General features: G+C 60.3%; 54 protein-coding genes and 1 tRNA gene (1 of these 55 cut by a window edge). 34 read left to right on the top strand and 21 right to left on the bottom strand.

Annotated features, from left to right (window positions below; all coding sequences use genetic code 11):
* Both WNY80_RS21105 and WNY80_RS21100 read left to right on the top strand, forming a co-directional pair.
* On the top strand, nucleotides 1–309 hold a 309-nt coding region (locus WNY80_RS21105), incomplete at its 5' end, for a hypothetical protein (RefSeq protein ID WP_342889383.1).
* A 367-nt stretch (nucleotides 310–676) separates the two neighbouring features.
* On the top strand, nucleotides 677–979 hold the full coding sequence (locus WNY80_RS21100; protein WP_342889387.1) for a hypothetical protein: 303 nt from the start codon (nucleotides 677–679) through the stop codon (nucleotides 977–979).
* Between the two features lie 81 nt (nucleotides 980–1060).
* Here WNY80_RS21100 and WNY80_RS21095 read toward each other — a convergent pair whose 3' ends face one another.
* From WNY80_RS21095 to WNY80_RS21065, 7 genes are read right to left on the bottom strand one after another with little or no spacing between them, the layout of a single operon-like run.
* The gene (locus tag WNY80_RS21095; protein WP_342889382.1) at nucleotides 1061–2758 is read right to left on the bottom strand and encodes an FAD-dependent oxidoreductase; all 1698 of its coding nucleotides are present in this window, start codon (nucleotides 2756–2758) and stop codon (nucleotides 1061–1063) included.
* Nucleotides 2755–3513: an SDR family oxidoreductase gene (locus tag WNY80_RS21090; RefSeq protein WP_342889381.1), complete on the bottom strand. Its 759-nt coding sequence runs from the start codon at nucleotides 3511–3513 to the stop codon at nucleotides 2755–2757. Before WNY80_RS21090 ends, WNY80_RS21095 begins: the two co-directional genes overlap by 4 nt.
* A gap of 11 nt (nucleotides 3514–3524) precedes the next feature.
* Entirely contained in the window at nucleotides 3525–4259 is a 735-nt protein-coding gene (locus WNY80_RS21085) for an SDR family NAD(P)-dependent oxidoreductase (protein WP_342889380.1), read from the bottom strand.
* A gap of 56 nt (nucleotides 4260–4315) precedes the next feature.
* A complete protein-coding gene (locus WNY80_RS21080; protein WP_342889379.1) occupies nucleotides 4316–5434 on the bottom strand; it encodes a C4-dicarboxylate TRAP transporter substrate-binding protein in 1119 nt (372 codons plus the stop codon).
* A gap of 57 nt (nucleotides 5435–5491) precedes the next feature.
* The gene (locus tag WNY80_RS21075; protein ID WP_342889378.1) at nucleotides 5492–6793 is read right to left on the bottom strand and encodes a TRAP transporter large permease; all 1302 of its coding nucleotides are present in this window, start codon (nucleotides 6791–6793) and stop codon (nucleotides 5492–5494) included.
* 12 nt (nucleotides 6794–6805) lie between these two features.
* Nucleotides 6806–7318 (bottom strand): TRAP transporter small permease, encoded by a 513-nt coding sequence (locus tag WNY80_RS21070; protein WP_342889377.1) that lies wholly within the window; start codon nucleotides 7316–7318, stop codon nucleotides 6806–6808.
* Nucleotides 7315–8073: an SDR family oxidoreductase gene (locus WNY80_RS21065; protein ID WP_342889376.1), complete on the bottom strand. Its 759-nt coding sequence runs from the start codon at nucleotides 8071–8073 to the stop codon at nucleotides 7315–7317. Before WNY80_RS21065 ends, WNY80_RS21070 begins: the two co-directional genes overlap by 4 nt.
* A gap of 166 nt (nucleotides 8074–8239) precedes the next feature.
* Here WNY80_RS21065 and WNY80_RS21060 point away from each other — a divergent pair, with 166 nt between their 5' ends.
* From WNY80_RS21060 to WNY80_RS21050, 3 genes are all read left to right on the top strand, one after another.
* Nucleotides 8240–8983, top strand: coding sequence for a GntR family transcriptional regulator (locus WNY80_RS21060; protein ID WP_342889375.1), 744 nt, complete (start codon nucleotides 8240–8242; stop codon nucleotides 8981–8983).
* Nucleotides 8980–9597 carry a glutathione S-transferase family protein gene (locus WNY80_RS21055; RefSeq protein ID WP_342889374.1) on the top strand — a complete coding sequence of 206 codons (618 nt, stop codon included), beginning with the start codon at nucleotides 8980–8982 and terminating at the stop codon, nucleotides 9595–9597. Before WNY80_RS21060 ends, WNY80_RS21055 begins: the two co-directional genes overlap by 4 nt.
* Before the next feature lie 404 nt (nucleotides 9598–10001).
* Nucleotides 10002–10274, top strand: coding sequence for a hypothetical protein (locus WNY80_RS21050; RefSeq protein ID WP_342889373.1), 273 nt, complete (start codon nucleotides 10002–10004; stop codon nucleotides 10272–10274).
* A 5-nt stretch (nucleotides 10275–10279) separates the two neighbouring features.
* Here the strand turns inward: WNY80_RS21050 and WNY80_RS21045 are convergent.
* Nucleotides 10280–10356 (bottom strand) — tRNA-Arg (locus tag WNY80_RS21045).
* 576 nt (nucleotides 10357–10932) lie between these two features.
* Here WNY80_RS21045 and WNY80_RS21040 point away from each other — a divergent pair.
* Together WNY80_RS21040 and WNY80_RS21035 are read left to right on the top strand one after the other, a co-directional pair.
* A complete protein-coding gene (locus WNY80_RS21040; RefSeq protein WP_342889372.1) occupies nucleotides 10933–11361 on the top strand; it encodes a D-Ala-D-Ala carboxypeptidase family metallohydrolase in 429 nt (142 codons plus the stop codon).
* A gap of 379 nt (nucleotides 11362–11740) precedes the next feature.
* Nucleotides 11741–12487, top strand: coding sequence for an NYN domain-containing protein (locus WNY80_RS21035; protein WP_342889371.1), 747 nt, complete (start codon nucleotides 11741–11743; stop codon nucleotides 12485–12487).
* Nucleotides 12488–12676: 189 nt separating this feature from the next.
* On the opposite strand, the gene WNY80_RS21030 is transcribed toward WNY80_RS21035, so the two are convergent.
* Nucleotides 12677–15343, bottom strand: coding sequence for an EAL domain-containing protein (locus WNY80_RS21030; RefSeq protein WP_342889370.1), 2667 nt, complete (start codon nucleotides 15341–15343; stop codon nucleotides 12677–12679).
* 507 nt (nucleotides 15344–15850) lie between these two features.
* Between WNY80_RS21030 and WNY80_RS21025 the strand changes: the two genes are divergently transcribed.
* The 3 genes from WNY80_RS21025 to WNY80_RS21015 all read left to right on the top strand — a co-directional run bounded on the left by WNY80_RS21025 (nucleotide 15851) and on the right by WNY80_RS21015 (nucleotide 18907).
* The gene (locus WNY80_RS21025; RefSeq protein ID WP_342889369.1) at nucleotides 15851–16807 is read left to right on the top strand and encodes a tripartite tricarboxylate transporter substrate binding protein; all 957 of its coding nucleotides are present in this window, start codon (nucleotides 15851–15853) and stop codon (nucleotides 16805–16807) included.
* Nucleotides 16808–16941: 134 nt separating this feature from the next.
* The gene (locus tag WNY80_RS21020) at nucleotides 16942–18456 is read left to right on the top strand and encodes a tripartite tricarboxylate transporter permease (RefSeq protein WP_342889368.1); all 1515 of its coding nucleotides are present in this window, start codon (nucleotides 16942–16944) and stop codon (nucleotides 18454–18456) included.
* Nucleotides 18449–18907, top strand: a complete 459-nt coding sequence (locus WNY80_RS21015) for a tripartite tricarboxylate transporter TctB family protein (RefSeq protein WP_342889367.1) — start codon at nucleotides 18449–18451, stop codon at nucleotides 18905–18907. Before WNY80_RS21020 ends, WNY80_RS21015 begins: the two co-directional genes overlap by 8 nt.
* A gap of 25 nt (nucleotides 18908–18932) precedes the next feature.
* On the opposite strand, the gene WNY80_RS21010 is transcribed toward WNY80_RS21015, so the two are convergent.
* Together WNY80_RS21010 and WNY80_RS21005 are read right to left on the bottom strand one after the other, a co-directional pair.
* Nucleotides 18933–19817: an NAD(P)-dependent oxidoreductase gene (locus WNY80_RS21010; RefSeq protein ID WP_342889366.1), complete on the bottom strand. Its 885-nt coding sequence runs from the start codon at nucleotides 19815–19817 to the stop codon at nucleotides 18933–18935.
* Between the two features lie 39 nt (nucleotides 19818–19856).
* Nucleotides 19857–21047, bottom strand: coding sequence for an NAD(P)/FAD-dependent oxidoreductase (locus WNY80_RS21005; protein ID WP_342889365.1), 1191 nt, complete (start codon nucleotides 21045–21047; stop codon nucleotides 19857–19859).
* 178 nt (nucleotides 21048–21225) lie between these two features.
* On the opposite strand from WNY80_RS21005, the gene WNY80_RS21000 reads away from it, so the two are divergent.
* Nucleotides 21226–22356, top strand: coding sequence for a hypothetical protein (locus tag WNY80_RS21000; protein WP_342889364.1), 1131 nt, complete (start codon nucleotides 21226–21228; stop codon nucleotides 22354–22356).
* A 62-nt stretch (nucleotides 22357–22418) separates the two neighbouring features.
* On the opposite strand, the gene WNY80_RS20995 is transcribed toward WNY80_RS21000, so the two are convergent.
* The gene (locus WNY80_RS20995) at nucleotides 22419–22688 is read right to left on the bottom strand and encodes a hypothetical protein (RefSeq protein ID WP_342889363.1); all 270 of its coding nucleotides are present in this window, start codon (nucleotides 22686–22688) and stop codon (nucleotides 22419–22421) included.
* 535 nt (nucleotides 22689–23223) lie between these two features.
* Between WNY80_RS20995 and WNY80_RS20990 the strand changes: the two genes are divergently transcribed.
* The 12 genes from WNY80_RS20990 (at nucleotide 23224) to ureG (ending at nucleotide 30720) form a co-directional block, all read left to right on the top strand.
* Nucleotides 23224–24054 carry an urease accessory protein UreD gene (locus tag WNY80_RS20990; protein ID WP_342889362.1) on the top strand — a complete coding sequence of 277 codons (831 nt, stop codon included), beginning with the start codon at nucleotides 23224–23226 and terminating at the stop codon, nucleotides 24052–24054.
* A 10-nt stretch (nucleotides 24055–24064) separates the two neighbouring features.
* The gene (locus WNY80_RS20985; protein ID WP_342889361.1) at nucleotides 24065–24367 is read left to right on the top strand and encodes an urease subunit gamma; all 303 of its coding nucleotides are present in this window, start codon (nucleotides 24065–24067) and stop codon (nucleotides 24365–24367) included.
* A 9-nt stretch (nucleotides 24368–24376) separates the two neighbouring features.
* Complete coding sequence (locus WNY80_RS20980) at nucleotides 24377–24682, top strand: urease subunit beta (protein WP_342889360.1); 306 nt, start codon at nucleotides 24377–24379, stop codon at nucleotides 24680–24682.
* On the top strand, nucleotides 24682–25008 hold the full coding sequence (locus tag WNY80_RS20975; RefSeq protein WP_342889359.1) for a hypothetical protein: 327 nt from the start codon (nucleotides 24682–24684) through the stop codon (nucleotides 25006–25008). The genes WNY80_RS20980 and WNY80_RS20975 overlap by 1 nt, the downstream gene beginning before the upstream one ends.
* Before the next feature lie 173 nt (nucleotides 25009–25181).
* Nucleotides 25182–25607 (top strand): lysozyme inhibitor LprI family protein, encoded by a 426-nt coding sequence (locus tag WNY80_RS20970; protein WP_342889358.1) that lies wholly within the window; start codon nucleotides 25182–25184, stop codon nucleotides 25605–25607.
* Nucleotides 25608–25663: 56 nt separating this feature from the next.
* The gene (gene ureC, locus WNY80_RS20965; protein WP_342889357.1) at nucleotides 25664–27376 is read left to right on the top strand and encodes an urease subunit alpha; all 1713 of its coding nucleotides are present in this window, start codon (nucleotides 25664–25666) and stop codon (nucleotides 27374–27376) included.
* Between the two features lie 221 nt (nucleotides 27377–27597).
* A complete protein-coding gene (locus WNY80_RS20960; protein WP_342889356.1) occupies nucleotides 27598–27765 on the top strand; it encodes a hypothetical protein in 168 nt (55 codons plus the stop codon).
* 263 nt (nucleotides 27766–28028) lie between these two features.
* Complete coding sequence (locus tag WNY80_RS20955) at nucleotides 28029–28478, top strand: host attachment family protein (protein WP_342889355.1); 450 nt, start codon at nucleotides 28029–28031, stop codon at nucleotides 28476–28478.
* Nucleotides 28479–28486: 8 nt separating this feature from the next.
* Nucleotides 28487–28993, top strand: coding sequence for an urease accessory protein UreE (locus WNY80_RS20950; RefSeq protein WP_342889354.1), 507 nt, complete (start codon nucleotides 28487–28489; stop codon nucleotides 28991–28993).
* The gene (locus WNY80_RS20945) at nucleotides 28932–29645 is read left to right on the top strand and encodes an urease accessory UreF family protein (protein ID WP_342889353.1); all 714 of its coding nucleotides are present in this window, start codon (nucleotides 28932–28934) and stop codon (nucleotides 29643–29645) included. The genes WNY80_RS20950 and WNY80_RS20945 overlap by 62 nt, the downstream gene beginning before the upstream one ends.
* Before the next feature lie 8 nt (nucleotides 29646–29653).
* Nucleotides 29654–30091 carry a DUF3995 domain-containing protein gene (locus WNY80_RS20940; protein WP_342889352.1) on the top strand — a complete coding sequence of 146 codons (438 nt, stop codon included), beginning with the start codon at nucleotides 29654–29656 and terminating at the stop codon, nucleotides 30089–30091.
* Complete coding sequence (gene ureG, locus WNY80_RS20935; protein ID WP_342889351.1) at nucleotides 30088–30720, top strand: urease accessory protein UreG; 633 nt, start codon at nucleotides 30088–30090, stop codon at nucleotides 30718–30720. The genes WNY80_RS20940 and ureG overlap by 4 nt, the downstream gene beginning before the upstream one ends.
* Before the next feature lie 16 nt (nucleotides 30721–30736).
* Here ureG and WNY80_RS20930 read toward each other — a convergent pair whose 3' ends face one another.
* The 4 genes from WNY80_RS20930 to WNY80_RS20915 are packed head-to-tail and all read right to left on the bottom strand — an operon-like array spanning nucleotide 30737 to nucleotide 34649.
* Complete coding sequence (locus WNY80_RS20930) at nucleotides 30737–31471, bottom strand: proteasome-type protease (RefSeq protein WP_342889350.1); 735 nt, start codon at nucleotides 31469–31471, stop codon at nucleotides 30737–30739.
* A gap of 37 nt (nucleotides 31472–31508) precedes the next feature.
* Nucleotides 31509–32303, bottom strand: coding sequence for a transglutaminase family protein (locus tag WNY80_RS20925; protein WP_342889349.1), 795 nt, complete (start codon nucleotides 32301–32303; stop codon nucleotides 31509–31511).
* A 4-nt stretch (nucleotides 32304–32307) separates the two neighbouring features.
* The gene (locus tag WNY80_RS20920; RefSeq protein WP_342889348.1) at nucleotides 32308–33252 is read right to left on the bottom strand and encodes an alpha-E domain-containing protein; all 945 of its coding nucleotides are present in this window, start codon (nucleotides 33250–33252) and stop codon (nucleotides 32308–32310) included.
* 2 nt (nucleotides 33253–33254) lie between these two features.
* Nucleotides 33255–34649, bottom strand: a complete 1395-nt coding sequence (locus WNY80_RS20915) for a circularly permuted type 2 ATP-grasp protein (protein WP_342889386.1) — start codon at nucleotides 34647–34649, stop codon at nucleotides 33255–33257.
* 280 nt (nucleotides 34650–34929) lie between these two features.
* On the opposite strand from WNY80_RS20915, the gene WNY80_RS20910 reads away from it, so the two are divergent.
* Nucleotides 34930–35817, top strand: coding sequence for a DMT family transporter (locus WNY80_RS20910; RefSeq protein WP_342889347.1), 888 nt, complete (start codon nucleotides 34930–34932; stop codon nucleotides 35815–35817).
* Here the strand turns inward: WNY80_RS20910 and WNY80_RS20905 are convergent, their stop codons facing one another.
* Nucleotides 35818–37416, bottom strand: coding sequence for a trimethylamine methyltransferase family protein (locus WNY80_RS20905; protein ID WP_342889346.1), 1599 nt, complete (start codon nucleotides 37414–37416; stop codon nucleotides 35818–35820). It abuts the gene before it with no gap.
* A gap of 279 nt (nucleotides 37417–37695) precedes the next feature.
* Here WNY80_RS20905 and WNY80_RS20900 point away from each other — a divergent pair, with 279 nt between their 5' ends.
* Nucleotides 37696–41517 (top strand): PAS-domain containing protein, encoded by a 3822-nt coding sequence (locus WNY80_RS20900; RefSeq protein WP_342889345.1) that lies wholly within the window; start codon nucleotides 37696–37698, stop codon nucleotides 41515–41517.
* A 59-nt stretch (nucleotides 41518–41576) separates the two neighbouring features.
* Here the strand turns inward: WNY80_RS20900 and mnmD are convergent, their stop codons facing one another.
* Entirely contained in the window at nucleotides 41577–42347 is a 771-nt protein-coding gene (gene mnmD / locus WNY80_RS20895) for a tRNA (5-methylaminomethyl-2-thiouridine)(34)-methyltransferase MnmD (RefSeq protein WP_342889344.1), read from the bottom strand.
* On the opposite strand from mnmD, the gene WNY80_RS20890 reads away from it, so the two are divergent.
* The 5 genes from WNY80_RS20890 to uraH all read left to right on the top strand — a co-directional run bounded on the left by WNY80_RS20890 (nucleotide 42346) and on the right by uraH (nucleotide 45984).
* Nucleotides 42346–43530, top strand: coding sequence for an FAD-dependent oxidoreductase (locus WNY80_RS20890; protein ID WP_342889343.1), 1185 nt, complete (start codon nucleotides 42346–42348; stop codon nucleotides 43528–43530). The two genes, mnmD and WNY80_RS20890, sit on opposite strands and share 2 nt — an antisense overlap.
* A 136-nt stretch (nucleotides 43531–43666) precedes the next feature.
* On the top strand, nucleotides 43667–44590 hold the full coding sequence (gene puuE / locus WNY80_RS20885; protein WP_342889342.1) for an allantoinase PuuE: 924 nt from the start codon (nucleotides 43667–43669) through the stop codon (nucleotides 44588–44590).
* Nucleotides 44587–45084, top strand: a complete 498-nt coding sequence (gene uraD / locus WNY80_RS20880; protein ID WP_342889341.1) for a 2-oxo-4-hydroxy-4-carboxy-5-ureidoimidazoline decarboxylase — start codon at nucleotides 44587–44589, stop codon at nucleotides 45082–45084. Before puuE ends, uraD begins: the two co-directional genes overlap by 4 nt.
* A 7-nt stretch (nucleotides 45085–45091) precedes the next feature.
* On the top strand, nucleotides 45092–45589 hold the full coding sequence (locus WNY80_RS20875) for an ureidoglycolate lyase (RefSeq protein ID WP_342889340.1): 498 nt from the start codon (nucleotides 45092–45094) through the stop codon (nucleotides 45587–45589).
* A gap of 14 nt (nucleotides 45590–45603) precedes the next feature.
* A complete protein-coding gene (gene uraH, locus WNY80_RS20870; RefSeq protein WP_342889339.1) occupies nucleotides 45604–45984 on the top strand; it encodes a hydroxyisourate hydrolase in 381 nt (126 codons plus the stop codon).
* 268 nt (nucleotides 45985–46252) lie between these two features.
* On the opposite strand, the gene guaD is transcribed toward uraH, so the two are convergent.
* Both guaD and WNY80_RS20860 read right to left on the bottom strand, forming a co-directional pair.
* Nucleotides 46253–47548: a guanine deaminase gene (guaD, locus tag WNY80_RS20865; RefSeq protein ID WP_342889338.1), complete on the bottom strand. Its 1296-nt coding sequence runs from the start codon at nucleotides 47546–47548 to the stop codon at nucleotides 46253–46255.
* Nucleotides 47545–48783 (bottom strand): urate hydroxylase PuuD, encoded by a 1239-nt coding sequence (locus tag WNY80_RS20860; RefSeq protein WP_342889337.1) that lies wholly within the window; start codon nucleotides 48781–48783, stop codon nucleotides 47545–47547. Before WNY80_RS20860 ends, guaD begins: the two co-directional genes overlap by 4 nt.
* 280 nt (nucleotides 48784–49063) lie before the next feature.
* On the opposite strand from WNY80_RS20860, the gene ugpB reads away from it, so the two are divergent.
* From ugpB to ugpC, 4 genes are all read left to right on the top strand, one after another.
* Nucleotides 49064–50374 carry a sn-glycerol-3-phosphate ABC transporter substrate-binding protein UgpB gene (gene ugpB / locus WNY80_RS20855; RefSeq protein ID WP_342889336.1) on the top strand — a complete coding sequence of 437 codons (1311 nt, stop codon included), beginning with the start codon at nucleotides 49064–49066 and terminating at the stop codon, nucleotides 50372–50374.
* A gap of 61 nt (nucleotides 50375–50435) precedes the next feature.
* Nucleotides 50436–51317, top strand: coding sequence for a sn-glycerol-3-phosphate ABC transporter permease UgpA (ugpA, locus tag WNY80_RS20850; protein ID WP_342889335.1), 882 nt, complete (start codon nucleotides 50436–50438; stop codon nucleotides 51315–51317).
* 8 nt (nucleotides 51318–51325) lie between these two features.
* Nucleotides 51326–52162 carry a sn-glycerol-3-phosphate ABC transporter permease UgpE gene (gene ugpE, locus WNY80_RS20845; protein ID WP_342889385.1) on the top strand — a complete coding sequence of 279 codons (837 nt, stop codon included), beginning with the start codon at nucleotides 51326–51328 and terminating at the stop codon, nucleotides 52160–52162.
* Between the two features lie 6 nt (nucleotides 52163–52168).
* Nucleotides 52169–53191 (top strand): sn-glycerol-3-phosphate ABC transporter ATP-binding protein UgpC, encoded by a 1023-nt coding sequence (gene ugpC, locus WNY80_RS20840; RefSeq protein ID WP_342889334.1) that lies wholly within the window; start codon nucleotides 52169–52171, stop codon nucleotides 53189–53191.
* A 53-nt stretch (nucleotides 53192–53244) separates the two neighbouring features.
* Here the strand turns inward: ugpC and WNY80_RS20835 are convergent, their stop codons facing one another.
* On the bottom strand, nucleotides 53245–54489 hold the 3' portion of the coding sequence (locus tag WNY80_RS20835; protein ID WP_342889333.1) for a DHA2 family efflux MFS transporter permease subunit. 288 nt of this gene lie beyond the right edge of the window; the window shows 1245 of its 1533 coding nt (coding positions 289–1533); its start codon lies off the right edge, out of view — the gene reads right to left on this strand; the stop codon is at nucleotides 53245–53247.

Below are 54489 nucleotides of genomic sequence, written 5' to 3'. Positions count from 1 at the left end.
CCTGGCGGCAGCATAATCAGGGCGGAAATCCACTTAAGCAGACGCCCGAAACTGTTCAGACAATCCGAACCACCTCTCGGGGATTTCCGTCTCATCAAGAAACAGCCTACCTATTTTCGGCGCATAGCCCTGCCGGACCAAACTCCGGGGCGTTTTGAAAGTTTCCAGCTCCTGTTGAATCCACTTTGCCCATTTTCGGTCGTGGTGAAGGTGACGGTAACTTACAAACGCTGCATACTTGTCTTGGCGAGCCATCTGACAAACCTAATACTGGAGAAATTAAGCCACACTCAGTGGTTCCAAGTTTAAATTGCAACCGACTGGGTTGAGTTTTCAGTTTGCTAGACTTCGAGAGGTGATCTGAAACCAAGCAGTGTTCGGCGCCGATTATTGAGACTGTAGGCGATTTTGTCGAGGATTTTTGGGAAGTATATGCTTGAACCGCCCAGGATTTACCGGAAACCGTTTGGTTTAAGTTGCGCCGCCATGACTTCAGTTTCCTGAGTCGCATAGTTGTCCCGCTTCGGCCTTTGTTGATGGAGGGGTGCTTCCAATGGGCCCTTGCAGGCGGCGGTTGTTGAGCCTGTATACCCATTTGAGTGTGGCATATTCCACGGTTCCGCAGCTTCGCTACGGTCTGGCGTTCGAGAACGGCGGGCTGTCGATTGCCCACTCCATGACCCGCGGGTTTTCCGTGATTCCCGCCATGCAGCCCTTTCTCCATGGCGGGCAGGTCGGGTTTGGAACGCTGGTACAACTGGCAATGACGCCCGATGCCGATGCTGAACGGGAAAGGTTTTCCCGGCTGCTTTCCGAGCCTGGGTTGCCGCGGCGTTTGTCGGAATTTGGCGGGACGGATCAGGATGCCGAGACGATTGCCGGCGTCACCTTCGACAGCTCGCCCTATATCAGCAACTTCGAGCGTCCGGTGACGGCATCCCTCATTGCCGGCGCAATCCGGAGCCTGGAGCGTTTGTGAATAGGTCCTGGGTTGGGGGGCGGATTCACAGGTGTTCTAGAATCCAGCATCCCATCGTCCTTGCTTGTTTCGATGTTTCATCTATGGCGATTTGTTGCCCCCCGCCGCATGGCGCCCAACGATATAGCCAAAGGTAAGTGCCGGTCCCAACGTGATCCCGGCGCCGGGATAGGTGCCGGCCATGATCGAGTTCATGTCGTTGCCGCAGGCGTAAAGTCCCGGTATCACCGACCGGTCTTCGCGCAACACCCGCGCATGGCTGTCCACCGCCAATCCCATGGATGTGCCTATGTCGCCGGGGTGTACCCGCACGGCATAATAGGGCGCCTTGTCAAGTGGACGCAGGCAGGGATTCGTCCGGTTGTCGGCATCTCCGAGATAGGTCTGATAGGCTGTCGACCCCTTTCCGAACTCGTGGTCCTTGCCCCGGGCTGCATCGATATTGAAAAGTTTGATCGTGCTGCTCAGCGCCTGTTCCGGCACGCCGATGAGGGCTGCAAGCGCTTCGGGTGTGTCGGCCTTTTTCAGATAACCTGACTGCAGGTGATGCCGGTAGGGGGCGGGGGCAGGGCGCACCGGGCCCAGACCATAGCGCCTGAGCGCGCGATGATCGCAAATCAGCCAGGCTTCGGACAGCCCCGCACCATTCATGCCGGAGACGAAATCGTGATAGGACACGGCCTCGTTGACGAAGCGCTTTCCTTGCGGGGAAACCGCGATGACGCCCGGCTTGGCCCGGTCGAGGAACAGATGCGGGAAGGGCCTGCTGCCGCCTCCCGCTTCCGGGATCAGCGATACCGGCGCCCAGAAACCGGCATTCCGGTTGGTTGTGACGAAGTGCGCGCCGATCTCTTGTGCTGCCGTGATCGCCTGTCCGGTTGCCGGTTTGGGCGACATCGAATAATGCGGCGCACCGTGTGCGACATGCGGCATGACTACCTTGCGCAATTGCGCATTCGCAGGAAAGCCGCCGGTGGCCAGCACAACCCCGTGCCGGGCGGAGACCCGGGTGCTGTCCCGGGTTTCGATCCCGGTCACCCGGTCGCCATCGGTGAGAAGCCGCTCAAGCGCCATGTCGGTGAAGATCGGAATGCCCCGTTGCAAAGCAGACAGGGCCATCCGTCCGGCCACGGCCTGCCCGAGCGTCAGGCGGGTGCCCCGGGAGTAGCTTAAGCGATCACGCGCCTGACGGGCCAAAAGCTTGGTGGCATGCCATGCCGAAGCGGGTTTTCGCGTCATGTTCATGAAGTGGCCGATATCAAACCGGTTCAGCATCATGCCGCCGAATAGCGTGAAATCGTTGATCGGCGGCTTAAGCCGTGCAAACTCTTTCCCCAGTCTGCGCCCATCAAAGGTCTGTGCATCAAGCACGCGTCCACCCATCGCCGCGCCCGGCCGGTCGGGGTGGTAATCCGGAGAAAAGGCGCGGTATTCAAATTGCAGTTCGGTGTGTTCCTGGAAGAAAGTCACCATCTCGGGGCCGGCATCTATGAACGCGTGCACCAGATCGGTGTCGATCAGGTTACCGACTTCGCCCGAAAGATATTCATATGCCGCGTCAGCATCATCTTCCATGCCGGCGGCGCGCATCAGCGGGTTGTTGGGGATCCAGATGGCCCCACCCGAAACGGCGGTCGAACCGCCAAAGCAGCTGTCCTTTTCGAAAATGGCTACGTCGAGTCCGCCGATCTTCGCAGTCAGCGCCGCTGCCATGCCTGCTGCGCCGGATCCGACCACGATCAGGTCATAAGCATCTGCCGGTTTTGCCGCCTGGCTCATTGCTGAACCTCCCGCGGGTACCGCCCCATGGCCCAGCCGCCGTCGACACGCAAGATCTCGCCCGAAACGAAAGCCGCCTCGTCGCTGGCCAGAAAGGCGATGGCGCGAGCAACGTCGTTCGGTTGTCCAACCCTTTGCAGCGGGCTTTGTTCAACAAAAATCTTGTGACGCCATGGTTCATTGCGAATACGCTCCCGGGTGAGCGGTGTTTCGATCAAGCCGGGGGCGACAGCGTTGACCCGGATGCCATCGTGGCCATAGTCCGTTGCCATCTGACGCGTCAGCGCTGCGACTGCGCCTTTGGATGCCGAGTATCCTGCAGATCCGGTGGCGCCGATCTCGGCATAGATGGACGCGACATTGACAATGGACCCGCCGCCGGCAGCCTGCATCTGGCCGACCGCGAAGCGCGCCAGCCGGAACAGGCCGAGGACATTGACCTCGAAGTGTCGCCGAACGTCGTCATCGCTGGTCTGATCCATCCGGCCGCCGCCGCCGATGCCTGCATTGTTGACCAGAATGGCCAGAGGCCCGCCCATGGCGGCAATTTTGCCGGCCACGGCTTCGGGCAGATCGCTGTCGATCATGTCTGCGCAAAGCGTCACCATTCCGGAATCTGCAAGTGCTTCAAGACCGTCAGCATCCCTGTCCACGGCGATGACACGCGCACCACGAGCAGCAAACAGGTCTGCTGTTGCGCGACCGATTCCAGCCGCAGCACCTGTAATCACCGCTATCTTGTTGTCGAAACTCATGATTATTGTCCTCAGATACCCAGTGAACCACCAAGAGAGCGTCCGCCGTCGACCAGCAAAATCTGTCCGGTTATGAACCGTGCTTGCGGTGAGGCGAGAAACTGTACCGCCGCAGCGATGTCATCGGGTGAGCCCAGTTCGCCGCCTGGCTGCATTGCCCGTAAAGCATCGAGATTGGTGTCCGAACGGGCGCGCAGCATGTCCGTTTCGATCACGCCGGGAGCTACGGCATTGACCCTGATGCCCCTGGGAGCCAGTTCAAGGGCGAGGGATCGTGTGAATCCGCCCACTGCCGCCTTTGAGGTGGCGTAGTGAATGTATTGTGCTGCGCCCAGCATTGCGCGCGAGGCGATGTTCACGATGGCGCCACCACGAGGCATCACCCGCGCAGCGCGCTGGGACAGCCCGAACATGGCGACCAGGTTGATTTCGTACATGCTGCGGAAATCGTCGGCGGTGAGTGTGTCGAATGGCTTGACGTTGAAGATGCCGGCATTGTTGACAAGGCAGCGCAATTCGCCGGCGCTGCCAATCAGATCGTCAACCGCCGCCATATCCGTCACGTTCAAAACGGCGCTTCGCCCGCGCCCGCCCGCCTGTTCGATCAGTGCGACGGTTTCCTTTGCACTGGCCGCATTCAGATCGGCAACAATCAAATTGTCCCCGGTCTGTGCCAATTGCAGCGCGATCGAGCGGCCGATACCGGCACCGCCGCCCGTGACAATTGATGTCTGTGCCTGTCCCATTGATTTTCCGCCTTGTCGGTAGGAAGCAGGGGCCCTGTGCGGGCCCCTGCGACAGATCACTTGCCGAAGCTTTCCAGATCGAGCTTGCCGTAGACTTCGTCCCGGATCAGCTTTGCAACCGCTTCGGGATCTTCGCGGTCGATCCCGGCCAGCCGCTGTTTCCATGCCTTCTGACTTGCAAGGAATGCGTCGATCAGCGCTGCTGGATCGTCGATCCCGCGATCTGCAACGGATTTCGCAGGCAGATCCGAAACAAAGTTTGACTGGAAGGATGCCAATGCGTCGGTCAAGGCTGCGTCGGGCTCGATGATTTCAAGACCGCGCTCGCGCGACCCCTCCATTGCTGCAGCCACGTCAGCAGCATAGGTTATCTGCGTCCGTGCCAGGCCGAGTGCCAGATGATCAAGCAGAGCCGTGTGCTGCTCGCCGCTCAAGCCGTTCCAGAATTCGGGGTTGACCACATAGGTAGCCCCCATGACCACGCCCATCGGCAAGGTGGTAACGCTCTTGGCGACTTCCCAGAACTTGTTGCCCTTGTCGAGGTTGGTGGGATCGGACATCGTGCAATCGAGAGACCCGCGGCTAAGACCGGAATACACATCCCCGATCGGCACTGACACGGGAACGCCGCCCAGGCTTTCGACCCAGTTGGTTTGTGCGCCGCCGGCGGTGCGGATTTTCTTGCCCTTGGCATCGTCAGGCGTGCGGATCGGATCCATGCAGATGAAGTAGTAGACAGGTGTCGAATACCCTCCGAGGAAGATGCCGCCGTTCTTGCGCCATTCGCCCTGAACCCGGTCGTTCGTCACGCCGATTTCGGTATAGGCCAGGGCCGACGCCAGCGCGTCATCCGATGTGAAAACCAGATCGTTCAGCACATTGTTCACGGGCAGTTCGGACGGTGTATAGCCCGGGTAAACCACGCCCAGCTGGGCGACGTTATCGCGGATGCCCTGCATCGTGGCTTTGGCCGGCACCAGTGAACCGCTCGAGTAGACCTCGAACGTGATATTTGCAGCCTTGTCCTTGGCGATATCCTCGGCCAGGCGCTGATATGGCTGTTCGTTGAGAATGTGCACCGGCGCGAGCCAGTTGGTGGCGATAAAGTTGTCTGCCATGGCAGGCGCGGCGATGAGCCCTGACAGGGCAAGCGCGGGAATTGTTAGACGTTTCATGGATTCCTCCTCCGTAGGCCGCGAGACCACCCCGCGGTATTGATTGAAACTGCGCGCCTAGCCGGTCAATCCGGGCAACCAGAGCGTGATGAATGGAAAGGCGACAAGCAGTGTGATTGTGAAAAAGTCCGCCACAATGAACCAGGAGACGCCGGCAAAGATCGTTCCCAGAGAGACAGTGTTCCCGAGGCTCGACTTGATGACGTAGACATTCATGCCGACAGGCGGCGTGATCAGCCCTGTTTCCAGCAGCTTGACGGCCAGAACGCCAAACCAGATCAGGTTGATGTCCAGATCATGAAGGAGCGGCGCAAGTACAGGCACGGTCAGCAGGATGATGGATATGCTTTCCAGAAAGCAGCCGAGGACAAGATACAACAGGCAGATCAGGATAATGACCCAGACCGTGTCGAGTCCGGCAAACTGACCTGTAACCCAGACCGGCAGCGATGACAGCGCGATGAACCTGGCAAACAGCGCCGCCGCGACCACGATGATGAAGATTGCCGCGGTGCTCATCGCCGTGTCGATCAGCGCTCGGCGCATCATCTCGATGTTCAGCGAGCCACGCGAAAGCGCAATGAAACCGGCCAGGAAAGCGCCGACCGCGCCGGCTTCGGTGGCTGTGAAAATGCCGGAAAAGATCCCCCCCAACACTCCGGCGATCAGCAGCGGAAGCGGCCAGGTCTCGCGGACCAGGACCAGCTTTTCGCGCCAGTTGGAGTGCTCGTTCAGTCGCGGCGCCAAATCAGGTTTGATCATGCAGCGGATCGCGATCATCGCGGCAAAGACCACGCCCGACAGAATGCCGGGGACAACTGCCGCCAGGAACAGGGTTGCGATGGAGACATTCATCATCAGCCCGTAAATGATCAGCAGAACGCTTGGCGGGATGAGTGACCCCAGCGTGCCCGCCGCAGCCACCGAACCCGTTGCCAGAGACGGCGCGTAACCCGCTTTCAACATTTCGGGAATTGCGATGCGGGAAAAAGCAGCCGCAGTGGCAACGCTCGAACCGCTCGCCGATGCGAACAGGGCCGAAGAGGCGACCGACGCGATGGCGAGCCCGCCAGGCACGCGGTTCAGGAACACCCGGGCAGCGTTGAACAAACCCTTTGTCAGCCCGGCGCCCGAAGCGAGATAACCCATCAGCAGAAACATGGGCACGGCCGAGAGATTCCAGTCGCCGATCATTTGGTAGGGAATTGCCTTGGCGATCCCGATGGCGGGCATCTGCCCCATCATCAACCAGATCCCGCCAAAGGAGGTGAGCCCCATGGCAACTGCGATCGGTACCCGCAGCAAAATGGCCACAAGCATCACGACAACGCCGAACAATCCTATTTCAAGGCGATCCATCTGCGTTTCCTTCTAGCTTGGGTCGACCGGATGAGACTCCGGCCTGTAGCTGCCAGAAATGATATCGATCATCCGCAGCACCATCACGAGACAGGCCAAGGCAAGGCCCAATGGGAGAAGGAATTTCGTCGGCCAGATGACAACGCGCCAGGCCCCTTCGACGATCTCGCCAATGCGCCAAGCCTGGACCGCCGGCGCGAATGACAACCAGGCCAGGCCGCCGTAGAAGAGGGCAGACAACGCTGTGGCGATCAGCAGGCAGAGCGTCTTGGCGCGACGGCCGAACATTTGATAGATCAGCTCCACGATGATCGAGCCTTCTCGTATTTCGACCCACGCCAGGGGAAGAAACACGGCCGCGACCATGTAGTAGCTGGCAACGACTTCGGCCGTGCCTGGAATGGGGGCGTTGAATACGTACTTGCCGATCACATCGGCGGTGACGTGAAGCATCATCAGAAGCAACGCCAGGGCCGCGACGATGGCCAGAAAATGCGCGACATGATTTGAAATACGCGAGATCATTGCATCCGGTATCCGCCGTTCACGTCAATAACCCCGCCGGTTATGTAGGCGCTGTCCGGCCCGGCGAGGAATGACACTGCGCCCGCTACATCTTCCGGCGTACCAATGCGCCCCTGCGGAATGGACTGGGCAATTTCGGCATCACGCGAAGGATCGAGTGACAGTCTGAGCATCGGAGCGTCGATAAGCCCTGGGGCCACTGCATTCACGGCCACATCCAGGATCGCCCCCTCCCGTGCACCGGCACGAACAAGGCCGAGCACAGCGGACTTGCTGGCGATGTAGGCTGAACTGCTGCGATAGCCACCCAACTGTGCCGCTACAGAGGAAAACGCGATGAACCGTGCACTTGCCAGCGGACGATCGCGGCGCGCTCTCATAAACTCACGCAACTGCAGGAAGGTCCCGGTGCTGTTGATGGTCTGGGTGGTCGTCCATTCGTCAAGCGACGTTTCTGTAATTGGTCTGCGCTGGCCAGTCTCGTCGAGGATAAGAATGCCGGCGGCAGCAACGAACACATTGATTGGTCCCTGCCGGGTCTCAACCTGCGAGATCAGCGCCGCGACCGCGTCTTCGTCGGATACATCGAGCGCAAAACCACTATGGGAGTTCCCCGGAAGCTCGGCAGCAACCGCTTCGGCAGCTTTCGCGGAAAGATCCGTGGCAACCAAGGTAAAGCCATCTGACGCCAGACGGTTGCAAACCGCCTTGCCGATCCCGCCCGCGGCGCCTGATACGAATGCCAGCTTAGACACGTTGTCCCTCCCAATGTCTCGTCGGACGGCAAATTGGATACATTATGGCTATTTGTCAACGCTAAATGAGCGAATTGCGGTTGTATTGGATAATATTTGAAAATTTCACTCTTGAAACCCTGCTGCATTTCCGCGACAGTAAAGCTGCCGGAACAGGGACCGTGAAATGATCGTAAAAGGGCAAACAGTTGCGGATGGCGCTGCAACCACACTGAGGGAAATGATCCTCGCAGGGCAGCTTCGTCCCGGAGAACGTGTTCATCAGGACCAGCTCGCCGAACTGCTGGGGCTGTCACGGACCCCCTTGCGAACTGCGCTTGCGACGCTCGCGACTGACGGGTTGCTGGATTACGAGGCGAACCGTGGTTACCGGGTGCGCAGTTTTTCGGTGGACACGATTCGCAGCGTCTTTGAAATTCGTTCCGTACTTGAGGCGCAGGCCTGCAGAATCGCCGCGCGGCTTGGTTGTCCGGACAGTGTGCTGGCCCGTCTCGACTCCTTGGTGAGGATTGGTGACGACATACTGGCCTCCGGTACCCTTGACCCGGCCGCACTGCCGGATTGGCGCCGGATGAACGTCGAGTTCCACGAGACCATCATCCAGGCCGCGAACAATCCGCTGCTCGGTGAATTCGTATCACGCACTCACAATGTGCCGATGGTGTCGGACCGGGTGATCCTCTGGGATGACTACGAAATCATCCACAGGTCTCATGACGATCATCATCGCATTGCCCGGGCTCTGCGCCATTCGGAAGGTGAACGCGCGGCTGCAATCATGAACGAACACGTCAGTTTCGCTGGCGATCTGTTGATAGAGCGCCTGCGTGAAGACCCCGAGGCGGCCCTGCAACACCTGATTTCCACGGCTGGTGCCGTTCCGAACAAACCGAAGAAAGAAAAGAAATGACACTGAAGCTGTTTCATTCTCCTGCATCACCTTTCGTGCGCAAGGTCCTTGTGTGCGCGCATGAAAAAGGCGTTATTGCCGAAATCGAGAAGCTGCCGTCCCAGGCCTGGCCGGTCAAGCGGGACCCGGATATCGTTCGCCACAACCCGTCGGGGCAGGTGCCGACGGCGCTGGCCGAGGACGGTAGCGCGCTCTACGACAGCCGGGTGATCTGTGCCTTTGTCGATACGATGTCCGATGATGTGCCTCTATTGCCGAGCGACCACAAAGCGCGATTTGCAGCCATGACGCTGGAGGCGCTGGCCGACACGGTTCTCGGCGCTGCGCTTTTGTGCCGGTATGAGAAGGTTCTGCGTCCGGAGGAATTCTATTGGGGTCTCTGGCATGACAGTCAGATGGAAAAGGTCGACAGCGGGCTGGATGAACTGGAAGACCGATGGATGGAGACGTTAAACGGTTCCATCACGATCGGTACAATTGCCACCGCCTGTGCGCTCGGATATCTGGATTTCCGTTTTTCAGACAAGGATTGGCGCAAGGCTCACCCCAAGCTGGCAGCCTGGTACGAGAAATTTTCCGCCCGGCCGTCCATGAAGGCCACGATGCCGGGGTGAACCGCGGACTGCGGATTTGCGACCTCCATCCGGTTTTGAACAGCCAATTCTGCTTGCGGGCAGAATGGCTGTCTTGGCCTGTCGTGAACTTGAAACCAACTCTCCTCAAGCTGTTCGCAAACCCTGTCTCACGTCAGACCGGACGAGCATCCCAGACCACTTCAAGTGCCCATGGGATGCCGGTCCGGAGCTGGAATCGTATGACATCAGGTCCGCCGATACGCCGCTTCGCACTGGGATTTAGTCACCTGGATATCCGTCTCATGGGTTGCACTCAGGCGATGCCGTCGGGCATCATTCATATTGGTTGCACCCCCCAGATCTGACCCACGGGCGCTGACGCCGGACAATACCGGCCATAACGGCGTTTGGGCCTCAAGCTTTCATAAGATCGACTTTGCCGCATGGGGGGCGAACTGGGGGGCGAAGGATTAGTGGAAAAGTCTCTGCAAGCAGAGCAGATAACAGCGTTGATAGACGTGGCCGTCAAGCTGCATGATCGTGCTTTTGAAGAGCACAAAGCACGCAAATCGCAGATATCGCTGGTAACAGCCGCATTGGCGATTGTCGGAGGGCTGTTTGCCCCATGGGTAGGAAAGCTGGGTGAGCGGCCAGTCGTGGTTACGATATGGGTGCTTTATCAAGGCGCCCAACCAAATAATCCGCTAAATCATTGAAAAAATGGCGCACCCGACAGGATTCGAACCTGTGACCTCTGCCTTCGGAGGGCAGCACTCTATCCAGCTGAGCTACGGGTGCATCCGTGGCGCTTGGCTCGCTGGTTTCACTCCGGTGTCCGGATTGATTTTCGCGTTGCAAAGCAGCTGACAAACGGTCTTCTAGCCGATCACGGGCGGCGCATCAATGGGTTTGTCAGATCGATTTGCGGCTCCTCCTCAGGCAGGTCTCACAGGGGCGAAACCTGTCGCGTACGCCGGGGGAGCCCAGGTTCACAGCAGGACAGAGTGATGCCCGGTGAGCGGTGTCGCTGTGCCGAGTTTGACGCGTTGGATGGCACCCGCTTGATCAAGGCTTGAAAGTTCCAGGGCTTCGCTCCCCTGAATACCTCTCGCGAATTTGTCATCGATGGCCTGGACAAGGGCGGTGCGCGAGGAGGTGCGAGATGAGCTCGTTGTGCCGGGAGGGAGTTGAAGACCTGGAGTGCCGGCCCTGTTTCTCGGGTGGCTCCACGCCTGTTGCTAGGTTTCGTGCCGGGACGCATGTGGGTGGAGGTGGGCTTTTTGCCTGAACACATTCACGCCACACTTGCTGCCTAGTTCATGCTGCATCGCACAATAAATTGGCGTCCTGAACGTCGTTGCACACCGGATTCCAATGCCTAAACACATTCTGCTGATCATCATGACCGCTCTCTTTCTGGGCGGTGGTCCCGCACCGGTGTCGTCATCGCACGGCGAGGAATTGTCCAGTTCCAAGCTGACCCATGACGTGACCTACTACTACAAGCGCCAGACCAAGCGCGTTGTGGCCAAGTGCATGCCGGCCAAGCTCCTGAAAATTCTCGGGCACATCCGCAAGAAGACAGGTGTCAGACCCATCCTTACATCCGGGCATAGAAAGCACGGCCGCAAGAAATCGATGCATCGACATTGCAAGGCTGCCGACATCAGGGTTCCCGGCGTGTCTGACAAGCGTCTGGTCCGGATTGCACGAAGTGCACCGGGGATCGGCGGTATCGGCCGGTATTGCAACGGCATCATCCATGTTGACGTTGGCGCTCGTCGTGAATGGAAACACTGTTGAATAGTGGCATTGGCCTCACCCATGCCGGTCGGCAAGATCTATAGCACGTCACGGCTCTGCTCCTGACCGAGAGCCGTGTTCAGGCCTTCTTCATTGCGTTTGAAAAAGATCGAGCCATGAGCCGCGCCGGTTGGCGCCCATGCCTTCCGGATAGCCGGGTTGGCAAGTCAATTCGTGCCCGCTGCGAAGCCGCCGGACCGGGGCATGAAAAATGTGCAACACCTACTTCTGTTCCAGCCGCTGCATCGCCAACTGTTGGAAAAGCCCTGGCCGTGGGCGACGATGGGAGCGGATGGGTCTGATTCCCGATGCAGGACTCATGAACAGGCCGGGCCTGTGAGGCTTTGGCAGAAGACACGCGAATGATTGGAGTTTGAGTATGACAGCTGAACCACGTGCACCACGGCTTGCCGTCTTGATCGACGCCGACAACACGTCAGCCAAGATCGTCGATGGCTTGTTCGAGGAGATAGCCAAGATCGGGGAGGCGAGCGTCCGGCGGATCTACGGCGATTTCGCCAGTCCGCGGTCCAAGGGCTGGACCGAGGTTCTGGCCCGGCATGCGATCATCCCGCAACAGCAATTTGCCTACACGACCGGCAAGAATGCCTCGGACATTACCCTGGTCATCGATGCTATGGATCTCCTGCACAGTGGCCGCTTTGACGGCTTCTGCCTGGTCTCGTCCGACAGCGACTTTACCCGGCTCGCATCCCGGATTCGCGAACAGGGCGTCGATGTTTTCGGTTTCGGCGAGCAGAAGACGCCCGAGAGCTTCCGGCAGGCTTGCCGCAGGTTCACCTATACCGAGAACCTGCTGCCCGACCTTGTATCCGACAACAGCGACACCCCGGCTGCTTCCAGGTCGCTCCAGCCGCCGAGTGCTGCGACACCCATCTTGCGAAAGGTTATCATGCAGATGGAGAGTGAAGACGGCTGGGTTCCTCTCGGCGCCCTGGGAACGCAACTGGCCAACCTCTCGTCCGATTTCGATCCCCGGACCTACGGTTTCCGCAAGCTCAGTGATCTCGTGCGCAAGACCGGCGCCTTCGAGCTCGATCAGGGTGATGGGAAAACATTGCGCGTGCGCATGAAGCCGGCTGGCCGCAAGAAAGCCGATGCCTGATGCGCCGGTAGCCGGGGTTTGCGGCAGATGCTCCACCCCGGCTTCAAATCGGCCGGCAACGTGAACAATCCGCGGACCGGATCATGGGCGTTTGCGCGCCCTTGTCTGCGAACACATCTCCGGTGCGCTGACGGTTTCCAGTCGGATGCCGTCAGCCGGTGATCGGCCTTTGCCGGCAAAGGCAAGGCCTCATGCTACCTGGCGCCAGCTTTCCTCGCGGATGAACGCCATCAGTTCGTCCGACGGCATCGGGCGGGCGAGGGCATAACCCTGCAGCGTGTCGCAACCGATATCGCGCAGGATGGCTGCGTGCTCCATGGTTTCCACGCCTTCGGCCACGACCTTGATGCCCAGCGACTGGCCGATGTCGATGATCGATGCGACGAGGTTGCGCTGGCTGTCGGATCTGAGCAGCGGAGAAATCAGCTGCCGGTCAATTTTCAGCCGTGCCGGCTTTACCTGCACAAGGCTGACGATGGACGCAAAGCCGGTGCCGAAATCGTCGATCTCGATATCGATGCCGAGGGCCTTGAGATGGGCGATGTTGGCGACGATGGTTTCATTCTTGTCGTCCAGGAAGATCGATTCGAGCAATTCGAAGGAAAGCGTCCCGCGATCGAAGGCAAGGCCGTTCAGGCTTTCGATGAGATCGTCGTCGTAAAGCCGGCCGGCGGACACATTGACGGACATCTTCGGGATCGAGAGGCCGGCAGCCTTCCAGCGTGTCGATTGCCACAGGGTCTGCTCAAGAATGGCACGGTCGACCAGCGGCACCACATTGAGTTCGCCCGCGGTCTTGAGGAATGCGTCCGGCGCAAGCACGCCCTCGCTCGGATGGATCCAGCGGGCCAGCGCCTCGACGCCGACAATATCGAGCGTTTTTGCATCGAATTGCAGCTGGAAATACGGAATGAACTCGTTCCGGTCGAGACCGTTGAGGATGTCGTCGGCAATCCGCTTGTTGCGAATGATCTCGGCTTTCAGCGACGCGTTGAAGAATTCGTACCGGTTGCGTCCGTTGCTTTTGGCCCGGTAGAGCGCGATATCCGCATCGATAAGCAGCCGCTCGCCATAGTTCGTCTTGTCCGGGTCTCCCATCGCGATTCCGATGCTGACCCCGAAACGGCATTCATGCCCCTCGTAGGGAACGGGTTCGCGCATTTTCATGATGATCCGGTTGGCCAGTGCCGCCAGTTCATCCTCGTTTGTCTCCGATGTGGTGGCGATGATGAATTCATCGCCACCGATCCGCGCGACAAAATCGCCGGCACGGACACTGGCGGATAACACCGAAGCCGCATGCGACAGCATGGCGTCTCCCGCCGCATGGCCCAGCGTATCGTTGATCTGCTTGAACCGGTCGAGATCGATATGCAGCAATGCTGTCACCGTGTCCCCGGCCTGTCCGCCGGCAAGCTTGTTGTCGAGGAACCGGCGGTTTGGCAGGCCGGTCAGACTGTCATGCAGCGAATTGTGCTCCATCTGGGCGCGGGCTTCTTCAAGCTCGCTGTTTCGCTGTTCGGCACTCTGCTTGGCTGCCAGCAGTCTTGCGTTGAGCTCGACATCCGCCGAGACATCCCAATTGACGCCGACGATGTAGCGCTGGCCGCCAAGCTCTTCATGCACCGCTCCGATTGAGCGAACCCACCGTGTGGCGCCTTCGCTTGTGGTGACGCGAAAATTGGAAGTGTAGGTCCGGCTTTCCCTGACTGCCTGCTGGAAATCCTTGTTGGCCTGTACGCGATCGTCGGGGTGGACCGCGGTGAGCCAGGTATCCATCGTGACCTGCTTGACGTCATCGGAAATGCCATAGAGCTCCCCCATCCGCCTGTCCCAGGTCACTTCCAGCGTATCCAGATTGAGCTCCCAAACCCCGATCCTGGATGTATCCAGCGCCAGCTGGTGTCTGCGTGAAAGCCGCTGAAGCTGCAGCCTCCGCCGGTCGAGTTCCTGCATGTGCGCATGGCGCAGGTCATTGAGATAGCCGACAATCGAGATCGGCAGGATGACGAGCAACCCGGCCAGCAGGATGAGAAACCGAATCTGCCAGGCATTCTCGGGCGTGCTCGACCATCCCGCGGCGGGAATGGCCGCGATCTGCCAGCTTCCGCTTGGCAGGGAAACCTGTGATGTCACCGGGTCGTCGTTGAAGATCCCGGCATCGCCAAAGAAAACTCCGCCCTTTGCACCGGTTGCGTTCTGTCCACGAATGGCGATTTTGATCGGCAGATCATCCGAGCGCAGGCCGCTTTCGGCGAAGAGCCGGTCCACGTCGACAACGGCAGACACCAGACCCCACAATGTTCGTGTGCCGGAATCGTTCTCGGTGAAAACCGGAAAACGTCCGATAAACCCCTTCCCGCCTTGCAGCAGGTTCACGGGGCCTGCCAGCACCATTTGTTCGGAGCGGACCGCACGCATTGCAGGTTCGCGCTGTATGTCGTTCTTGCGGTAATCGAGCCCGATGGCCTGCTCGTTCCCCTCCATCGGGTACATCAGGCTGATAACCAGCCCTGGGGCGCCGGCAATATTGCGCAATTGCGAGTGTTGTCCGATCAGCCCGCCGGCAATGCTGGCAAAGCGCGCCTGATCTATGTCGGGCTGCGTTGCGATGACGGAAACCAGCCCGCGGACAAGCTGAATATTGCTTGTAATGTTGCCTTCAAGCTTTGCCCGCACCAGGCCCAGCTGCTCGCTGACTTTTGCGTGGGTCTTTTGGTGATGAACGATACGGTTCTGGTATTCCGCGAACACGCCGGTCGCAACCGTGACCGCGAGTGCAATCGAGCCTGCAATGACACTCGGCCTCAGGAACAGGTGACCGCGTTTCAATTTGAGCTTGGAGTTTCCTGTCATCGCAATCCACAAGTAACCATTGATGAGCGCCGGACCCCACGGTCTGGGCTCCGGGCGGGGCTGAACTCATTTGGATGTAATGCTAATTCAGAAAGTCGTAATAAATAGCTAAGGCATTCGCGGAACCACTGTCTGAGGTTTGCAGAAAAGGCGACGTAAACCTGCGGCAAGCCTTCAGGCTTTTTCTGGCTAGGCCAGTAAAACGGCTTTTGCGGGAAATATTGCGCCCTGTCTGGCTGTCGTGTGCCCATTACGCCAGAGCCGGGCTGGGGGGTGATACCCACACCCGCACGGGCGCGCTCCGGTGGTTTGTACCGGCGTTCGGAGGTTGGCTTCTGCTTGGTTTCAATTATTCCCGAACCCGCATGACAAACCGGATTTCTCCTGATTAAATGATTGTGCTGGCGTGCCTCCGACCTGGGAGAAGGATGGGGGAGGGGCAATCGACAGCCTTATTGCGGGCGCCGATGAAAGCGCTTGCATCCAGGAACTTTTCGGGAGGAAAGCATGTTGAAATTGAAATCCGTCAAGACGTTGGTGATTGCATCCGCAGTCTCGCTTGCCGCCGCGACTGCCGCTCTGGCGTTTCCGGACAAATCGGTCGAATACATCATTCCGTTCGGTCCGGGCGGTGAATCCGATATTTCCGCCCGTTTCCAGCAGCCGTTCTTCAAGGAAAAGTTCGGTCAGGACCTGGTGGTTTCCTACAAGCCCGGTGGCGGTGGCGCTGTCGGCTGGGCCCAGCTCAATTCGATGGCCGGCGATGGCTACACGATCATGGGCATCAACCTGCCGCATATCGTCATTCAGCCCGCGCAAAAGGATGTCGGCTACACCACTGATGACATCAAGGCGTTCTACATGTTCCATTACACCCCCGATGCGATCGTGGTGACTGCGGACAGCCCCTATCAGACCCTGGCCGACCTGATCGCGGACGCAAAGGCCAATCCCGGTGCGCTGACCATGTCAGGTTCCGGCAAGGCAACGGCCAACCACCTGGCCCAGATCCGCTTTGACAAGATGGCCGGCATCAAGACCACCTATGTACCTTTCAAGGGAACCGGTGCGTCGACCACGGCGGCGCTGGGCAAGCAGGTCAAGGCACAGTGGGGATACACCACCGTGGGTGCGGCCCAGGGCGATGCCGTGCGTCTGCTGGCCGTCGCCATGGAGGAAAGGCACCCGTTGTTCCCCGACGTGCCGACCTTCAAGGAACTCGGTTTTGACATGGTCGGCGGTGCCTATCGCGGCATGGCGGTCCCCAAGGACACGCCGGATGAAACCGTCAAGGCGCTGTCAGACATGTTCGGGGAAATCAACGCCGACGAAGCTTTCCGCAAGCAGATGCTGGATGGCGGATTTGCGCTTCTCGATGTTGGTATCGATGGCATGGCCGAATTCATGAAGGCCCGCAAGGACGAGTATATCGAGGCGGCAACGGAAGCCGGTTTGCTCAACTGATCCTGTGCTTTGCACCCGGGCCTGTCCGGCCTGGGTGCTCCTTCCATGAGGTGTGAACCGCCGCAAGCTGTGAGCCGCAGTTCGTGGCATGCAGTCGGCAGGGTTTTGCACTCGAGCTGAATGGACAATCCGATATGGATTTTGAACATCTGGCCAATGCGCTGACACTGACCAATCTGGCGCTTGCGCTGTTCGGCGTTGTCGCCGGCACAATCATCGGATCGATACCGGGCCTGTCGGCAACCATGGCCGTCGCGGTGCTGGTTCCGATCACATTTTCCATGGCCCCCGCATCCGCCCTGATCCTGCTTGGCGCCATCTACACCGGGGCGATCTATGGCGGCGCCTATTCCGCCATCCTGCTCAATACGCCCGGCACCCCGTCGGCTATCGGCACCACCTTCGACGGCTATCCCATGGCCAAGCGCGGCGACGGCGATCTTGCCGTCGCCATCGCCTGCTATGCCAGCGTATTCGGCGGCATGATCGGGGCCCTGGCGCTGCTTCTGCTGGCACCGCCCCTGTCATCGGTGGCGTTGGCGTTTGGCCCGGTGGAATATTTGTGGCTGTCTATCTTCGGCCTGTCGCTGATCGCATCATTGTCGACCGGCAACGTGCTCAAGGGGCTCGCCGGCGGAGCTTTCGGCCTGCTTCTGTCCTGTGTCGGCGTGGCCGAAATTTCAGCCGACATCCGCCTGACCTTCGGCAGCACCACCATGATCGGCGGCATCGAAGTGGTCGGTGCGCTGATCGGGCTCTATTGCATTCCGGTGCTGATCGACCTGGTGGCAACGCCCGAACGTCATCTCAAGGTGGAGGAGGGGGGACGTGCGGTTCGTTTTCGCGAAGGGGCGATCATCGCCTGGCGCTCGCGCTACAACCTGCTGCGCTCCTCGATCATCGGCACCCTGATCGGCATCCTGCCGGGCGCCGGCGGTTCCGTTGCTGGTCTTGTGGCTTATTCCGAGGCCAAGCGCACCGCCAGGCCGGAGCAGAAATTCGGCGATGGTGAACCCGATGGCGTCATGGCGACCGAAGCCGCCAACAACGCCACCGTCGGCGGCGGCTTCATCCCCACCCTGGTCCTCGGCATTCCCGGCACGCCTCCCGATGCGGTCATCCTCGGCGCGCTGCTGGTGCAGGGGGTCAGAACTGGACCGACCCTGTTCGAGGGCGGCGGTTCGATCGTCTACACCTTCATCTACGGGCTGTTCATCGCCACCATCCTGATGCTGCCGACAGGTCTGTTGATCGGACGTTATGCCTACAAGACCATCGTCACCATCCCCAAGACCATACTCGTTCCCTCGGTGGGCTTCATGACCATCATCGGCACCTTTGCCATTCGCAATTCGATCTCCGATATCGTCATCATGATCGTGCTTGGCACGGTCGGCTGGGTGCTGTCGCGCTTTGGCTTCGCCGCGTCACCCATCGTGCTCGGGCTCATTCTTGGTCCGATCGCCGAGCAGGGCTTTGTCCAGGCTTGGATCATCGGTGACGCCACCGGCAACCTGGCCGGCATGTTCTTCGGCCGGCCGATTTCGCTGGCGATCATCGCCTTCACCATCCTGTCGCTGGTCTATCCGGTCATTCAGGGCAGGCGGGCCAGGAAACTTCTCGAAATGCAGGCAGGGTCCAATGACTGAATCTTCATCCAGATCCGGCAGGAAAGACATCGGAACCCTGATCGTGGCGAGCCTGTTTATAGGCCTGGGCCTGGTCACGCTTTACGATGTGACGACCTATTCAGACCGGGATTCCGTGGTTTTCCCAAGCTTTGTTGCCTATGCGCTGATCTTCTGCTCGGTGCTGGTGGTCATTGCGTCCTGGCTGCGGCCGAACCAGCACAACGGCTTTGGCAGCGGCGACTGGTGGCGCAGGCTGTTGCTGGTCGCAACCATGCTTGCGGGCTGCTTTGTCATGCCGCTGATTGGTTTCCTGCCAGCCACGGTGATTGCCTTTGCCGGCGGGCTGGTCTCAGCGCGGCACGAGGGATGGGACGCCAGAAGCGCGATCGTCTTCGCGGCCTCCGGCGTCTTCATCATGGCCGGTTTTTACGCGTTGTTCCGCTTCGCATTGGGCGTGCCGTTGCCGTGACTGGCAGTCCCTGCGCAACCTGGTCTCACTTCACGTATTTGCGCCAGTTGTGCTCTTCCTTGAAGCCGAGCATCTCGCGGATCTTGCGGTTTGAATAAAGCGCTTCATGCTCGCCCATCTCGCGGGTAAACGGCACGCCGGGAAAAAACTGCTCGGCGATCTTGGCCGTCGGCATGTCGACCGAGTTGGTATCATTGCCGGCGTTGAATATCTGGAACCCGAGCCCGTCTGTGCTCAGGCAGCGGTCGACGATCTGGCCAAGATCGCGGGCATCGATATAGCAGAAGATGTTGCGGCGGCGGACGCCCGGATCGACGAAGAAACCCGGGAACCGGTCATATTCGTCCGGCTCCATCACGTTACCGATGCGCAACGCATAGATGTCGGCGCCCGAACGCCGCTGGAAACTGCGCGCGGTCTGTTCGTTGATGACTTTCGACATGCCGTAGGAATCCATCGGATTGACGTCCATGTCCTCTTCCACCGGCAGCGAGGCGGGGCTGACCTCGCCATCGGCGAAGCAGACGCCATAGGTGGTTTCCGACGATGCGATGATGATCTTGGGGATGCCGAGTTTCACCGCGGCTTCAATCACGTTGTAGGTGCCGACCGTGTTGATGCGGAACGTCTCGTTGTCCGGCCGGATCAGGATTCGCGGCACGGCGGCGAAATGCACCACGGCATCGAATTTCGGCACGCCGGTTCCGGGCTCGAGTTCATCGAAATTGGCGTAGCTGGTCATGACGTTGAACATCTGGCCTGAATCGGTGATGTCGGCCGTCAAATTGTCGACGCCCGGATGATCGAGCGGCGTCAGGTCGACATTGACCACGCGATGGCCGCGGTCGAGGAGATAGGGAACCACATGCCGGCCCGCCTTGCCGGATCCTCCGGTGAACAATACGCGCATTGCTGTCTCCTCCATATTCCTGCGTTTGATTGGGCGCTGTCAGGCGCTGCGTCCCGCCGCGGCCCCGGAAGACCACGCCCATTGAAAATTGTGGCCGCCCAGATGGCCGGTGACATCGACCACTTCGCCGATGAAATGCAGACCCGGCACCAGGCGGCTTTCCATTGTCTTCTGGTTGATCCCGGCGGTATCGACACCGCCCAGCGTCACTTCCGCCGTGCGATAGCCTTCGGTACCGCCCGGCACGACACGAAAATTCCGTATGCCGGCCAGTATCTCGTCAATTGCCGCATTGCTCAAGTCCGCCAGCCGCGACGCCGCCTCGCCGGCCTCATTGCCGAGCTGCTGTGCCAGCCGTTTGGGCAGCACTTCTGCCAAGGCGGTCCAGATTGATGCTTTCGGACGCGCCGTGCGTTCGGATTTGACATGCGCTGCCAGGTCAATACCGGGCGCAAGATCAATCGAGACCGTATCGCCCTCGCGCCAGTAGGACGAGACCTGCAGCATCGCCGGACCTGACAGCCCACGATGGGTAAACAGCATGGCTTCGTCAAAGGCCGCGCCATTGCACGATGCATGAACATCAAGCGATACGCCCGACAGGCTGCCCCAGCTCTCATGCATGTTCGAGGCCCAGGTGAACGGCACCAGCCCTGCGCGGGTGTCGGTTACCGGATGGCCGAACTGTCTGGCCAGATCATAGCCCAGGCCGGTGGCGCCCATCTTCGGAATCGACTTGCCGCCGGTGGCGATCACCAGCGACTGCGACTGCCATGAACCGGCGCTGGTCCGCGTCTGAAAGCCGTCATCCGTTTTGCTGACCTCGACAATCTCCGTCGCCAGTTCCATCCTGACTCCGGCCTCGCGCATGTCGTCGGTCAGCATGGCGATGATCTCGCGCGCCGATCCGTCGCAGAACAACTGTCCCAGCGTCTTCTCGTGAAACGCAATGCCGCGGGCTTTCACCCGGTCGATGAAATCATGCTGGGTGAAGGATTTGAGCGCCGAGATGGCAAAGTGCTTGTTGTTCGAAATGAAGTTCGCCGGCGTGCAGTGCATGTTGGTGAAATTGCACCGCCCGCCGCCGGAAATGCGGATTTTCTCCCCCGGCGCCTTGGCATGATCGATCACCACCACCGAGCGGCCGCGCCGTCCGGCTTCGATGGCGCACATCATGCCCGCAGCGCCCGCGCCCAGAACGACGACATCCGTTTTGGTGATGGCTGACATGCAGTCTCCGGAAAAAATGGGTGCGGCTTTGAACAAGCTGCCTCGTTTGAGAGCAAACGCATTAGCAGACCGGGCGCCCGCAACAAAGCCCGGCGGGCAACTTCATGCCTGTGCCACGTTGGTTGCCAGCAGCACGCCGGGGACTGTAGGACAGCTCCAGCGTCCACCGGATTTGACCATGGCCATCTGTTCTTTCGATCTCGATCCCGTTTCCTTCAGCATTGATCTGAGTGTCGGCCATATTGCCGGCCTGAAAATCCGAGAGGGCAACCGCACGCTCTCTCCGCTGCACCGTACGCCGTGGGTCGACGACCCGGCAGCCCGGTTTCCTGAAGGCACACCGCCCAATGTCCGGCGCCTGTCAGGCGATTTCCTCTGCGCGCCGTTCGGGCGCAACGATGTTGAGCCTGCGCCCTCGCATGGCTGGCCAGCCAACAGCGGCTGGGACCATGTCGAGACTGTCAGCCTGAAAAACCGGCTCACGGCGGTGTTCCGTCTCCAACGGCGCGTCATGGGAGCCGTTGTCGAAAAACGCATGACGTTGATCGCCGGCCATCCCTTCGTGTATCAGGAACACAGTTTCTCCGGCGGTCACGGTGCTGTCTCCGCCGCCCATCATGTCATGGTGCACATGGCCGATGGTGGCGATCTTGCGGTCTCGCCCAAGCAGAGTGCCCGTACGCCACCCGATGCTCTGGAAACCGATCCGGAGCGGGGCCGCTCCATTCTCGCCTATCCGGCAAGTACGGCTGATCTGACCGCTTTCCCGCTCGCAAATGGTGCTGTGGCGGATCTGACGAAGTATCCGGTAGGTGAGAGGCACGAGGATTTTCTCACGCTTGTCGAGGCGCCCGGTCGTCCGCTTGGCTGGAGTGTCGTCAGCCGCAAGTCGGAACAGGACCGCATCATCGTGCTCAAACGTCCCGACGTGCTGCCGGTGACGATGTTGTGGATGAGCAATGGCGGACGCGATTACGCCCCCTGGTCCGGTCGCCACACCGGCGTGCTTGGCATCGAGGATGCACGGGCATCTCCATCGGGACACGCGGACTCGTGCCGCGAGAACGAACTCAGCCTGTCAGGAATTCCAACCGCATTCGATCTCGCCAAGGAGCCTGGGGTTGTCATGCGCCAGATCATTGGTGCCTGTGCTGCTGCGCCGGGGCAGGGCAGGGTCACCGATGTGACTGCGGAGGAAGACAGCCTGGTTGTGCATCACGAGGGCGGAAGCATCTGCAGGCTCAACTATGATCCCGGCTTTCTTGCCGGACAATTCACCGGCAAGGCCCCCGGTTGTCGCAGCGTATGAAACGACTGCAGCCCGCCGGACAAGGTCGGGCGGGCTGCAGCAGATGTCGTCAGTATTGGGGATCAGCAGGCTGCTTCGTAGATGCGGCCATACGCATCGCGGTAGCGGCACATGCCGGGAGTTGTCGCTGCACCGATCAGCGCGCCGGCAGCACCACCAATCAGGGCGCCGGCTGCGACACCCCTGCTGCCGCTGCCGGTAGCTGCTGCGATCAGAGCGCCGGAGCCCGCACCAATGGCGGCACCGCCTGCGGCCCGTTTTTCAGTTGTCGTGCATCCAGCCGCGGCAAGAAGAGAAACCGCTGCGAGGGTTGAAAGAACGAGTCTGGTCATCAAAGGCTCCATAATGGGGTGCTGTTTTCAAGCGGAGGCAAATCACTCGAAGGAGGGTTTCTGCTTCCTGTTTGCAGTTTCATTATACAGGATAACAATTGCCGAGACCATCATGGCAATGCTCATCGCCAGAGCGAGCGTTGAAATCAACATGGTCAGTCCTTTCCCGTCATTCTTCGGATGTTTCGCCTGTTCAACGCCGCAAGCCGGCTTTTGGTTGCGTCGGGCGTTAACAAATTTTTACTTGCTGAATTGTCGCGGATTTGGAGTTCTCCAAATCCCGGCCGCCGTTGCGTGCCTGGCCGCGCCGAATCGCCGTGGGGCGTGTTTGGGCAGTCTGTAGCCAGGCGGTGCACATAAAATAGCCTTTATGCCCGCCGATTGATCAACCGGGAGAGGTGATACGGATTTGATCTGCTTCTCGGTTGAAACCGCTTGCGCCAGTGCATGGCTTTTCCGATGATCGAGCCCGACACCATTGAGGATGCCGATGAATTCCCTGCTCCCGCTTCCGAAGCCGCAAACCGGAGTGCCTATGCAGCGCACCCGTGGTGGTGGACGCCTTTTGGTCAAGCAGTCGGCAGGCGAAAGCCGCATCGATCGCCTGTATCAGGATGGCTCCGCGCGTATTCGCATCCCGCGTGTTCCGCGCGGCTCGCCGCTTGAAGCGGTGCTGATCAACACCGCCGGTGGCTTGACCGGTGGCGACCGCATGGACTGGAGTTTCGAGGCGGGCGAGGCGGCCTCGATGACACTTGCCACCCAGGCTTGCGAGAAAACCTACAAGGCGCAAGGCACCAGCGAGGCCCGGGTCTCGGTGCAGTTGAAGCTCGATGCCGACAGTTCGCTGGCCTGGCTGCCGCAGGAAACCATCCTGTTCGACCGGGCCCGTCTGGCGCGCTCCATCGAGGTGGACATGGCCGCGGGGTCGCGTCTCTTGATGGTCGAGCCGGTCGTCTTCGGCCGTCTTGCCATGAAGGAGGCTGTTGTCGAAGGTTCCTTCCATGACCGCTGGCGCATCCGCCGTGACGGGCATCTGCTCCATGCCGAGAATATGCGGCTTGGCCCGCAGATCGACGATGCCCTGACGCGCACGGCAGTGGCCGGCGGCGGGCTCGCTGTCGCCACCGTGCTGATGATCGCGCCGGAAGCCGAAGCAAGGTTGCATGCCGCCCGCCAGTTGATCGGCAAATCCGGCGGCGCCAGTTATCTGTCCATGCGCCGGAGTGGACCCGAAACGCCCGAAACTGGCAAGCTTCTTGCTCGGATTGTTGCTGCTGACAGCTACGAATTGCGCAAAGTGCTCGTACCGTTGATCCGCCTGCTCAACCCGCTGGGCGGCATGCCGAAAGTCTGGTCGATATGAAAGAGACGACATGAACCTGACACCAAGGGAAAAAGACAAGCTGCTCATCGCCATGGCCGCCATCGTGGCGCGCAAGCGGCTGGAGCGGGGCGTCAAGCTCAACCACCCCGAAGCCATCGCCCTGATCACCGATTTCGTTGTGGAAGGTGCGCGCGACGGTCGCGCCGTGGCCGATCTGATGGAGGCTGGCGCTCACGTGGTCACCCGCGACCAGGTGATGGACGGCATCGCCGAAATGATCCACGATATACAGGTCGAGGCGACGTTTCCTGATGGCACCAAGCTGGTGACCGTCCATGAACCGATACGGTGAGGAATGACCATGATCCCAGGTGAAATCATCACGCCGGATGGCGACGTCGAACTCAACTCTGGCGCTGTAACGGTGACGCTGAAGGTGGCCAACACTGGCGACCGGCCGGTGCAGGTCGGCAGTCATTATCATTTTTACGAAACCAATCAGGCCTTGAGCTTCGACCGCGAAAAGGCCCGTGGCCAGAGGCTCGATATCGCCGCGGGCACCGCCGTCCGGTTCGAGCCCGGCCAGGAACGCGATGTAACCCTCGTGCCGTTGTCAGGTGGCCGCGAGGTCTATGGCTTCCGCCAGCAAATCATGGGCAAGCTCTGATGGCGCGGCGCAAGTCGAAGCCATTCGATATCTGGCGCTCCAGCGCAGAACTGGGGGCATTGGCGTTTGAAACCCATGCTGTTGTCACCATGCGGATGATGGGCATGGCAGGCCTTTGGCCCGTGGAAAAATCTGAAAATGATCGCATGATGTCGGAGAAGCAGCCGGCCTTCGCCAAGGCCGCATCAGAGGCGACAAGGGTAGCGATGCAGGGAGGGCGGATGGATGAAGTCGTTTCGGCCGCCACCAAATCTTTGACCACCAAGGCGCGCGCGAACCGCAAGCGGCTGACGGCTGGCACTGGCCCAGGCCAGAAGAAGCGCTGATGCGAGCCAATATGGTGTTCTGGTTTCCGGGCTGTCTTGACGAGCTCGATTGGTAGAACTGCCCTGCTTTTTCGGTCTGATGAACAATCGGGGTGAGTATGGCGTGTGTATTTCTGGGGTTGCGTGTTTCTGGTGCCGGCAAAACAGCCGGTTTCTGGCAGGAAGGTAATACAATGCTTGGTGTACGGACCATTTCACGGTTTCTGCCGTTGCTGGCTTTGATTGCGGCGCCGGCGCTGGCCGACGAGTTGCCCGACTGCATCGATCCGCAGACCCAGATGGAAATGACCTATTGTGCCAGCCTCGACTATGAAAAGGCCGATGCCGGTCTCAATGCGCTCTGGCCGGACATCGTCGCCGCGGCCAAACAGAATGACGAGTATGTAGCCGGGCAGGTCGAGGGCACCGGCGTGCCGACCACGTTCGAAGCATTGCTCGCAGCCCAGCGTGCCTGGCTCAAATACCGCGACGCGCAATGCGAATACGAGGCCTATGAAGTCTTTGGCGGCACCATGCAGCCTATGGTCGGAAGTCTCTGCCTGGCCCGCCTGACCCGCGAACGTATCGAGCTGCTGTCTCGCTCTCTTGAGAGTCGTTGATGGCCCGCTTCTTGCTTGTTCGAGTGGGCAAGTCTTAAACGAACCGAGGATCAGCAATGCCCGCCAGGATCTCCCGCTCAGCCTATGCCGCCATGTATGGCCCGACCGTCGGTGACAAGGTCCGGCTCGCAGATACAGAGCTTTTCATAGAGGTCGAGAAGGATTTCACCACCTATGGCGAGGAGGTCAAGTTCGGCGGCGGCAAGGTGATCCGCGACGGCATGGGGCAAAGCCAGGTCACCCGCGCCGACGGGGCGGTCGATACGGTCATCACCAATGCGCTGGTGGTTGACCACACCGGCATCTTCAAGGCCGACATAGGTTTGAAGGATGGCCGCATCGCCGCCATTGGCAAGGCCGGCAATCCCGACACCCAGCCCGGCATCGACATCATTGTCGGGCCCGGCACGGAAGTAATCGCCGGAGAAGGCAAGATCCTCACCGCCGGCGGTTTTGACAGCCATATCCATTTCATCTGCCCGCAGCAGATCGAGGAAGCCCTGATGAGCGGGCTGACCACCATGCTCGGCGGCGGCACTGGTCCCGCCCACGGCACGCTGGCCACCACCTGCACGCCGGGGCCCTGGCATATCGGCCGCATGATCCAGGCAATGGACGCTTTCCCGATGAACGTCGGTCTTGCGGGCAAGGGCAATGCTTCCAGGCCCGCAGCCCTGGAGGAGATGATCCTCGGCGGTGCCTGTGCGCTCAAGCTGCACGAAGACTGGGGCACGACACCCGCTGCCATCGACAACTGCCTTGCAGTGGCCGACCAGTACGACGTGCAGGTTATGATCCACACCGACACATTGAACGAGAGCGGTTTTGTCGAAAGCACCGTCGACGCCATCAAGGGGCGCACCATCCACGCCTTCCACACCGAAGGTGCGGGCGGCGGTCATGCGCCCGACATCATCAAGGTCTGCGGGCTGGCCAATGTCATCCCGTCCTCGACCAACCCGACCCGGCCCTACACGGTCAACACCATTGCCGAACATCTCGACATGCTGATGGTCTGCCATCACCTCGACAGCGCCATTCCCGAAGATATCGCCTTCGCCGAAAGCCGCATCCGCAAGGAAACCATCGCTGCCGAGGACATCCTGCACGACATCGGCGCCTTCTCCATCATCGCGTCCGACAGCCAGGCCATGGGCCGCGTCGGCGAAGTCATCATCCGCACCTGGCAGACCGCCGACAAGATGAAGCGCCAGCGCGGAGCCTTGCCCGAGGAGACGGGCGACAACGACAATTTCCGCGTCCGCCGCTATATCGCCAAATACACCATCAACCCGGCCATCGCGCAGGGCGTTTCCAGCCACATCGGTTCGATCGAAGTCGGCAAGCGCGCCGATCTGGTGATGTGGAACCCGGCCTTTTTCGGCGTCAAACCCGACATGGTGCTCTTGGGCGGAATGATTGCAGCAGCCCCGATGGGTGATCCCAATGCCTCGATCCCGACACCGCAGCCGGTGCACTACCGCAACATGTTCGGCGCCTACGGCAAGGCGCGGACGGAATCCTCCGTCACCTTTGTCAGCCAGGCGGCAATCGAGGACGGGCTGGCGCACAAGCTGGGCACCGCCAAACAGCTTTGCGCCGTCGAAAACACCCGCGGCGGGATTTCCAAGTCGTCCATGCTGCTCAACAACGCGCTGCCCCATATCGAGGTCGATCCGGAAACCTACGAGGTTCGCGCCGATGGCGAGTTGCTGACCTGCGAACCGGCAACTGTCCTGCCAATGGCGCAGCGGTATTTCCTGTTCTAGGCGCGGCAGCCGGACTGCCTGAAATCCGGCCTTCCGCTGTGTCCTTGTGTTCGCATTGCCCGCCAACCGCGTCGGGGATGCGGATCGATATGCGGCAGAGCCGGCAGAACTTCCACAACGATGCCGAGCCATGCTTATGGTGCATGGCTGATCCGGGCAATTGGCGGTTTATTGCATTGCCGCAAGGGCTTATTGTTGCAACGCAATAAGGGAACAATGTCATGACAACTTCAAGCAACAACCCTGTCCGTCGTTTTTTCAGCGCTGCTGCCAAGTCGATCGATTTTGCATTCAAGGCGGATCGCCTCGCCCACACGCCCGAAGACGCCTTCAAGGCCCGCGGAACGACCCGTCAGCAGGCCATTCGCGACCTGGTTGATCAGCTCTGAGCATGTGAACAGCCATGGCAGCGGAGTAAGTTCTTCCTGTCCGGGATTACCGGCGCAAGCTCTTCTTTGCCAAGTGCCGAAACAGTGTCGTATCCGGCACTGTCTTGGGTGCCCGGCTCTCGCTTTTTCGCCAAATTGCCAGTGTCCCAAACGACGTGGGGATTAACGTTTGCAACCTCTCTGTGCCCTATTGATCCTCGTCAAGTCATGTTGTCTCATGATCGGCCTATAGTGGCTTTCCGAACCTAAACAGGGAGAGTGCAATGTTTGGTATCAGGTTGAGGCACAAGGGTTGGGTATTGATCGCCGATGGCGAGAAAGCGCTGTTTCTGGAAAACAACGGCACGCCGGACAATCCGGATTTGCGTGTGTTCAACGGGTTCGAGCAGCCCAATCCCAGAACCTCGGAGCAGGGCGCAGACCGTCCCGGACGATTGTCGGACGGGGCAGGCAGCGCTCACCGCAGTGCGGTGCAGGAAACCGACTGGCACCGCTTGGCCAAACATGAATTCGCCCATAAGATCGCAGCGTTGCTCGAAAGGGATGCTCAGGCAAACCGTTACGAGCAGCTCATCATTGTTGCTCCGGCGGTGATCATGGGTGAATTGCGCAAGTCGCTTTCCGATTCTGTCACGAGCCGGATTGTTGCGGAAGTGGCCAAGGATCTGACCCGTCATCCGGTGCCTGAAATTGAGAAACTGCTTTTCGGATAGGGAAACGCATGAATCTGCCGACGGTTACTTCAGTCACAAGAACGTTTGAGAACGCCGTCGCCACGATCACCCTGGACGAAACCGCACGGCATCGGCGCCGCATGCGCATGGTTTCCGACCGAATGGCAAACGGCGCCGCCATCGCCTTCCTGCTCGATCTGCCGCAGGCGCGGCTGTTGCGCCATGGCGACGGACTTGTGCTTGACGATGGCCGTGTCATCGAGGTTTGCGCGGAACCCGAGAAACTGATGGAGGTGCGCGGCCGCGATCCCCGGCACCTCCTGTCGCTTGCCTGGCAGATCGGCAACCGGCACCTTGCGGCCGAAATAACCGAAACGGCGATCCGGCTGAGAAGCGATCACGTGATCCGCGACATGCTCCTCGGCCTCGGGGCTTCGGTTCAGGAGATCGAGGCTCCGTTTGACCCCGAAGGCGGCGCCTATGGAGGCGCGCATGCCGGTCATCATCACCATGACGATGATCAGGCTCATTCGCACGGGCACAGCCATGAATGAGAGCGCGGCGCTGCTCAAGCTCATGAGCTGGCTCTCGCCGGTTTTCCCGATCGGCGGGTTCGCCTATTCCGCCGGACTGGAACAGGCGGTTCACGCCGGAGATGTCACCGGTCGCGGTTCGCTTGCGGACTGGATCGAGGCCCAGCTTGTCCATGGCGCGCAGAGGAATGATGCTCTTATCCTCGTGCAAGCGCACCGCTGCGCCGCCGACAAGGCGAAACTCGCCGAACTGTCCGATCTCTGCCGGGCCCTCTGTGTCAGTCATGAACGGTTGAGCGAGACAATCGGGCAGGGGACGTCGTTTGTTGACGCCGTTTCCCATTGGGTCGGGCCCGGTCACTTTCCGGGCCGGGAAACACCGCTGCCGGTCGCCGTCGGCATTGCCGCAGGGATCGAGGGCATCGCGCCGCGGCTGACCACCGGCGCCTATCTCCACGCCTTCGTTTCCAACCAGCTGCAATGCGCCATCAGGTTGTCGGTTGTCGGTCAGGACGGCGCGGCGCAGGCTCTTGCCGGCCTTGAGGCGGCAATCGCCAAGACTGCCGAACACGCAGTGAATGCCACGCTGGATGATCTTGGTGGCGCGGCCTTCATCGCCGACATTGCCTCCATGAACCACGAGACCCTCGAGCGGAGGCTGTTCCTGTCATGACGATTGTGTTGGTTGGCCTGATCGCGGCGGTGCTCGGCCTGGCGGCCGCCATTCATTTCTACTGGCTTGCCGGAGGTCTGTGGCCTGCGAGGGATGAGCAGGCGCTTGCGCGCACGGTGATCGGCATTGAGGGAATTCGCAAAATGCCCGCACGCTGGCTTACCGGCTTGGTGATGCTGGGCATCGCCTTGGCGGCCATCTGGCCCATGCTGTGGCTTGGCTGGATTGCCTCGCCGTTGCCGCACTGGCTGACGACCGCAGGCATGGTGGTGGTGTGTGTTGTTTTGCTCGGTCGCGGTTTTGCCGGGTATTCTCCCGCAATGAAGCGCCTGAACTGCGAAGAACCGTTCGCGACACTGAACGCACGCTATTTCTCGCCAACGATCATTCTGCTTGGTGTGGCGTTTGCCATTCTCCTTTCGACCAACCCGTGGTGGATATCATGACCTCATCCAATGGCCCCTTGCGCATCGGTATCGGCGGACCGGTTGGCTCCGGCAAGACCGCGCTGACCGACAAGCTGTGCAAGGCCATGCGCGATACTTACTCCATCGCCGTCATCACCAATGACATCTACACCCGCGAAGACGCCGAGGCGCTGGTCCGGATGCAGGCGCTGTCGTCAGACCGGGTGGTCGGCGTCGAGACCGGCGGATGCCCGCACACGGCGATCCGCGAGGATGCGTCGCTCAATCTGCGCGCCATCGATGCGCTCAATGAGCGTCATCCCGATCTCGACATCATCTTCATCGAGTCCGGTGGCGACAACCTTGCAGCCACGTTCTCGCCCGATCTCGCTGATCTGACGATCTATGTCATCTCGGTCTGCCAGGGCGAGGAAATCCCGCGCAAGGGCGGCCCGGCGATCACCCGCTCCGATCTTCTGGTCATCAACAAGATGGACCTGGCGCCGCATGTCGGGGCCGATCTGTCGGTCATGGAACGTGATGCGTCGGCGGGCCGGAAGGGACGGCCGCATCTTTTCACCGACATGCGCCGTGGCGCAGGGATCGAGGATGTTGTGGCTTTCATCGAGGAAACCGGCGGCTTGCGCACTGTCACGGCGGCGCAATAGCTGGCTTCGCTGGGGCTCAGTCCCGCTCGAAATCCGGCAGGCTGTTGAACGCTGCCCGCAACGCATCCGACCAGCCGTCGGAAATTTTCCGGTAATAGGGATCGGTTGCCTGGATGCGCTTCTCGTAACCCTTGGTCAGGCTGTCACGCTCGTAATACTGCAGGTCCAGCGGCAAGCCTACCGACAGGTTCGATTTCAGTGTCGAATCGAACGAGACGTAAAGAAGCTTGGTCGCCATCTCGAAGCTCATGTCCGGATCATAGGCGCGCACCAAGATCGGCTTGCCGTATTTGTGCTCGCCGATCTGGAAGAACGGATTGTCGTCCGTGGCCTCGATGAAATTGCCTTCCGGGTAGATCAGGAACATCCGCATCGCACCGCCGGCGACCTGGCCTCCGAGAATGAAGGTGGCGCTGAAGGTGGATTCGCTCTGGTGGCCACCGTCCGACGCCGTTTTGATGACCTCGCGCACGGTTTCGCCGATGAGGCGCGCCACCTCGAACATCGACGGCGCTACCATGATGTTCGGCTGGCGGTCTTCGGCTGCCTTCGTGTGCTCTTCCAGCATGCTGACCACGGTCTGGGTGGTGGCCAGATTTCCCGCGGCCATCAATGTCATCAGCCGGTCACCCGGTGCGTACCAGGTATACATCTTGCGGAATGTCGAGATGTTGTCGACGCCCGCATTTGTGCGGGTGTCCGACATGAACACGAGGCCCTTGTTGAGGCGAAGTCCGACGCAATAAGTCATTGTCTGCGAATCCGCCCTTGAAGCTGATGAGAACTGCTTATTGCTCCACAGTGATGCGGACCGCAAGCTGTTCTTCACCGGTTCCGGTGCGAATGCCCGAAATCGGCGCCGCATCCTTGTAATCGAGGCCGTAGGCAATGTGCACGTAGCGGTCGTCAGGCGACATGTCGTTGGCGGGATCGAAGCCGACCCAGCCCAGACCGTCGACATGGGCTTCGGCCCATGCGTGGCTGGCAGCCTGATCGGGTGTCTCTTCCATCATCAGGTAGCCCGAGACGTAGCGTGCCGGATATCCCATCACCCGCGCCGCAGCCGCGAATGCCTGGGCGTGGTCCTGGCACACGCCCTTGCCCGAGGCGAGCGCGTCTTCCGCAATCGTCTGGGTCTGGGTTGCGCCCGGGACATAGGCCATCGCCTGATGCAGTGAGGTCATCAGTCCATGCAGTTGCTCGAGCGGTTCGCCCTTTCCAACGCCACGGGCCAGTTCCCTGATCATCTTGCCGGGCTTGGTCAGCGCCGATTCCCGCTGATAAAGCCAAAGCGGCATGTATCCGCGGTGCGGACCGGAGACGCCGACCTTGTCGTAGGTTTCGACGATGCCCGATGCCACAACCTTGATCGCTTCGGTGTCGCGGCTCGCACTGACCAGTTCAACCACATTGCCGAAATGATCGGTATATTGCGCCTCGACGATGCCGCCCTCGACTTGCATGGCCCAGGAATTGACGGTCTGCAACGGGCTGTCCTGCGGCGTTAACCTCAGGCGTTGCAGCGCATACCGCACGGGCTGCGCATAGGCATATTCGGTCACATGGGAAATCTTGAGCTGCATGGGATCAGTCCTGATAGAACCGGTAGGCTTCGGCGATCTCGGCAGCAACCCGGCTGTTCTGGCTGATGAAATCCTGGAGAAATTCGTGCAGGCCCGTATCCATTATTTCCTTGATTTCGTGCTCGCGCAGCATCCCCTGGGTCGCCGCCGCGGTGTCATGGCAGGTCGTCCGCTTGCCGTATTGCCGTTCGAGATAAGACAGGTTGGCATTGATCTTGTCGTAGCAATAAGCCAGCGACCGCGGCATGCGGCCATTCAGGATCAGGAAATCGGCGATGTTTGACGGCTTGTAGTCGTCATCATAGACCCAGCTGTAGGAGCGGTGCGCCGACACCGATCTCAGGATCGATTCCCATTGCACATTGTCGAGCGAAGAGCCGACATAGGAGTTTGCAGGCAGCAGCACGTAATATTTCACGTCAAGAATGCGCGAGGTGTTGTCGGCGCGCTCGATGAAGGTTCCGATACGTGAGAAATTATAGCGTTCGGTCCGCAGCATGGTTCCATGAAAGGCGCCGCGGATCAGGCCGGTACGCTGCTTGATGGTGTCGATGACCGCAGGCATGTCCGCGCTCTGCACGCGCCGCGCGAGCTGCGCCTTGATGTCGAGATAGCACTCATTGGTCGCTTCCCAGGCTTCCCGGGTCAAGGCTGTCCGGACCATGCGGCCATTGTTGCGTGCGGCTTCGATGGCCGAAAGCACGCTCGACGGGTTCGACTTGTCCCGCAGCAGGTAATTGATGGCATCAGCGCTGGTGACTTCGGAATAGGTCTTGGAATAGGCGCCGAACACACCGGAGCTGCGCAGCACCGATTCCCAGTCCTCTTCCTGGCCATCCATGCGGGTCAGCGACATGCGCAGGCCGGCATCGATCAGGCGCGCCGTGTTTTCCGCCCGCTCGATATAGCGAAACATCCAGAACAGGCCGTTTGCAGTTCTTCCCAGCATGTTCAATCCTCCAGCACCCAGGTATCCTTGGTGCCGCCTCCCTGACTGGAATTGACCACCAATGAACCCTCTTTAAGCGCCACCCGGGTCAAGCCACCGGGAATGATCTGAACTTTGTTGGACACCAGGACATAGGGCCGCAAATCGACATGGCGTGGTGCCAGGCCTTTCTTGGTCAGGATCGGCACCGTTGACAGCGACAGCGTCGGCTGGGCGATGTAGTTGCCTGGTCGTGATTTGAGCTTGGCTGCAAAATCGTTCAGTTCGCGCTTGTTCGCAGCCGGTCCCACCAGCATGCCGTAACCGCCGGATCCATGGACTTCCTTGACCACCAGTTCGGCCAGGTTCTCCAGTACATATTTCAGCGTATCGGGTTCGGAGCAGCGGTATGTCGGCACATTCTCCAACATCGGCTTGCGGCCGGTGTAGAACTCGACGATCTCCGGCATGTAGGAATAGATCGCCTTGTCATCCGCAATCCCCGTGCCCGGTGCATTGGCGATCGTGATGTTGCCTGCGCGATAAACATCCATGATGCCCGGAACGCCGAGTGTCGAATCCGGACGGAATGTCAGCGGGTCGAGATAATCGTCATCGACCCGGCGGTAGAGAACATCGATTGCCTCGTAGCCCTGGATGGTTCGCATCGCGACCTTGCCGTTGACCACGCGCAGGTCCGAGCCCTCGACCAGCTCGGCGCCCATCTGGTCGGCGAGGTAGGCATGCTCGTAATAGGCCGAATTGAAGATGCCTGGGGTCAGCACAGCAATGCGTGGCTTGCCGGTGCAGCCGGGAGGAGCCACGGCTGCAAGGCTATGGCGCAGAAGCTTCGGGTAGTTCTCGACCGGGCGCACCTTGTTGAGATGAAACAGCTCGGGAAACATCTGCATCATGGTTTCGCGGTTTTCGAGCATGTAGGAAACGCCCGAAGGGGTCCGCGCATTGTCTTCCAGCACATAGAACTGGCCTTCGCCGGTGCGGACAATGTCGGTGCCGATAATGTGGGTATAAACACCGCCCGGAGGACGCATGCCGATCATCTCGGGCAGGAAGGCATCATTCTGTTCGATCAGGGCACGCGGAACCCGGCCGGCCTTGATGATCTCCTGCTTGTGGTAGATGTCGTCCAGAAACGCGTTGAGCGCCATCACCCGCTGTTCAATACCCTGCGCCAGCTTTCGCCACTCCGACCCGGAGATAATGCGCGGCACGATATCAAACGGGATCAGCCGTTCGGATGAATCTTCCTTGCCGTAGACCGCAAAAGTAATACCGGTCTTGCGGAAGATGTTCTCCGCGTCTCGGGATTTCTTGAGCAGATCAGACGTTTTCTGTTCTGAGTGCCAGTTGAAGTAACCCTCGTAGGGGGCTCGCGGAAGGCCGTCCGCTGTCAGCATTTCATCGAAAGGCACGTGTTTGGTGCTCCCCTTTTGCAATCATATGAGCGCATCGTGAAATAGAAAGCAAGAACCATGCAGGATTTCTGAGGTTCCGGCGGTTTATTGTTTTTTTTGGCCGGTGTTGCTTTTGGGTCCCTGTTTGCCGGGCGGCCGACATTGCGTGCCGGATGGTGCGGGCCTCCGGTCTTGCTTCTGATAAAAACCGGGGGTATCGCTCGGTTGTGTCCACAACGCCGGAAGCGGCATCATCGGTACGCACCAGGCTTGGATTCCCCACATGACTCTCGACCGCATTGCTCCGGCCCTGTTCGTTTTGCTCTGGTCCACGGGGTGGATCGTGGCAAAATATGCCAGCCCTCACGCCGATCCGCTGACCTTCCTGAGCTTGCGCTTCACGCTCGCCGCAGCCCTTTTCACCGTGATCACCTTTGCAAGCCGGGCACTCTGGCCCACAACCCGCGCCGGGTGGGGGCACGCGATCTTGTCGGGCGTATTCCTGCATGGCATCTATCTTGGTGGCGTCTGGTGGGCCATCTCCCAAGGCGTGCCGTCATCGGTTTCCGGCCTCATCGCGGCCCTGCAGCCCTTGCTGACGGCGCTGGCCGCACCCTTGATCGTGGGCGAGCGTTTGACCGGGCCGCAAAAGCTTGGCGTCGTTCTCGGGTTTGCAGGCCTGAGCGTTGCGATCCTGCCCCGGCTTGTGGCGCTCGACGCCGCCATGCTCCAGCTGGCGCTGGTGCCGCTGCTGGTCAACGTGTTTGCCATGGCGTCGGTCACCGCCGGAACCATCTACCAGAAGCGGTACCTGCAGGAGGGCGATCTGCGCGCCATTGCAGCGCTGCAATATGTCGGAGGGTTCCTCGTGGTCACGCCGCTGGCGCTGTTGATCGAGCCGCTGCGGATCGACTGGAACCTGGAATTCGCCCTGGCCATGGGCTGGTCCGTTTTCGGCCTATCCCTGGTCTCGATCATGTTGCTGCTGTATCTCATCAGGCGGGGCCAGGTTTCCCGCGCCGCCTCGCTCACCTATCTGGTGCCGCCCGCCGTCGCGGTCGAAAGCTGGTTTCTCTTTGGCGAAGCGCTGACGGTGCCGATGATCATCGGCACCCTGATTGTTGTCATTGGCGTCTGGCTGACCAATCGCAAGACCCGGGTGATTGCCTGATCAGAAATCTGTCGGCACGCCGCCTTCTTCCTTGCGCCTCGCGACAAAGGCGTCGAGCTCTTCTGCAATTGCCGCGTCCAGCGGCGGCGCCTCGTAATTCGCCAGTGTTTCCTTCCACACCCGGTTGGCGTGGTCGTAGGTGGTCGGTTGACCGGCCTGGCTCCAGCTTTCGAAATTGCGCCAGTCAGACAGGATCGGCGAGTAGAATGCGGTCTCGTAGCGCGACAGCGTGTGCGCGGTACCGAAATAGTGCCCGCCGGGGCCGACTTCCGCGATAGCATCCATCGCCAGCGCTTCCGGGCTGGTGTCGAGCGGCGTCAGGAATTCGGCGACCATCTGCAGCATGTCGACATCCATCACGAATTTCTCGAATGACGCCGTCAGCCCGCCCTCCATCCATCCGGCCGCATGCATGATGAAATTGCCGCCGCCCTGCACCACGCCCCAAAGCGACATCATCGATTCATAAGCCGACTGGGCGTCGAGCGTGTTGGCCGCGCAGGTGTTCGAGGTGCGATAGGGTATTCCGTAGCGCCGCGCCAGCTGTCCGCCGGCCATCACTGCTTTCATGTATTCGGGCGTTCCGAAGGCCGGAGCACCTGATTTCATGTCGACATTCGAGGTAAACCCGCCATAGACCACCGGTGCACCCGGCCGGACAAGCTGGGTGAAGGCGATGCCGGCCAGCGCCTCGGCATTCTGCTGCACCAGGGCACCGGCAACGGTCACCGGGGCCATTGCACCCGCAAGCGTGAACGGCGTGATCACCACCACCTGGTTGCGCGATGACATCTCGATGATGCCTTGCAGCATCGGTGCGTCGTAGCGAAGCGGCGAAGAGGCATTGATGATCGTGAACAGCGAAGGCTCGGCTTCCATCTGCTCGGCGCTCACGCCACGGCCGATGCGCGCGATCTCCAGTGCATCAAGATTGCGCTCTCTGCCCAGGGAATAGGCATGGAATGGCTTGTCTGTGAGCTTGACCAGGTCCGACAGGCAATCGAGATGGCGCACAGAGGCGTGAATGTCGGTCGGCTCCACCGGATAACCGCCGGTCATGTGAATGATGTCGAAGGATTGCGCCAGTTTGATCAAGTTGCGGAAGTCCTCCTGTGTTCCTGTTCGCCGGCCATTGTCCCGGTCCGAGCAATAGGGGGCAGATGCGACCTGGGCGAATGCGAGGTTTTTCCCGCCGATGGCGATATTGCGCTCCGGATTGCGGGCATGCAGCGTGAAGGGGCCGGGCGCCTTGCCGACCAGATCCATGATCAGGCTGCGGTCAAGCCGCACCCGTTCGCTGCCTGCGACAACCTCTGCACCCGCAGCTGCAAGCCGGTCACGCGCGTCCTTGAGCATGAAGTCCATGCCGATGGTCTCAAGCACAGTGAGCGAGGCTTCATGGATGGCCTCCAGCCCTTCTTCAGACAGCAGCAGTGACGGGTCCTGGGTGTTGAGGATCGAGCGGTAGCGCAAGGTTGCGGGGCTTTTCCTGCCTTTGCCGCGGTCTCCGCCACGCCCGCCGCCGGCGCGCCTGCGCCTTTCCGGAGTGCCTGCGGTGTTCTCTATTGCACTGGCAACAATGTCCTCGATCTTGCTCATGTGGGGCGCCCTGACTGGTTGCGTTATATGGCTTCGCCCGGCCGCAATGGATTGGCCGCAGACTCCGTGAAACGTGACGCTATGCCGGACAGAACAATCCGGCAAGCCGGTTTGCGACGCATGGTGCCGGTGGCGGCATTGGCGGTTTGAATGCGGGATACAGTTTCGCAAAAGCCGGACGGCTTATCCGTAATTGATGGTTAACGCTTTGTTCAAAGCCAATGTGCAATGTTGTCGGTGCAGAATTGGGCGATTGCTTGCATCAATGGGGACTGCCGGGTGGATGACGTGGAAAGTATCGAGGGCGATGATTCGCTTGCCAATGCCTGCGCACAGGTTTCTAGCGATCCCAATCCCGCTTTCGTCAAGGATTCGGAACTGCGCTATCTTGCGGTCAACCTTGCCTACGCCGAATTGTGGGACTGCCAGCCCGCTGCCCTGATCGGTCAGCAAAGTCATCAGCATTTTGAATCCATTGAGCAGAACGACCGCGACGAGAAAGAGCGCCGCAGCCTTGTTTTCGGCAAGGATCAGGTTGCCCTGTTTTCGCACCCGCTCAAGGGCGGCCGTTACCGCATCCGTATCCAGCGCCAGCGGCAGGCCTCCGGCAAGACGTTCATAGTCGGTCATTTCGAACCGATCGCGGGTGTCCGATTCGAAACCGGGCAGGCAGACAAGGCACATCCGGAAGATGCGCAGCCGCCATCCCTGGCGAGCGCCATGCCGGTTGAAAACAGTCCGAAGACTGATGGCCAGCCCGACCGGAAAACATCGGAAAGCCAGAAACCAGCCGGTGACGCCAACGCCGACCAGTCGATTCTGGACCGTTTCAACGAAATCTTCGACTGCATGGACGTCGGCATCGTGCTCTACGATCCCAACGATGTTCTCATCTACGTCAATCCGGCAATGGATGCCATGACGGCGCCCGATTACACGCTTGAGGTCGGAGCATCGCTTTCCGAGGTCCTGGAAGCCTCCTGCAGCTTCAGTGCGGAAGAAGAGCCGGATGCACGCAGGGCATGGATCGAAAACCGCATGGCGGTTCATCGCGATTACGGCAAGGCCACGGTCGAACAGCTCAGGAATGGCCGGTGGATACGCATCATCAACCGCGGTCTCAAGGATGGCTACACCCTGGGCTTGCGGGTCGATGTCACCGAGCTGAAGGCACGCGAAACCGCCTTGGAAAGCAAGGCGGCGGAAAACCATCTGTTTCGCGCGATCCTCGACGAGATGCCGGTTTCAAGCTTCGTCAAGGATGAGGACTACCGCTACATCTACGTCAACCGCGCTCATGGTGAGCTGACCGGGCATTCCGAAGCGGACATGCTCGGCAGGGATGATTTCCAGATCTTTGGCGACCAGGGCGGCGCGCTGCGGGAAGCCGATGCGGAAGCGATGAACGGCAGCGGCCTGATGGAGCGCGAAATCGAACTGCAAAACGCGCAGGGCGACACGCTCCGGCTGATTGACCGCAAGGTCGGCTTCGATGGACCGGCGGGCAGGCGATACCTGCTGGGAACCACCATCAACGTCAGTGACATGAAACGCCGCGAGCAGGAGGTGTATGAAGCGCAGCGCCGCGCCGAACTGCACAAGGCCGATCTGGAAAGCGTCATCGAGGCCATGCACATGGGCATGGTGGTTGTCGACAGGGACTCCAATGTCGAACTGATCAACGGTGCGTTCTTCCGGATCTGGAAAATTCCCGCCCGGGACGATTACATCGGTGCTCCCTTCCGCCAGCTTATCGATGTCAACCGGGAAAACGGCATTTACCAGGTCGCCGAGGAAGATTTCGACGACTATATCGCCGCACGGCTGGAGGAAATCCGCGCCGGCTATGTCGAGCCGCGCGAGTTCTCCCGTGCCGACGGACGCACCATGATCTATTCGGTCCGTGCGCTGTCGGAAGGCAAGCGGATGATATCCTATTTCGATGTCTCCGAACTCAAGCAGCGTGAACAGGAGCTTGATCTCGCCAGGGCCGAGATGGAGCGGGCCAGTGAACTGCTTCGCGGGGCCGCCGGGGCGATGGCTCAGGGGTTGATGGTGACCAGCAACAACCTCATCCAGTTCGCCAACGACACATTCTTCGAGATGCTCGAGGTTCCGCGTGAGGTTGCAGCCACCGGCAAGGACCTCAATGATTTCTTCGATTTCTGTCAGCGACGCGGCGATTACGGAAGCGACGAAAAGGCCAAGGCTACCCGCGCAAGGGTCAATGAGTGCCACGACAAGATGATCGCTCACACGATCGAACGCCAGACCACCTCCGGTCGCTGGCTTCGGATCGATGGCAAGCCGACCGATGCCGGCTCGATGATCATTACCTACACCGATATCTCTGAGGCCAAGCGCCGCGAGGAGGAGCTGCAGCATCTCGTCGTCAAGGCGGAGATGGCAGACCGCGCGAAATCCGAATTCCTTGCCAATATGAGCCACGAGATCCGTACGCCGATGAACGGCGTTCTGGGCATGGCGGAACTTCTGGCGAGGACCGAACTTGATACCCGCCAGCGCACATTCACGGATATCATCGTCAAGTCCGGTAATGCGCTGCTTACCATCATCAATGACATTCTGGACTTCTCGAAGATTGACGCCGGGCAGCTTGTGCTCGATCAGGCTCCATTCGATCTGTCCGAAACCGTCGAGGATGTGGCGTCCCTGATTTCAAGCCGCGCTGTGGAGAAGGACATTGAACTCATCGTCCGGATCGACCCGGCGCTTCCTCCGCGGGTCGTGGGCGATGTCGGACGGCTGCGTCAGATCATCACCAATCTTGCCGGCAACGCCATCAAGTTTACCGAAGCCGGGCATGTGCTCATAGAAGTTACCGGTTCGGTCAACGATGCCGACATGCTCGATCTGGCAATCCACGTGCACGACACCGGAATGGGCATTCCGCCCGACAAGCTGGAAGCCGTGTTCGAGAAGTTCTCGCAGGTCGACAATTCCTCCACCCGCAGGCACGAGGGAACCGGACTTGGCCTGGCGATCACATCCAAGCTGGTCCAGCTGATGGATGGCACCATTCATGCCGCAAGCAAGGTTGGCGAAGGATCCGTGTTCACGGTTGAAATCAGCCTTCCGGTCGACCAGGAAACATTCGTGCGTGCCCGGATTGCCCCAGTCGATGTCTCCGGCGCCAGGGTGCTGGCCATTGACGACAATCCCGTCAACAGATCCATCCTGATCGAGCAGCTGACCGCCTGGGGCTTTGACTCCTGCGCCGCGGTTTCGGGGCAGGAAGGTCTCGAGGTGCTTGCCGCTGCGAAGAAGTTCGGTGTTCCTGTCGATGTGGTCATTCTCGATTATCACATGCCGGAAATGGATGGGCTGATGACGGCCCGCGCCATCCGTCAGACCTTCGGTCCTGACAAGCCGGCCATCGTCATGCTCACCTCCATGGACCTCAACTCCGCGGATACCGACGTGCGCAAGGGGGCTGTGCAGGCGACATTGATGAAACCGGCGCGCTCCTCGCTGCTGCTGGAGACGATTGTCGACGTGCTTCAGGTCGCAGCCCAGAACCAGGCCAGCAAGGTTGCAGAGGCTTCCACGCCAGCTGCCGCTGCTGACCAGCAATCGTCTGCCACGCCAATTACAAGGCCGGCAGTCACAACACCCCGACCTTCAAGGCCCGAGCGGGTTTCAGCTGCGGAAGACACCGGGGACAACAGCCGTCTTGACCTGCTTGTTGCGGAAGACAATGAGGTCAACCAGATCGTCTTCACCCAGATCCTCGATGAGATGGGACTGCGGTACCGGATTGTCGACAATGGCGGCAGCGCCTTTGAGGTCTGGAAGAGCCATCGCCCGGCGATGATCCTGATGGATGTTTCCATGCCTGTCATGAACGGCCATCAGGCAACCCAGGCCATTCGGGAAGCCGAGGCTGAAGCTGAAGCCGCTGCTCCCGGTCGCACTCCCATCGTCGGTGTCACCGCGCATGCGCTGACCGGCGACAAGGAGCGTTGCCTGGAGGCGGGCATGGATGATTACCTGTCCAAGCCGATCAGCCCGGAAAAGCTCGAAGCCAAGATACGCGAGTGGCTGCCCGAGTCCATTGCCGCACGGATCACTCACGGCTGAACCGGATTTCGTCCGGCTCAAGCGCGTCAGGCGCTCATTCCGGCCATTGAGCCATCATCTCACTCGGCAGGCCTGGTTTGCCCGGAAACAGGCAGCCCGGCCGCCAGGATGCCAACGCTCATGTCGCGCTTGCCGGCATGGCCCGGACGCTTTTCCACCGCAAAACCCGCGGCCTGCAGGTTGCGCCGCACCCAGCCGGCGGCGGAATAGGTGGCGAAAGTCCCACCCTCGCATGTCCGCTCCGCGACGGCTCCCATCAGCTCGGCCGACCACATGTCCGGGTTGCGGGCCGGTGAAAACCCGTCGAGATACCAGGCGTCAGCGGCAAAATCCGCACCTGCGACCTGCTCCAGGGCCAGCCCTGAATGAATATGCAGCTTGACCGGTCTCCCGCAGCTTTCGAACGCGACCACAATGTCGCCTTTCGGCCGGTCCGGCCATGCCGCGATCAGCTCCTCCGCCCTCGGCCCAAGGTCCGGCCAGGCTGCCAGCGCGCGTTTCATGTCGTCACGGTCAAGCAGCCGCAGCTCGAAGGAGTGGAAGTCCAGCCGCGCGCCTTTCTCGACCGCATTCTCCCAGACAGCCCAGGTCTCGATGAAGTTGAGCCCGGTGCCAAAACCCAGTTCCGCGATGACAAAGTGCTGCTTGTCGGCAAAGCGTTCCGGCAGCCCGTTTCCGGCCAGGAACACGTGTCGGCATTCGTCCCGTCCATCCGCCTTGGAATAATAGAAGTCGCCAAATTCCTCGGAATAGGGCATATCGCCCGCATGCCACGACAGCGGGGGGCGCTGGCGCGGACTGTCGTCATCTTTGTCAGGGGGATCGATCATGGCTGTTGCCGATAAAGCTGCATCGCACGGCGGTCAAGCCACGCCTGACCTGTTGGTTGCAGGAGCCGGGGTGGCGGGATTGTGGCTTGCGCTCAAGGCGGCGCGTGCCGGCCTGTCGGTCACTCTGGTCGAACGCGGCAATCCCGGCGACGGCGCCAGCGGCGGATTTCTCGGCGCACTCATGCCGCACAGTCCCGAACGCTGGAACGGCAAAAAGGATTTCCAGTTCCGCGCCCTTGTCGATCTCGAGGACGAGGTCGCGCGGCTGCAATCGGAAACAGGTGTCGTTTGCGGCTATCGCCGTGTCGGCCGGATATTGCCGCTGGCCACCGAGCGCAGCCGGATCACGGCGATGGACCGGATCGCCGATGCGGCCGCCAATTGGGGCACGCGGTTTGCCTATACGGTCAGTCACACGCCAGACCGGGGAGATTGGCCAAACATCGTGCGGGCTCCGCACGGCATTGTCCAGGAGACGCTGTCGGCGCGGATTTCTCCGCCCGGTTTGATCGATGCGCTGTTGTCGAGCCTCGCGGTAATGCCGAACTTCGATCTTCGTCTTGGCGTCGAAGTCGTCGACGTGGCGCCGGGCGACAGGTTGGCGACATTGTCGGACGGATCAAATGTCGGCTTCGCTCATCTCGCGCTGGCAAACGGGGTTGATGCCCTCCCGATGATCGCCCGCCTGGCGGGCCTCCCGGCGCAATCGCTGGGCAGTGGCGTCAAGGGCCAGGCAGCACTTCTCGATGCCGGTGCTCCGCCCGATTTGCCGTTGGTCTATGAGGACGGCGTCTATGTCATCGCCCATGAGAACGGCCGTGTCGCCGTGGGCTCGACCAGCGAGAACGAATTCGATGATCCGTACGGCACCGATGAGAGGCTCGAGGACGTCCTCAAGCGGGCCCGAAAGCTCTGCCCGCTGATCAAGGATGCGCCGGTGATCCGCCGTTGGGCCGGGGTGCGTCCGCGTGCCATCGGGCGCGATCCGATGCTGGGGCCTGTGCCGGGCGCGCCGGGCATCCTGGCGATGGCGGGTGGTTTCAAGATCAGCTTCGGCATCGCCCATCGCATGGCCGACTGCCTTGTCGCCCGGATCACCGGTGAAGAGGGGCCGGAAACGCCAGAGAGTTTTTCCGTTGTCACCCATGCAACCAAGGCTGCCAGGGATCAGGGAAAACAGTAGACGGCGGCACGCGCCAACGGGACCGCAGCCGGCAAAAAAAATCGTCGCAACAGTTTGCGGTTTTTCTTAAAAGTCCGGGTCTCGACATTTGCCGCTGTGCTGCTACCGTTCGCCGGTTACAGGGATGGACTGAACAATGAACACAACACCTTATCCACGCGACATGGTTGGTTACGGCAGAACCCCGCCTGACCCGAAATGGCCATCGGGCGCCCATTGCGCCGTTCAGTTTGTCGTCAACTACGAAGAGGGGGGCGAAAGCTCCATTCTTGACGGAGACCCGGCTTCCGAGAGCCTGCTGTCGGAGATCGTCGGTGCGCAGCCCTGGCCGGGGCAGCGCAACATGAACATGGAATCGCTCTACGAGTACGGATCACGCGCAGGGTTCTGGCGGCTCTGGCGCTTGTTCACCGAGCGCAATTTGCCGGTGACTGTGTATGGCGTGGCCCTTGCCATGCAGCGTAACCCGGAAGCGGTTGCTGCGATGAAGGAAGCCGGCTGGGAGATTGCCAGCCACGGGCTGCGCTGGCTCGAATACAAGGATTTCTCCGAGGCCGAGGAACGCCATCACATCGCCGAGTGCGTCCGCATCCATACCGAGGTGACCGGCTCGCGGCCGCTCGGCATTTACCAGGGCAAGCCGTCGGCCAACACATTGCGGCTGGTGATGGAGGAAGGCGGTTTTGTCTATTCCGCCGATTCCTATGCCGATGAACTCCCTTATTGGGTCGAGGGACCGAAAGGACCGCATCTCATCGTGCCCTACACGCTCGACGCCAACGACATGCGGTTTGCCACGCCGCAGGGCTTCAACTCGGGTGACCAGTTCTTCACCTACCTCAAGGACACCTTCGACGTGCTGATGGCCGAAGGTGCGGCCGGCAGTCCCAAGATGATGTCGGTTGGCTTGCACTGCCGCCTGGTTGGCCGTCCCGGCCGCGCCGCAGCCCTTGCACGGTTTCTCGATTACGTCGCGTCGCACGACAAGGCCTGGGTGACCCGCCGCATCGACATCGCCAATCACTGGCATGAACACCACCATCCGGAGAAGATGAAATGATTGACCGCGACGAGTTTGTCGGCCGGTTCGGCGGCGTGTTCGAGCATTCGCCCTGGATCGCCGAACGCGCCTGGGACAATGGCCGCATCACCACCCCGCTGCAGGCCGGCCCGGTTCATGACGCCTTGTGCGCCGAGTTTCGTGCTGCAAGCCATGACGAGCGCATGGGTGTCTTGCGCGCGCACCCGGATCTGGCTGGAAAGCTGGCGATTGCTGGCGAACTCACGCAGGAATCGAAATCCGAACAGGCAGGCGCTGGTCTGGACCGGTTGAGTGCGGAAGAACACGCAAGGTTCACCGAGCTCAACACCCGCTACATGACCGGCTTCGGTTTTCCGTTCATCATCGCGGTAAAAGGGCACGACAAGGACAGCATCCTTGCGGCCTTCGAGACCCGCATCGGCAATGATCCCGAAACCGAATTCGAGACCGCTTGCGCCCAGGTCGAAAAGATCGCCGGGTTCCGCATCGCCTCGATCCTGCCGGAAGCGTAAGTGACCAATGCAACAGCTTGAAATCGAACCGCTGACCGCCGAAGCCTTCGCCCCGTTCGGCACCGTCATGGATACCGCCGCGGCAGAGCTGCGGATGATCAATGGCGGCACCACCGAACGCTTTCACGCGCTCGCCATGGCCGACACCGGGACGTTAGGAGGGCGCACCATTCTCTCGCTGTTTCGCGGCCAGCCGCGCCAGTTTCCATACACGGTCGATATGATGGAACGGCACCCGCTGGGCAGCCAGGCCTTCTTCCCGGTCACGCAAGGCGACTGGATCGCTGTCGTTGCGCCGGATGACGGAGGCCGCCCCGGAGAGCCGCGTGCATTCCTGGTTCCCGGTCATGTCGGCGTGCAGTATGCGCGCAATGTCTGGCATCACCCGCTGATTGCGGTGGGCCAGGTCAGTGATTTTCTGGTGATGGACCGCGATGGCGACGGCGCCAATCTCGAGGAAGCCAGCTATGATGCGCCTTATCTGATTGCCCAACCGGCCAACTGACCCAGGAGACGCCAATGTCCGCCCAGCCACTCCCAACCGGAACCGGTCGCTTGACCACTCACGTGCTAGATACCGCCCGCGGCAAGCCCGCAGCCGGCATGGTCATCGAGCTTGTCCGGATCGAGGGCCTCGATCATCATCTGCTCAAGACGGTCAACACCAACGCCGATGGCCGGGTCGACGCTCCGCTCCTGACCGGCGCCGATCTCGCCCGCGGGGTTTACGAACTCCGTTTTCATGCAGGCGACTACTTGCGTTCGACCGGCGATGCGCTGCCCGATCCGGCGTTTCTCGATGTGATCCCGATCCGTTTCGGTATCGCCGACACCGCTGCCCACTACCACGTGCCGCTGCTGATCTCGGCTTACGGCTATTCAACCTATCGCGGCAGCTGATCCCGAGACCTTTTCACATCCCTGCCACTGACGCACCGTGCATTCAATGGAATGCGCGGTGAGGCATGGTGTTTGCACTTGGGGGAGGGCATTTCGGAGGGGCCGGAAAAAGCAAAAGCCGCGTGGCAGTACATCCGTGCTCACGCGACTTTATAAGCGACCCTCTAAAGGGCCGCTGCTGATACACAGCTTGCAGGAAGAGTATTAACGAAGAGTTAAGACGAAATTGTGACAGCAGCGGGAAAAGGTTTTCCGTCGCCAGCCGCAACTACAAATCAACCGACTCGCCAGCAACATAGACATGCCGGACTGACCGGTCGTCACCCATTGTTTGCATCAGGAACAGTTCTTCTTCCAGCGTCGTCACCGTCTCCATCCGGATCTGCATGGCCGGCGTTGCCCGGGCGTCAAGCGCGATGATGTCGGCGTCGGTCCCCGGTTCCAGTGTGCCAATGCGCTCCACCAGCCCGAGAGCTTCGGCATTGCCGCGGGTGGCCTGCCAGTAGTTCTCGACGGGCGGCAGCCGGTGGCCGCGCAATTGCTGGATCTTGTAGGCTTCGTCGAGTGTCCTGAGCAAGGAGTAGCTCGAGCCGCCGCCGATGTCGGTGGCAATGGCAGTGCGAACGCCATGCTCCTTGAGCCGCTTGAGGTCGAAAAGGCCCGAGCCCAGGAACAGGTTCGATGTCGGGCAATGCACCGCCACCGACCCGGCTTCGGCGATTGCCGCCATTTCCCGGTCCGACAGGTGGATGGCATGGCCGAGCAGCATCTTGTCGGTCAGCAGTCCGTAGCCCGCATAGACATCGGTGTAGTCCCTGGCGTCGGGGTAGAGCTCCAGCGTATAGGCAATCTCCGCATCGTTCTCGGACAGGTGTGTCTGGATCAGAAGGTCGGGATGTTCACGCGCCAGAGAGCCTGCGGCTTCCAGTTGGGCCGGGGTCGAGGTGATGGCAAAACGCGGCGTGATCGCCACGTGATTGCGCCCCTTGCCGTGCCAGTCGGCGATCACTGCCTTGGTGTCGTCATAGCTCGATTGCGCCGTGTCGGTCAGCGCTTCGGGCGCGTTGCGGTCCATCATCACCTTGCCGCCGACCATCAGCAGGTTGCGGCGTTGCGCTTCGGCGAAATAGGCGTCTGCCGACCCCTTGTGCACGGAGCAATAGGCCGCAGCTGTGGTCGTGCCCTGCCGCAGCAATTCATCGAAGAACAGCGTTGCGAAGCGGGCGGAATGCGCATCGTCGGCGAAACGCTGTTCCTCGACGAAGGTGTAGGTGTTCAGCCATTCGAGAAGGTTGGCAGCGTAACTCGCGGTCACCTGCATCTGGGGGAAATGAATGTGCGGGTCGATGAAACCGGCCATCAGCAGATGTGGCCGGTGATCGATGATCTCGATGTCCACCGGTGCTGCCGCCTTGACGTCAGCAAAGGGGCCGGCTGCGGTGATCAGCCCGTTTTCGATCAGAATCGCACCATCAGTCTCGTACACATAGCTTGCATGGTCGTCGCGCGCCTGCGGGCGCGACTTGAAGCTCAGCGTCCGGCCGCGCAGCAGTTTCGCTGTCATTGATCAGGCTCGCCGGCGATGGCTGATTCATACCAGGCGACAATCAGCGCCCGCTCTTCGGGCTCCACATAGGTGATGTTGCCGGGTGGCATCGCGTGGCTGCGTCCGGCCTGGATGTAGATTTCCCGCGCATGCCGGGCTATGTCCGCATCCGTTTCGAGCCGCACGTTTTTGGGCGCATGTGCAATGCCCTCCCAGAACGGCTCTGCCGCGTGGCACATCGAGCAGCGCCCCATGATGGTTTCACTGACCGCTTCGAAATGGGCGTTCGTGACGAACCGCTCAAGCACCGGCGCCAGCGAGGCTTCCTCGATCACCTCGTCAGTGCGCGGCAGGCTCGACAGCCAGACGATGGCGGCAAACAGCGCGACGGTGACGGCCCAAGTCCAGTGCGGCTTTCCCTTGCGCGCATGCACGGTGTTGAACCAGTGCCGGATGGTAACACCCATCAGGAACACCAGAGCCGCGATCAGCCAGTTCCACTGTGTGGCAAAGGCCAGCGGATAGTGGTTCGACAGCATCAGGAAGATGACCGGCAGGGTGAGGTAGTTGTTGTGCAGCGAACGCTGCTTGGCGATGCGTCCGTATTTCGGATCCGGCGTCCGCCCCGCCTTCAGGTCGGCGACGACGATCTTCTGGTTTGGAATGATGATCATCGCCACATTGGCGCTCATGATGGTGGCGGTGAACGCACCCAGATGCAAAAGTGCCGCCCGGCCCGAAAACACCTGGGTATAGCCCCAGGCCATCGCCACCAGCACCGCGAACAGCACCAGCATCAACCCCGTGGTGCTTTGTCCGATCGGCGATTTGCAGAGCAGGTCATAGATGATCCAGCCAAACACGATCGAAGCCACCGAAATGGAAATCGCGACGGGGGCCGACACATCCAGCACATTGGTGTCGATCAGGTAGAGCTCGGCACCGGCATAGTAGACCACGCACAGCATGGCGAAGCCCGACAGCCAGGTGACATAGCTTTCCCATTTGAACCAGGTCAGGTGCTCGGGCAGGTTTGGCGGCGCCACCAGGTATTTCTGGATGTGGTAAAAGCCGCCGCCATGCACCTGCCATTCCTCGCCATAGGCGCCTTCGGGCAATCCGGGGCGCTGCACCAGGCCAAGGTCGAGCGCGATGAAATAGAAGGATGATCCGATCCAGGCGATGGCCGTGATCACATGCAGCCAGCGCACGGCAAAGCTGAGCCATTCCCACAAAAGAGGATAGTCGTACATCGGTGCCCCTCGCACTTTCCGTTTGTTTTGCAGTGCACATGATGCGCAATGCGGAGCAGAATGGAAAGCCCGCTTTCGCCTGTCCGCGAGTTAATCAGCTGCTGATTTTTTCTGAAAATCGAATTGATTGTCTGTGAAACCGGAAAAGTTCGTTCCACGGTTCGTTTTCCACACCCCTGTCACAAAACTGTTTTCATTTGCGCAGTAGACGCTCTGAGGTTACGTTTCCCTTTCGGGTTACGTTCGTTTTCACGCGTTTCCCATCAAGGAGGAACTTCACATGAAAAAATACATCGCCGCTGGCGTTGTCGCCGCACTCATGGCGGGCGTTGCACCAGCAAGCGCCGCAACACAAATCGATTTCTGGCATGCGTTCACCGGTCGTCTCGGTGAACTCCTTGACGAGCAGGTTGCCAAGTTCAACGATTCCCAGAGCGAATACACCGTGGTTGCCACCAACAAGGGCAACTACTCGGAAACGCTCAATGCCGGAATCGCCGCGTTCCGCGCGGGCGAGCAGCCTGACATTCTTCAGGTGTTCGAAGTCGGTACCGCAACGATGATGGCGGCCAAGGGCGCCATCAAGCCGGTCTATGAAGTCATGGCCGAATCAGGCCTGCCATTCGACCAGTCGGTCTATCTCGCCGCGGTTGCCGGTTACTACACCACCACCGAAGGCCAGATGCTGTCGCTGCCTTACAACTCCTCGACGCCGGTCCTTTACGTCAACAAGGACGCGCTGAAGGCTGCCGGTCTTGATCCGGAAATGGATCTGTCGACCTGGGAGCAGGTGGGCACCGCCCTCGACGCGCTCAAGGAATCGGGCAACAAGTGCCCGCTGACGACTGCTTGGCAGAGCTGGGTTCACCTCGAAAACCTCTCCGCCTACCACAACGTTCCCTTCGCATCGAAAGAGAACGGCTTTGCAGGCGTTGATACCGAGCTGACCTTCAACGGTGACGTTCAGGTCAAGCACATCGACACGCTCGGCCAGTGGGCCAAGGACGGCAAGTTCATCTACTCGGGTCGCCGCAACGAAGGCGGTGCCCCGTTCCGTGCCGGTGAATGCGCACTGTTCACCGAATCGTCCGCCGGTTACGCCGGGGTGAAGAAGGAAGCCACTTTCGACTTCGCCATCCGTCCGCTGCCGTACTGGAGCGATGTTGAAGGCGCGCCGCAGAACACCATCATCGGTGGTGCGTCTCTGTGGGTCATGGAAGGCCAGACACCGGAAGAGTACAAGGGCGTTGCAGCCTTCTTCAACTTCCTGTCGAGCTCGGACATCCAGGCCAAGTGGCACCAGGACACCGGCTACCTGCCGATCACCATGGCTGCCTATGAGGCAACCAAGGCTTCGGGTTTCTATGATGAAAACCCCGGCACCGACATCTCGATCATCCAGATGACCGGCAAGGCGCCGACCCCCAATTCCAAGGGATTGCGTCTGGGCAGCTTTGACCAGATCCGCGGCATCATCGATGAAGAACTCGAAGGTGTCTGGAACGGTTCGAAGTCCGCAAAGGAAGCGCTTGATTCTGCGGTCTCCCGCGGTAATGAACTGCTTCGCCGCTTCGAGCAGGCCAATCGCTAACACTGTTGATCCGGCGGGGCCTCAAGGGCCTCGCCGGGCTTCTCTTCCCGGTCGGTGATTCATGGAAAAGCGTGTCGTATTTGACAACCGTTGGCTGCCCTATCTGCTGGTCGCCCCGCAGCTGCTTGTCACATTTGTGTTTTTCTTCTGGCCGGCAGGGCAGGCGATCTATCAGTCTGCCTTCATCCCGGACCCGTTCGGGCTCAAGACCCAGTTCGTCGGACTGGGCAATTTCGAATATCTCTTCGGCAATCGCTACTATCGCGAATCCTTTCTCACCACTGCCGTCTTCTCGGTGCTGGTCACGGTCTCGGCAATGTCGTTCGCGCTCTGGCTGGCGGTTCTTGCCGACCGCGTCATCAAGGGCTCAAGTGCCTACCGCACCCTGTTGATCTGGCCCTATGCCGTGGCTCCCGCAATTGCCGGCGTGCTGTGGCTGTTCATGTTCAATCCGTTCACCGGCATCATCGCCTGGACGCTGGCTCAGCTCGGCTACACCTGGAACCACACTCTCGATGGCGGCCAGGCCATGGCGCTCGTCGTGGCAGCCTCGGCCTGGAAGCAGATCAGCTACAATTTCCTGTTTTTCCTCGCCGGCCTGCAGGCCATTCCCAAAAGCGTCATCGAGGCGGCGGCGATTGACGGTGCCAGCTTCTGGCGCCGGTTCTGGACCATTATTTTTCCGTTGCTCTCGCCAACCACGTTTTTCCTGCTGGTGGTCAACATCATCTACGCCTTCTTTGACACCTTCGGCGTCATCCATACGATCACCAAGGGCGGCCCCGAGCAATCGACCACGATCCTGGTCTACAAGGTTTTTTCCGACGGCTTCGTCGGTCAGGATCTGGGCTCCTCGGCCGCGCAATCGGTCGTGCTTCTCGGGCTCGTGGGGATCCTGACGGTGGTCCAGTTCCGCTTTATTGAACGACGGGTGCATTACTGATGAGCGGCATGGTTGAAAAACGCGGGATCGGAACCTGGCTCACCCACGCCGGGCTGATTCTTGGCATCGCCATCATCTGTTTCCCGATCTGGATCGCCTTTGTGGCCTCCACGGTGACCCAGGATGATCTGATCCGTCCGCCGATGCCGCTGCTGCCGGGGCCGCATTTCCTTGACAATTACCTCGAGGCACTGCTGACCGGCGGTGTCGCACCGGTGTGGCAGATGCTGCTCAATTCACTGGTCATGGCGCTCGGCATCACCATCGGCAAGATCATCATCTCGCTCTTGTCGGCCTATGCCATCGTCTATTTCAAGTTCCGGTTCCGGATGCTGTTCTTCTGGCTGATCTTCATGACCCTGATGCTGCCGGTCGAGGTCCGCATCGTGCCCACCTATGAAGTGGTGGCCAGCCTCGGGCTTCTCAACAGCTACACAGGGCTGATCCTGCCGCTGATTGCCTCGGCAACGGCCACGTTCCTGTTCCGGCAATTGTTCATGACCATTCCCGACGAACTGACAGAGGCCGCCCGTGTCGATGGCGCGGGACCCATCCGCTTCTTCATCGATATCCTGCTGCCGATGTCGCGCACCAACATTGCAGCACTCTTCGTCATCCTCTTCATCTATGGCTGGAACCAGTATCTCTGGCCATTGCTGATCACCACCGATCCCTCCATGAACACCGTTGTCATGGGCATCAAGCAGATGCTGCCGACCGGTGACCAGACCGTCGAATGGCCAGTGATCATGGCGACCGCCATGCTGGCCATGCTGCCGCCGGTGCTGGTCGTGATCGGCATGCAGAAACTCTTCGTCAAAGGCTTGGTCGAAAGCGAGAAATGAATTCCCATGGCTGAAATCAAACTAGAAGCGATCAGAAAAAGCTACGGCCGCACCGAGGTCATTCATGGCATCGATGCGGAAATCAGCGACGGCGAATTCATCGTCATCGTCGGCCCTTCGGGCTGCGGCAAGTCAACGCTTCTGCGCATGGTCGCCGGCCTCGAGACCATCACCTCGGGCGACATTCACATCGGCGACCGGGTGGTCAACAAGCTCGAGCCGCGCGAACGCGACATCGCCATGGTGTTCCAGAACTATGCGCTCTACCCGCACATGAGCGTCTTCGACAATATGGCCTACGGCCTCAAGATCGCCAATGTGCCCAAGGCCGAGATCCTCGCGAGGGTCAATGAAGCCGCGCGGATGCTGGAACTTGAGCCCTATCTCGACCGCAAGCCGCGGCAGCTCTCCGGTGGCCAGCGCCAGCGTGTCGCCATGGGCCGCGCCATCGTCCGCAAGCCGGCCGTCTTCCTGTTTGACGAGCCGCTGTCCAATCTCGACGCCAAGCTCCGGGTGCAGATGCGTCTCGAGATCAAGGCGCTGCAGCGCAAGCTCGGTGTGACGGCAATGTATGTCACCCACGACCAGGTTGAGGCGATGACGCTTGCCGACCGCATGATCGTGATGAACGCCGGGGTTGCCGAGCAGGTCGGCGCGCCGCTGGAAGTCTACGCCAATCCGGCGACCCTGTTCGTTGCCGGTTTCATCGGCTCGCCGCCGATGAATGTCTTGAGCCATGACATCCGGCCGGGCAGGGGACCGCTTGATCCCGGCGCTGTCATCGGTGTCAGGCCCGAACACATCGATCTGGTCGCCCCCGGTGCCGGACTGATCGATTTCGATGTTGCCTTCTGCGAGCCGCTCGGGGCGGAAACCCTTGTGCATGGCGTCACCGCCGCCGGCGACAAGCTGGTCGTGCGCATTGATGGCGGGGTGCAATTGCCCGCCGACGGCACCCGTGTCGGTCTGGCAATCGATCCTGCCCGCATCCTCGCATTTGATGCTGCAGGCCGTCGCACCGAAATCTGAGATCGCCCTTCAGCCCGTTGCGGGCGCAGGAAGACGGTCTAGGGCTTCTGCCTTCAATCCATATGCGCTGCGGCAACTGCCGCCGCAGGCGCGGCTTTCGGCGCGCGCAACAGCAGCGCCAGCGGAATCGCGACCAGCGTCACCATCATCATCAGCTTGAAGTCGTTGTTGTAGGAAATCATCAGCGACTGCTGGTTGACCAGCGCATCAAGGGTTTGCAGCACGGCGGGGTTGGACGTCGATCCCGGCAGCAGATTCTTGAGAACCGGATTGAACGGATTGATGAAGGCGCCGAGTTCCGAGTGATTGATCTGGACGCTGCGCGTCAGGTACAGCGTGACCACCGAAATGCCGATGGATGATCCCAGGTTGCGCACCAGGCTGAACAGGCTTGCAGCATCGGTGCGGTAGCGCACTTCAAGTGTCGCGAACGCAATGGCCGATAGCGGTACGAACACAAGCCCCAGCCCCAGCCCCTGGATGATGCCGGTCGAGATCACCGGCCAGCTGTCCATCTGCGGCGAGAACCCGGTCATCAGGTAAAGTGAAGCCGCGGTCAGCAGGAGCCCCGTGATCACCAGGTAACGCGGGTCGACAATGCGCACCAGCCTCCCGACCAGGATCATCGAGATCATGGTTCCCACACCGCGCGGCGCCATAACCAGCCCGGTGGTGATGGTGGAGTATCCGAAGACGCGTGAGAGCATCGGCGGCAGCAGCGCCAGGCTCGCCAGCAGCACGATGCCGACGATGAAAATCAGGATCAGGCCGGTGACAAAGTTGCGGTCGGCGAAGATTTTCGGGTCGACGAACGGATCGTTTGCCGTGGCCAGATGCACCACGAAAATCCAGATTCCGGTAATTGACAAGCCTAGCTCGATCCAGATTTCCCACGCCGAAAACCAGTCGACCTCGCCACCGCGGTCGAGCATCAGCTGCAACGCACCGACGCCGAGCGAGAGCATGGCGAAGCCGAAGAAATCGAACCGGCGCACGCGTTTCGCGATGTCCGGCAGATAGGCCGCACTGCCCATGAATGCGACGATGCCGACCGGCAGATTGATGAAGAACACCCAGCGCCAGTTCAGCGTTTCGGTGAGCCATCCGCCCAGCGTCGGGCCGATGATCGGGCCGACCATGATGCCCGCCCCCCAGATCGCCATGGCCTGGCCGTGGCGCTCCTTCGGATTGATGTCGAGCAGGAAGGTCTGTGACAAGGGCACGATGGCCGCGCCGAACAGGCCCTGCAGGATGCGAAACAGCACCATCGTTTCAAGACTCGGCGCCAGTCCGCAGGC

Origin of the sequence: Hoeflea sp. AS16 (assembly GCF_038900095.1) — a bacterium.
Lineage (GTDB): Bacteria > Pseudomonadota > Alphaproteobacteria > Rhizobiales > Rhizobiaceae > Hoeflea.
The sequence above is the reverse complement of the archived record's forward strand: the minus strand, read 5'-3'. Positions and strand labels throughout refer to the sequence as shown.

Excerpts from the sequence above, each read along its gene's own strand:
- WNY80_RS20920 (WP_342889348.1), bottom strand. The coding sequence starts at position 33,252 with ATGCTGGGAAGAACTGCAAACGGCCTGTTCTGGATGTTTCGCTATATC.
- WNY80_RS20915 (WP_342889386.1), bottom strand. The coding sequence starts at position 34,649 with ATGCTGACAGCGGACGGCCTTCCGCGAGCCCCCTACGAGGGTTACTTC.
- WNY80_RS21005 (WP_342889365.1), bottom strand. The coding sequence starts at position 21,047 with ATGTCAGCCATCACCAAAACGGATGTCGTCGTTCTGGGCGCGGGCGCT.
- WNY80_RS21085 (WP_342889380.1), bottom strand. The coding sequence starts at position 4,259 with ATGGGACAGGCACAGACATCAATTGTCACGGGCGGCGGTGCCGGTATC.
- WNY80_RS21015 (WP_342889367.1), top strand. The coding sequence starts at position 18,449 with ATGACTGAATCTTCATCCAGATCCGGCAGGAAAGACATCGGAACCCTG.
- WNY80_RS21020 (WP_342889368.1), top strand. The coding sequence starts at position 16,942 with ATGGATTTTGAACATCTGGCCAATGCGCTGACACTGACCAATCTGGCG.
- guaD (WP_342889338.1), bottom strand. The coding sequence starts at position 47,548 with ATGACAGCGAAACTGCTGCGCGGCCGGACGCTGAGCTTCAAGTCGCGC.
- WNY80_RS20910 (WP_342889347.1), top strand. The coding sequence starts at position 34,930 with ATGACTCTCGACCGCATTGCTCCGGCCCTGTTCGTTTTGCTCTGGTCC.
- WNY80_RS20990 (WP_342889362.1), top strand. The coding sequence starts at position 23,224 with ATGCAGCGCACCCGTGGTGGTGGACGCCTTTTGGTCAAGCAGTCGGCA.
- ugpA (WP_342889335.1), top strand. The coding sequence starts at position 50,436 with ATGGAAAAGCGTGTCGTATTTGACAACCGTTGGCTGCCCTATCTGCTG.
- ugpB (WP_342889336.1), top strand. The coding sequence starts at position 49,064 with ATGAAAAAATACATCGCCGCTGGCGTTGTCGCCGCACTCATGGCGGGC.
- WNY80_RS20945 (WP_342889353.1), top strand. The coding sequence starts at position 28,932 with ATGCCGGTCATCATCACCATGACGATGATCAGGCTCATTCGCACGGGC.
- WNY80_RS20925 (WP_342889349.1), bottom strand. The coding sequence starts at position 32,303 with ATGCAGCTCAAGATTTCCCATGTGACCGAATATGCCTATGCGCAGCCC.
- WNY80_RS20960 (WP_342889356.1), top strand. The coding sequence starts at position 27,598 with ATGACAACTTCAAGCAACAACCCTGTCCGTCGTTTTTTCAGCGCTGCT.
- ureG (WP_342889351.1), top strand. The coding sequence starts at position 30,088 with ATGACCTCATCCAATGGCCCCTTGCGCATCGGTATCGGCGGACCGGTT.
- WNY80_RS20985 (WP_342889361.1), top strand. The coding sequence starts at position 24,065 with ATGAACCTGACACCAAGGGAAAAAGACAAGCTGCTCATCGCCATGGCC.
- WNY80_RS21010 (WP_342889366.1), bottom strand. The coding sequence starts at position 19,817 with ATGCGCGTATTGTTCACCGGAGGATCCGGCAAGGCGGGCCGGCATGTG.
- WNY80_RS21035 (WP_342889371.1), top strand. The coding sequence starts at position 11,741 with ATGACAGCTGAACCACGTGCACCACGGCTTGCCGTCTTGATCGACGCC.
- WNY80_RS21050 (WP_342889373.1), top strand. The coding sequence starts at position 10,002 with ATGGGGGGCGAACTGGGGGGCGAAGGATTAGTGGAAAAGTCTCTGCAA.
- WNY80_RS20875 (WP_342889340.1), top strand. The coding sequence starts at position 45,092 with ATGCAACAGCTTGAAATCGAACCGCTGACCGCCGAAGCCTTCGCCCCG.
- ugpE (WP_342889385.1), top strand. The coding sequence starts at position 51,326 with ATGGTTGAAAAACGCGGGATCGGAACCTGGCTCACCCACGCCGGGCTG.
- WNY80_RS20975 (WP_342889359.1), top strand. The coding sequence starts at position 24,682 with ATGGCGCGGCGCAAGTCGAAGCCATTCGATATCTGGCGCTCCAGCGCA.
- WNY80_RS20890 (WP_342889343.1), top strand. The coding sequence starts at position 42,346 with ATGGCTGTTGCCGATAAAGCTGCATCGCACGGCGGTCAAGCCACGCCT.
- WNY80_RS20860 (WP_342889337.1), bottom strand. The coding sequence starts at position 48,783 with ATGTACGACTATCCTCTTTTGTGGGAATGGCTCAGCTTTGCCGTGCGC.
- WNY80_RS21100 (WP_342889387.1), top strand. The coding sequence starts at position 677 with ATGACCCGCGGGTTTTCCGTGATTCCCGCCATGCAGCCCTTTCTCCAT.
- WNY80_RS20995 (WP_342889363.1), bottom strand. The coding sequence starts at position 22,688 with ATGACCAGACTCGTTCTTTCAACCCTCGCAGCGGTTTCTCTTCTTGCC.
- WNY80_RS21070 (WP_342889377.1), bottom strand. The coding sequence starts at position 7,318 with ATGATCTCGCGTATTTCAAATCATGTCGCGCATTTTCTGGCCATCGTC.
- WNY80_RS20905 (WP_342889346.1), bottom strand. The coding sequence starts at position 37,416 with ATGAGCAAGATCGAGGACATTGTTGCCAGTGCAATAGAGAACACCGCA.
- puuE (WP_342889342.1), top strand. The coding sequence starts at position 43,667 with ATGAACACAACACCTTATCCACGCGACATGGTTGGTTACGGCAGAACC.
- uraH (WP_342889339.1), top strand. The coding sequence starts at position 45,604 with ATGTCCGCCCAGCCACTCCCAACCGGAACCGGTCGCTTGACCACTCAC.
- WNY80_RS21000 (WP_342889364.1), top strand. The coding sequence starts at position 21,226 with ATGGCCATCTGTTCTTTCGATCTCGATCCCGTTTCCTTCAGCATTGAT.
- WNY80_RS21040 (WP_342889372.1), top strand. The coding sequence starts at position 10,933 with ATGCCTAAACACATTCTGCTGATCATCATGACCGCTCTCTTTCTGGGC.
- ureC (WP_342889357.1), top strand. The coding sequence starts at position 25,664 with ATGCCCGCCAGGATCTCCCGCTCAGCCTATGCCGCCATGTATGGCCCG.
- WNY80_RS21060 (WP_342889375.1), top strand. The coding sequence starts at position 8,240 with ATGATCGTAAAAGGGCAAACAGTTGCGGATGGCGCTGCAACCACACTG.
- WNY80_RS21095 (WP_342889382.1), bottom strand. The coding sequence starts at position 2,758 with ATGAGCCAGGCGGCAAAACCGGCAGATGCTTATGACCTGATCGTGGTC.
- WNY80_RS20980 (WP_342889360.1), top strand. The coding sequence starts at position 24,377 with ATGATCCCAGGTGAAATCATCACGCCGGATGGCGACGTCGAACTCAAC.
- WNY80_RS21080 (WP_342889379.1), bottom strand. The coding sequence starts at position 5,434 with ATGAAACGTCTAACAATTCCCGCGCTTGCCCTGTCAGGGCTCATCGCC.
- WNY80_RS21075 (WP_342889378.1), bottom strand. The coding sequence starts at position 6,793 with ATGGATCGCCTTGAAATAGGATTGTTCGGCGTTGTCGTGATGCTTGTG.
- mnmD (WP_342889344.1), bottom strand. The coding sequence starts at position 42,347 with ATGATCGATCCCCCTGACAAAGATGACGACAGTCCGCGCCAGCGCCCC.
- WNY80_RS20930 (WP_342889350.1), bottom strand. The coding sequence starts at position 31,471 with ATGACTTATTGCGTCGGACTTCGCCTCAACAAGGGCCTCGTGTTCATG.
- uraD (WP_342889341.1), top strand. The coding sequence starts at position 44,587 with ATGATTGACCGCGACGAGTTTGTCGGCCGGTTCGGCGGCGTGTTCGAG.
- WNY80_RS20970 (WP_342889358.1), top strand. The coding sequence starts at position 25,182 with ATGCTTGGTGTACGGACCATTTCACGGTTTCTGCCGTTGCTGGCTTTG.
- WNY80_RS21055 (WP_342889374.1), top strand. The coding sequence starts at position 8,980 with ATGACACTGAAGCTGTTTCATTCTCCTGCATCACCTTTCGTGCGCAAG.
- WNY80_RS21030 (WP_342889370.1), bottom strand. The coding sequence starts at position 15,343 with ATGACAGGAAACTCCAAGCTCAAATTGAAACGCGGTCACCTGTTCCTG.
- WNY80_RS20950 (WP_342889354.1), top strand. The coding sequence starts at position 28,487 with ATGAATCTGCCGACGGTTACTTCAGTCACAAGAACGTTTGAGAACGCC.
- ugpC (WP_342889334.1), top strand. The coding sequence starts at position 52,169 with ATGGCTGAAATCAAACTAGAAGCGATCAGAAAAAGCTACGGCCGCACC.
- WNY80_RS21025 (WP_342889369.1), top strand. The coding sequence starts at position 15,851 with ATGTTGAAATTGAAATCCGTCAAGACGTTGGTGATTGCATCCGCAGTC.
- WNY80_RS20955 (WP_342889355.1), top strand. The coding sequence starts at position 28,029 with ATGTTTGGTATCAGGTTGAGGCACAAGGGTTGGGTATTGATCGCCGAT.
- WNY80_RS21090 (WP_342889381.1), bottom strand. The coding sequence starts at position 3,513 with ATGAGTTTCGACAACAAGATAGCGGTGATTACAGGTGCTGCGGCTGGA.